General features: G+C 70.1%; 56 protein-coding genes and 3 pseudogenes (1 of these 59 cut by a window edge). 35 read left to right on the forward strand and 24 right to left on the reverse strand.

The features are described 5' to 3' along the window. Positions 1–52: 52 nt before the first annotated feature. The 3 genes and pseudogenes from KZ829_RS35615 to KZ829_RS35625 all read right to left on the reverse strand — a co-directional run bounded on the left by KZ829_RS35615 (position 53) and on the right by KZ829_RS35625 (position 2,474). Positions 53–1,171: a serine hydrolase domain-containing protein gene (locus KZ829_RS35615; protein ID WP_220148235.1), complete on the reverse strand. Its 1,119-nt coding sequence runs from the start codon at positions 1,169–1,171 to the stop codon at positions 53–55. A gap of 310 nt (positions 1,172–1,481) precedes the next feature. Then, positions 1,482–1,598, reverse strand: a pseudogene (locus KZ829_RS44940) (hypothetical protein); the annotation flags it as partial. Between the two features lie 15 nt (positions 1,599–1,613). Then, positions 1,614–2,474, reverse strand: a complete 861-nt coding sequence (locus KZ829_RS35625) for a hypothetical protein (protein WP_220148236.1) — start codon at positions 2,472–2,474, stop codon at positions 1,614–1,616. Positions 2,475–2,776: 302 nt separating this feature from the next. Between KZ829_RS35625 and KZ829_RS35630 the strand changes: the two genes are divergently transcribed. Then, the gene (locus KZ829_RS35630) at positions 2,777–4,831 is read left to right on the forward strand and encodes a cellulase family glycosylhydrolase (protein ID WP_308285797.1); all 2,055 of its coding nucleotides are present in this window, start codon (positions 2,777–2,779) and stop codon (positions 4,829–4,831) included. A gap of 69 nt (positions 4,832–4,900) precedes the next feature. On the opposite strand, the gene KZ829_RS35635 is transcribed toward KZ829_RS35630, so the two are convergent. After that, the gene (locus KZ829_RS35635; protein ID WP_220148238.1) at positions 4,901–6,562 is read right to left on the reverse strand and encodes an extracellular solute-binding protein; all 1,662 of its coding nucleotides are present in this window, start codon (positions 6,560–6,562) and stop codon (positions 4,901–4,903) included. 158 nt (positions 6,563–6,720) lie between these two features. On the opposite strand from KZ829_RS35635, the gene KZ829_RS35640 reads away from it, so the two are divergent. Both KZ829_RS35640 and KZ829_RS35645 read left to right on the forward strand, forming a co-directional pair. After that, positions 6,721–8,205: a glycoside hydrolase family 43 protein gene (locus KZ829_RS35640; protein ID WP_246636825.1), complete on the forward strand. Its 1,485-nt coding sequence runs from the start codon at positions 6,721–6,723 to the stop codon at positions 8,203–8,205. An 11-nt stretch (positions 8,206–8,216) separates the two neighbouring features. Continuing rightward, complete coding sequence (locus KZ829_RS35645) at positions 8,217–9,236, forward strand: LacI family DNA-binding transcriptional regulator (RefSeq protein ID WP_220148240.1); 1,020 nt, start codon at positions 8,217–8,219, stop codon at positions 9,234–9,236. A 416-nt stretch (positions 9,237–9,652) separates the two neighbouring features. Here the strand turns inward: KZ829_RS35645 and KZ829_RS35650 are convergent, their stop codons facing one another. From KZ829_RS35650 to KZ829_RS35660, 3 genes are all read right to left on the reverse strand, one after another. After that, complete coding sequence (locus KZ829_RS35650) at positions 9,653–9,853, reverse strand: hypothetical protein (protein WP_220148241.1); 201 nt, start codon at positions 9,851–9,853, stop codon at positions 9,653–9,655. 22 nt (positions 9,854–9,875) lie between these two features. After that, positions 9,876–10,856, reverse strand: a complete 981-nt coding sequence (locus KZ829_RS35655) for a DUF1152 domain-containing protein (protein WP_220148242.1) — start codon at positions 10,854–10,856, stop codon at positions 9,876–9,878. A 66-nt stretch (positions 10,857–10,922) separates the two neighbouring features. Beyond that, positions 10,923–11,138, reverse strand: a complete 216-nt coding sequence (locus KZ829_RS35660) for an excalibur calcium-binding domain-containing protein (protein WP_220148243.1) — start codon at positions 11,136–11,138, stop codon at positions 10,923–10,925. Positions 11,139–11,149: 11 nt separating this feature from the next. On the opposite strand from KZ829_RS35660, the gene KZ829_RS44700 reads away from it, so the two are divergent. Continuing rightward, entirely contained in the window at positions 11,150–11,317 is a 168-nt protein-coding gene (locus KZ829_RS44700; protein WP_220148244.1) for an LGFP repeat-containing protein, read from the forward strand. Between the two features lie 7 nt (positions 11,318–11,324). On the opposite strand, the gene KZ829_RS35670 is transcribed toward KZ829_RS44700, so the two are convergent. Continuing rightward, positions 11,325–13,361: a PAS domain-containing sensor histidine kinase gene (locus tag KZ829_RS35670; protein WP_220148245.1), complete on the reverse strand. Its 2,037-nt coding sequence runs from the start codon at positions 13,359–13,361 to the stop codon at positions 11,325–11,327. Between the two features lie 400 nt (positions 13,362–13,761). On the opposite strand from KZ829_RS35670, the gene KZ829_RS35675 reads away from it, so the two are divergent. Beyond that, entirely contained in the window at positions 13,762–14,373 is a 612-nt protein-coding gene (locus KZ829_RS35675; RefSeq protein WP_220148246.1) for a DUF4291 domain-containing protein, read from the forward strand. Here the strand turns inward: KZ829_RS35675 and KZ829_RS35680 are convergent. The 4 genes from KZ829_RS35680 to KZ829_RS35695 form a co-directional block, all read right to left on the reverse strand. Next, complete coding sequence (locus KZ829_RS35680) at positions 14,347–15,132, reverse strand: maleylpyruvate isomerase family mycothiol-dependent enzyme (RefSeq protein ID WP_220148247.1); 786 nt, start codon at positions 15,130–15,132, stop codon at positions 14,347–14,349. The genes KZ829_RS35675 and KZ829_RS35680 overlap by 27 nt on opposite strands. A gap of 82 nt (positions 15,133–15,214) precedes the next feature. Beyond that, a complete protein-coding gene (locus KZ829_RS35685; RefSeq protein ID WP_220148248.1) occupies positions 15,215–15,502 on the reverse strand; it encodes a helix-turn-helix transcriptional regulator in 288 nt (95 codons plus the stop codon). Between the two features lie 1,031 nt (positions 15,503–16,533). Continuing rightward, positions 16,534–18,174 (reverse strand): thiamine pyrophosphate-binding protein, encoded by a 1,641-nt coding sequence (locus tag KZ829_RS35690; RefSeq protein ID WP_246636826.1) that lies wholly within the window; start codon positions 18,172–18,174, stop codon positions 16,534–16,536. Beyond that, the gene (locus KZ829_RS35695) at positions 18,171–18,944 is read right to left on the reverse strand and encodes a cyclase family protein (protein ID WP_220148249.1); all 774 of its coding nucleotides are present in this window, start codon (positions 18,942–18,944) and stop codon (positions 18,171–18,173) included. The genes KZ829_RS35690 and KZ829_RS35695 overlap by 4 nt, the downstream gene beginning before the upstream one ends. Before the next feature lie 325 nt (positions 18,945–19,269). Here KZ829_RS35695 and KZ829_RS35700 point away from each other — a divergent pair, with 325 nt between their 5' ends. After that, the gene (locus tag KZ829_RS35700; protein ID WP_220148250.1) at positions 19,270–20,337 is read left to right on the forward strand and encodes a hypothetical protein; all 1,068 of its coding nucleotides are present in this window, start codon (positions 19,270–19,272) and stop codon (positions 20,335–20,337) included. Further along, the gene (locus KZ829_RS35705; protein WP_220148251.1) at positions 20,334–20,858 is read left to right on the forward strand and encodes a SigE family RNA polymerase sigma factor; all 525 of its coding nucleotides are present in this window, start codon (positions 20,334–20,336) and stop codon (positions 20,856–20,858) included. The genes KZ829_RS35700 and KZ829_RS35705 overlap by 4 nt, the downstream gene beginning before the upstream one ends. 21 nt (positions 20,859–20,879) lie before the next feature. Here the strand turns inward: KZ829_RS35705 and KZ829_RS35710 are convergent, their stop codons facing one another. After that, positions 20,880–21,017 (reverse strand): hypothetical protein, encoded by a 138-nt coding sequence (locus tag KZ829_RS35710; RefSeq protein WP_220148252.1) that lies wholly within the window; start codon positions 21,015–21,017, stop codon positions 20,880–20,882. Positions 21,018–21,132: 115 nt separating this feature from the next. On the opposite strand from KZ829_RS35710, the gene KZ829_RS35715 reads away from it, so the two are divergent. Further along, complete coding sequence (locus tag KZ829_RS35715) at positions 21,133–21,474, forward strand: STAS domain-containing protein (RefSeq protein WP_220148253.1); 342 nt, start codon at positions 21,133–21,135, stop codon at positions 21,472–21,474. Here the strand turns inward: KZ829_RS35715 and KZ829_RS35720 are convergent. Together KZ829_RS35720 and KZ829_RS35725 are read right to left on the reverse strand one after the other, a co-directional pair. Then, positions 21,446–21,928: a hypothetical protein gene (locus KZ829_RS35720; protein ID WP_220148254.1), complete on the reverse strand. Its 483-nt coding sequence runs from the start codon at positions 21,926–21,928 to the stop codon at positions 21,446–21,448. The two genes, KZ829_RS35715 and KZ829_RS35720, sit on opposite strands and share 29 nt — an antisense overlap. Before the next feature lie 311 nt (positions 21,929–22,239). Beyond that, positions 22,240–22,632 (reverse strand): hypothetical protein, encoded by a 393-nt coding sequence (locus KZ829_RS35725; RefSeq protein ID WP_220148255.1) that lies wholly within the window; start codon positions 22,630–22,632, stop codon positions 22,240–22,242. A 226-nt stretch (positions 22,633–22,858) separates the two neighbouring features. Here KZ829_RS35725 and KZ829_RS35730 point away from each other — a divergent pair, with 226 nt between their 5' ends. Then, positions 22,859–23,635, forward strand: a complete 777-nt coding sequence (locus tag KZ829_RS35730) for a TOPRIM nucleotidyl transferase/hydrolase domain-containing protein (RefSeq protein WP_246636827.1) — start codon at positions 22,859–22,861, stop codon at positions 23,633–23,635. Positions 23,636–23,647: 12 nt separating this feature from the next. Here KZ829_RS35730 and KZ829_RS35735 read toward each other — a convergent pair whose 3' ends face one another. Continuing rightward, positions 23,648–24,109, reverse strand: coding sequence for a YdeI/OmpD-associated family protein (locus KZ829_RS35735; protein ID WP_220148256.1), 462 nt, complete (start codon positions 24,107–24,109; stop codon positions 23,648–23,650). Positions 24,110–24,118: 9 nt separating this feature from the next. Continuing rightward, positions 24,119–24,481: an ArsR/SmtB family transcription factor gene (locus KZ829_RS35740; protein WP_220148257.1), complete on the reverse strand. Its 363-nt coding sequence runs from the start codon at positions 24,479–24,481 to the stop codon at positions 24,119–24,121. A 44-nt stretch (positions 24,482–24,525) separates the two neighbouring features. Here KZ829_RS35740 and KZ829_RS35745 point away from each other — a divergent pair, with 44 nt between their 5' ends. From KZ829_RS35745 to KZ829_RS35755, 3 genes are all read left to right on the forward strand, one after another. Then, positions 24,526–25,584, forward strand: coding sequence for a cation diffusion facilitator family transporter (locus KZ829_RS35745; protein ID WP_220148258.1), 1,059 nt, complete (start codon positions 24,526–24,528; stop codon positions 25,582–25,584). Between the two features lie 8 nt (positions 25,585–25,592). After that, entirely contained in the window at positions 25,593–25,979 is a 387-nt protein-coding gene (locus KZ829_RS35750; RefSeq protein ID WP_220148259.1) for a hypothetical protein, read from the forward strand. A 114-nt stretch (positions 25,980–26,093) separates the two neighbouring features. Beyond that, positions 26,094–27,305, forward strand: coding sequence for a hypothetical protein (locus KZ829_RS35755; RefSeq protein WP_220148260.1), 1,212 nt, complete (start codon positions 26,094–26,096; stop codon positions 27,303–27,305). Positions 27,306–27,428: 123 nt separating this feature from the next. Here the strand turns inward: KZ829_RS35755 and KZ829_RS35760 are convergent, their stop codons facing one another. Further along, positions 27,429–28,334, reverse strand: coding sequence for an oxidoreductase (locus KZ829_RS35760; RefSeq protein ID WP_220148261.1), 906 nt, complete (start codon positions 28,332–28,334; stop codon positions 27,429–27,431). 131 nt (positions 28,335–28,465) lie between these two features. On the opposite strand from KZ829_RS35760, the gene KZ829_RS35765 reads away from it, so the two are divergent. Both KZ829_RS35765 and KZ829_RS35770 read left to right on the forward strand, forming a co-directional pair. After that, entirely contained in the window at positions 28,466–29,356 is an 891-nt protein-coding gene (locus KZ829_RS35765) for a helix-turn-helix transcriptional regulator (RefSeq protein WP_220148262.1), read from the forward strand. Between the two features lie 408 nt (positions 29,357–29,764). Continuing rightward, entirely contained in the window at positions 29,765–30,292 is a 528-nt protein-coding gene (locus KZ829_RS35770) for a hypothetical protein (RefSeq protein ID WP_220148263.1), read from the forward strand. Between the two features lie 26 nt (positions 30,293–30,318). Here KZ829_RS35770 and KZ829_RS35775 read toward each other — a convergent pair whose 3' ends face one another. After that, a complete protein-coding gene (locus tag KZ829_RS35775; RefSeq protein WP_220148264.1) occupies positions 30,319–31,242 on the reverse strand; it encodes a cation diffusion facilitator family transporter in 924 nt (307 codons plus the stop codon). 608 nt (positions 31,243–31,850) lie between these two features. Then, positions 31,851–33,863: an NACHT domain-containing protein gene (locus KZ829_RS35780; RefSeq protein WP_220148265.1), complete on the reverse strand. Its 2,013-nt coding sequence runs from the start codon at positions 33,861–33,863 to the stop codon at positions 31,851–31,853. 396 nt (positions 33,864–34,259) lie between these two features. On the opposite strand from KZ829_RS35780, the pseudogene KZ829_RS45070 reads away from it, so the two are divergent. The 5 genes and pseudogenes from KZ829_RS45070 to KZ829_RS35805 all read left to right on the forward strand — a co-directional run. Further along, positions 34,260–34,535, forward strand: a pseudogene (locus tag KZ829_RS45070) (thiamine pyrophosphate-dependent enzyme); the annotation flags it as partial. Positions 34,536–34,785: 250 nt separating this feature from the next. After that, a complete protein-coding gene (locus KZ829_RS35790; protein WP_246636828.1) occupies positions 34,786–35,286 on the forward strand; it encodes a MarR family winged helix-turn-helix transcriptional regulator in 501 nt (166 codons plus the stop codon). A gap of 87 nt (positions 35,287–35,373) precedes the next feature. After that, complete coding sequence (locus KZ829_RS35795) at positions 35,374–35,571, forward strand: hypothetical protein (RefSeq protein ID WP_220148266.1); 198 nt, start codon at positions 35,374–35,376, stop codon at positions 35,569–35,571. Between the two features lie 47 nt (positions 35,572–35,618). Continuing rightward, a complete protein-coding gene (locus tag KZ829_RS35800; RefSeq protein ID WP_220148267.1) occupies positions 35,619–35,864 on the forward strand; it encodes a hypothetical protein in 246 nt (81 codons plus the stop codon). 164 nt (positions 35,865–36,028) lie between these two features. Beyond that, positions 36,029–36,238 (forward strand): dodecin, encoded by a 210-nt coding sequence (locus KZ829_RS35805; protein ID WP_220148268.1) that lies wholly within the window; start codon positions 36,029–36,031, stop codon positions 36,236–36,238. Positions 36,239–36,439: 201 nt separating this feature from the next. Here KZ829_RS35805 and ybiA read toward each other — a convergent pair whose 3' ends face one another. Next, a complete protein-coding gene (gene ybiA, locus KZ829_RS35810; RefSeq protein ID WP_308285802.1) occupies positions 36,440–36,946 on the reverse strand; it encodes a riboflavin biosynthesis intermediates N-glycosidase in 507 nt (168 codons plus the stop codon). Between the two features lie 102 nt (positions 36,947–37,048). Between ybiA and KZ829_RS35815 the strand changes: the two genes are divergently transcribed. From KZ829_RS35815 to KZ829_RS35865, 11 genes are all read left to right on the forward strand, one after another. After that, the gene (locus tag KZ829_RS35815; protein WP_308285803.1) at positions 37,049–37,990 is read left to right on the forward strand and encodes a sigma-70 family RNA polymerase sigma factor; all 942 of its coding nucleotides are present in this window, start codon (positions 37,049–37,051) and stop codon (positions 37,988–37,990) included. A 124-nt stretch (positions 37,991–38,114) separates the two neighbouring features. Beyond that, on the forward strand, positions 38,115–39,056 hold the full coding sequence (locus KZ829_RS35820) for an SDR family oxidoreductase (RefSeq protein ID WP_308285804.1): 942 nt from the start codon (positions 38,115–38,117) through the stop codon (positions 39,054–39,056). A 12-nt stretch (positions 39,057–39,068) separates the two neighbouring features. Continuing rightward, a complete protein-coding gene (locus KZ829_RS35825; protein WP_220148269.1) occupies positions 39,069–39,905 on the forward strand; it encodes a helix-turn-helix transcriptional regulator in 837 nt (278 codons plus the stop codon). 95 nt (positions 39,906–40,000) lie between these two features. Continuing rightward, positions 40,001–42,775 (forward strand): ATP-binding protein, encoded by a 2,775-nt coding sequence (locus tag KZ829_RS35830; RefSeq protein ID WP_308285805.1) that lies wholly within the window; start codon positions 40,001–40,003, stop codon positions 42,773–42,775. A gap of 128 nt (positions 42,776–42,903) precedes the next feature. Further along, positions 42,904–43,671, forward strand: coding sequence for an SDR family NAD(P)-dependent oxidoreductase (locus KZ829_RS35835; RefSeq protein ID WP_220148270.1), 768 nt, complete (start codon positions 42,904–42,906; stop codon positions 43,669–43,671). 138 nt (positions 43,672–43,809) lie between these two features. Then, positions 43,810–45,444, forward strand: a complete 1,635-nt coding sequence (locus tag KZ829_RS35840; protein WP_308285806.1) for an AfsR/SARP family transcriptional regulator — start codon at positions 43,810–43,812, stop codon at positions 45,442–45,444. An 85-nt stretch (positions 45,445–45,529) separates the two neighbouring features. After that, on the forward strand, positions 45,530–47,260 hold the full coding sequence (locus KZ829_RS43565) for an alpha/beta hydrolase fold domain-containing protein (protein WP_246636831.1): 1,731 nt from the start codon (positions 45,530–45,532) through the stop codon (positions 47,258–47,260). 188 nt (positions 47,261–47,448) lie between these two features. Then, the gene (locus KZ829_RS35850) at positions 47,449–48,474 is read left to right on the forward strand and encodes a DUF4331 family protein (protein WP_220148271.1); all 1,026 of its coding nucleotides are present in this window, start codon (positions 47,449–47,451) and stop codon (positions 48,472–48,474) included. A 301-nt stretch (positions 48,475–48,775) separates the two neighbouring features. Beyond that, on the forward strand, positions 48,776–49,498 hold the full coding sequence (locus KZ829_RS35855; RefSeq protein WP_220148272.1) for an alpha/beta fold hydrolase: 723 nt from the start codon (positions 48,776–48,778) through the stop codon (positions 49,496–49,498). 63 nt (positions 49,499–49,561) lie between these two features. Next, complete coding sequence (locus tag KZ829_RS35860) at positions 49,562–49,891, forward strand: sigma factor-like helix-turn-helix DNA-binding protein (RefSeq protein WP_220148273.1); 330 nt, start codon at positions 49,562–49,564, stop codon at positions 49,889–49,891. Between the two features lie 10 nt (positions 49,892–49,901). Further along, on the forward strand, positions 49,902–50,222 hold the full coding sequence (locus KZ829_RS35865) for an STAS domain-containing protein (RefSeq protein WP_220148274.1): 321 nt from the start codon (positions 49,902–49,904) through the stop codon (positions 50,220–50,222). 44 nt (positions 50,223–50,266) lie between these two features. On the opposite strand, the gene KZ829_RS35870 is transcribed toward KZ829_RS35865, so the two are convergent. Then, complete coding sequence (locus KZ829_RS35870; RefSeq protein WP_246636832.1) at positions 50,267–51,199, reverse strand: SDR family oxidoreductase; 933 nt, start codon at positions 51,197–51,199, stop codon at positions 50,267–50,269. Between the two features lie 42 nt (positions 51,200–51,241). On the opposite strand from KZ829_RS35870, the gene KZ829_RS35875 reads away from it, so the two are divergent. Beyond that, positions 51,242–52,060, forward strand: coding sequence for an alpha/beta fold hydrolase (locus tag KZ829_RS35875; protein ID WP_220148275.1), 819 nt, complete (start codon positions 51,242–51,244; stop codon positions 52,058–52,060). A 101-nt stretch (positions 52,061–52,161) separates the two neighbouring features. Here KZ829_RS35875 and KZ829_RS35880 read toward each other — a convergent pair whose 3' ends face one another. Together KZ829_RS35880 and mraY are read right to left on the reverse strand one after the other, a co-directional pair. Continuing rightward, positions 52,162–52,473, reverse strand: a complete 312-nt coding sequence (locus tag KZ829_RS35880; protein ID WP_246636855.1) for a CPCC family cysteine-rich protein — start codon at positions 52,471–52,473, stop codon at positions 52,162–52,164. A gap of 183 nt (positions 52,474–52,656) precedes the next feature. After that, positions 52,657–53,760 (reverse strand): phospho-N-acetylmuramoyl-pentapeptide-transferase, encoded by a 1,104-nt coding sequence (mraY, locus tag KZ829_RS35885; RefSeq protein WP_220148316.1) that lies wholly within the window; start codon positions 53,758–53,760, stop codon positions 52,657–52,659. 649 nt (positions 53,761–54,409) lie between these two features. Here mraY and KZ829_RS35890 point away from each other — a divergent pair. From KZ829_RS35890 to KZ829_RS44715, 4 genes and pseudogenes are all read left to right on the forward strand, one after another. Next, on the forward strand, positions 54,410–54,625 hold the full coding sequence (locus tag KZ829_RS35890; protein ID WP_220148277.1) for a helix-turn-helix transcriptional regulator: 216 nt from the start codon (positions 54,410–54,412) through the stop codon (positions 54,623–54,625). 185 nt (positions 54,626–54,810) lie between these two features. Further along, positions 54,811–55,287 (forward strand): PAS domain-containing protein, encoded by a 477-nt coding sequence (locus tag KZ829_RS35895; RefSeq protein WP_220148278.1) that lies wholly within the window; start codon positions 54,811–54,813, stop codon positions 55,285–55,287. After that, positions 55,194–55,766 (forward strand): annotated as a pseudogene (locus tag KZ829_RS44945) (PAS domain-containing protein); the annotation flags it as partial. The gene KZ829_RS35895 and the pseudogene KZ829_RS44945, both read left to right, overlap by 94 nt. A 118-nt stretch (positions 55,767–55,884) precedes the next feature. After that, positions 55,885–56,526 carry the 5' portion of a sensor histidine kinase gene (locus KZ829_RS44715; protein ID WP_220148279.1) on the forward strand. 291 nt of this gene lie beyond the right edge of the window, so 642 of the gene's 933 nt are visible here — the first part of the coding sequence; it begins with the start codon at positions 55,885–55,887; its stop codon lies beyond the right edge, outside the window.

A 56,526-nucleotide genomic window follows, 5' to 3' on the forward strand; every position in this document is an offset into this window, starting at 1 on the left:
CATGACGACCCGGCCACCGTCCTGGTGGCCGGGTCGTGACGGCCTACGATCCTCAGGCCGTCGGCTCGGGCCGGCCGGTGCAGAACACCGCCTGGATCAGGCCCCCCAGTGCCTGGGGGAAAACCTCTGCCGGGTCGAGGTCCCCGGTGGTCAGCGACGCGGTCAGGGTCTTACGACCGTCCGGTGTGCCGATCATCAGGGCCCCGTAGCCGCCGGGGGCGCCGCCGTTGTGGTGAACGATGGTGCCGTTGCCCGGGCCCAGATCCTGCACCCACAACCCCAGACCGAGATCGAATTTCCCGTACGGCGTGAGCATCTCGGCCAGCAGCGGGGCCGGCAGCAGCCTGCCGCCCAGCAGCGCGGAGATGAAGGTGCTGAGGTCGCCGGCGGTCGTGATCAGATCACCGGCGCCGGCCAGCAGGGTCGGGTTCTGGCGGCTGACGTCGACGACCTTCCACTCGTCGCCGTCCTGGTAGCGGTAGTAGCCGTGGGCGTGCGGCCCCGGCAGGTCCGGCGAGGTGGACGACACCACGGTGTCCTTCATCCCGAGCGGCCCGAGGATCCGCTGCCGCGCCTCTTCGGCGTACGAGCGCCCGGTGACCTTCTCGATCAGCAGCAGGGCCAGCGTGTAGTTGGTGTTGGCGTAGCTCTGGTCGGTGCCCGGCTCGAACCGCGCCGGCTTGGTCAGTGCGAACCGCACCAGTTCCACGGGCCGGTAGGTGTGGAACCGGTTGTCCACCCAGTCCTTGCCTCCGGAGGGCAGCCCCATCCGGAACGTTCCGTCGGCGTCGGGCTCGCCGGTGTAGTTGTACAACCCACTGGTGTGCCGCAGCAGCATCCGGACGGTGATCCGCTCGTCCAGGCCGAGTTCGGGAAGGTGGCCGGCCACCGGGTCGTCCAGTCCGAGCCTGCCCTCGGCCACCAGCTGGAGCACCAGGGTCGCGGTGAACGTCTTGATCACGCTGCCCGCCCACACCTGTCCATCGGCGGGCGGCCCGGCGGTCCCGCCCAGCTCGCTCACTCCGGCGCGGCCGACCCAGTCACCCTGGTCGTCGTGGATGCGCATCTCCGCGCTGCCGAAGCCGGCGTCCACGAAGGTCTCCAGGATCCGCTGCAGTTCGGGGCGCTCCTGGCCGGCGCTGATCGGGGCGGTGGTGTCGAACCTCTGCATGATGCTCTCCTCAGGTCGATCCCCGCCGGCGGGGGCGCATGTCGTGGATGTTGTCGTTGAGCCGTTCACGAGAACCACGATCGCCTGCACCTCTGACACCGGACGGCCATCGCTCTGACACGCCCTCTGACATGACGCCGCCGATCCCGGCATCCCCGAAATCGGCGCCGCACCGACACAGTGGGCGTTACGGGGCCGAGGTGAACTCGGAGGTCCCGGCGCCCACGGCGTAGACGTCGTAGAGCCCGTCGCGGCGAACCAGCGTCGCGCCGGACGTCACAGCGGTGCTGGTCGCCGACGCCGAGGCCAGCGGAACCCAGACCTGGCCGCTGGTGCCCGCGGCCGCGGTGACCTGGAGACGGAACTGGCCGGCGTTGTCCCGGGCCCATTTGACGACCAGCGACCCGCCGGTCGTCGGGACGCTGCCCTGCGCCCAGGTGCATCAGGTCGAGGGCGCCGGTGGTGTCGCCGCTGGCGAACCGTGCCATGACCTCCCAGTTGTTGAGCGGCTCGATGGTGTGGCCGTACGGGTCGGCCATGCCCGGCGCGGGCTGCGAGATCTGGCTGCCGTGTGCCTGCCACCGCGCCTCGAAGGCGCCGCAACCGCGGAACCCGACGGCGCTGGTGAGCCGGCCGTTGGCGGCCTGCAGGTCGAGATGAAGTACCCCTGGTAGCGGTCGGCGGTGGCCCGGTATGCCTTGAAGTTCACGCCGGCGCCGGTGAGCGTGACGCTGCCCGGCGTGGTCAGCTGGATCGCGGCGAACCGGAACCCGCCACGCAGCGCGCCGGTGTACGTGCGTACGCCGTTGACGGCGAAGGTGACCGGGGAGCCGTTGTCGCTGTTGTAGACGCCGTTGCTGCCGGCGGTCAGGAACGGCAGCGCCTCACTGGTCGCCACGCGCAGGGTGACCGACGAGCCGGTGGTCGCCCGCCACGCCGACACGTTCGCGAACGGGGTGCCGCCGACCTCCTTGCCGAAGTCGAGCACGATCGTCGCGGGGGAGTTCGCCGAGGTGGTGGTCAGCACCGTCGAGCCGGTTCCCTGAGCGGTCAGCCCGGCGGCGTTGGTGACCGCGCCGCCGGTGCGCGTCACGCTCGCGGCGCGGACGTTGTCGCCGGCCGGAGCCGGTACCAGGGCCTGCCAGTTCGGGTTGGCCGGCCAGGTCGGCGGCGCGGCGGCGGCCGGGCCCGGCAGTGTTGTCGCCGCGACCAGGCAGGTGATGAGGCCGGCCAGCATCCGCCAGGCCGGATGCCCGAGGCTTCGGCGTGGCCGCTGATCGGGTCTGTCGTCCAGGTCGTACATCGGGGGTCTCCAGGTGCCGCCTGAAACGAAACAGCTCAGAGCGCGGTAGCGGCTTCGGGCGTCGATGGGCGGTGCATGACACCGCAGGTCCATGGAAACGCTTCCATTGACCGGCCTGGATGTTGCTTGTAAGGTGCCGAGGCAGAAACTTTCGTAGTTCATCGCGAAAGTATCCCGCCCGGAGAAGTGCCCCTGCTGCTTCTCCCGAAGGCCTCGCGTTCAGCTCGCCACCGCTTCTGCACCGCCTTTGAGGCACTTCCTCCGGCCGGCCGAAGAACCACGACAAGAGGAACCTCATGAACGTGCGGAGCACACGAAGAACGCGATCGCGCGCGGGTCTGGTCGCCGTCCTCGCGGCCGTCCTGCTGGTCGCGGGCGTGACGACAGCGACCAGCGCGCAGGCGGCCACCGGCTGCCGGGTGACGTATGCGGTCTCGGCGCAATGGCCCGGCGGGTTCACCGCGGACGTGCGGGTGACCAACCTGGGCGATCCGATCACCGGCTGGAATCTGGGCTGGACGTTCGCCTCCGGGCAGCGGGTGACCCAGGCCTGGAACGCGACGGCCGGCACCGCCGGCGACCGGGTGACCGCGACCAACGCGGCCTGGAACGGGAACGTCGCCACCGGCGCGACCGTCTCGTTCGGCTTCAACGGGTCGTGGTCCGGCAGCAATCCTGTGCCGGAGTCGTTCGATCTCAACGGCGTGGTGTGCACCGGCAGTGTGGGCGGGTCACCGAGCCCGTCCGCCTCGACGTCGCCGCGCCCGGCCGATCCCCGGGCCACGGTGGCCGCGATGCAGCCGGGCTGGAACCTCGGCAACACCCTCGACGCGATCCCCGACGAGACCGCCTGGGGCAACCCGCTCACCACCCAGGCACTGCTGCGGCACGTCAAGGCGCAGGGCTACAACAGCGTCCGGATCCCGGTCACCTGGAGCAACCACCACGGCGGCGCACCCGACTACACCATCGACGCCGCCTGGCTGAGCCGGGTGCGGCAGATCGTCGACTGGTCCCTTGCCGAAGGGCTGTACGTGATGATCAATCTGCATCACGACTCGTGGCAGTGGATCAACACGTATCCGTCCGACCGTACTGTCGTGTTGAACCGGTACACCCGGCTGTGGACGCAGATCAGCGCGGCGTTCCGTGACCACTCCGGGAAGCTGGTGTTCGAGAGCATCAACGAGCCGCAGTTCGCCGGCACCTCCGGTGACGAGCAGAACTACCAGGTGCTGCACGAACTCAACGCCGCCTTCGTCGACCTGGTGCGCGCCTCGGGCGGCGGCAACGCCACCCGGCTGCTGGTGCTGCCGACCCTCTACACCAACGCCGACCAGGGCCGGCTCGACGCGCTGACCGCGAGCTTCGGCGAACTGGACGACCCGAACCTGGCGGCGACCGTGCACTTCTACGGATACTGGCCGTTCAGCGTCAACATCGCCGGCGGCACCCGCTACGACGCGACCGTCGAGCAGGACCTGATCGGCACGTTCGACCGGGTCAAGACCACGTTCGTGGACCGGGGCATCCCGGTGATCATCGGTGAGTGGGCGCTGCTCAACTGGGATCACAACCGGCCCGGGATCATCGAGCGCGGCGAGTTCCTCAAGTTCCTCGAAGCCGTCGGCCACCACGCCCGCACCCGGGGGCTGACCACGATGCTGTGGGACGCCGGTCAGTTCCTGAACCGCAGCGAACTGCGCTGGCGGGACCAGGGAGTCCACGACATGATCCGGGCGAGCTGGACCACCCGGTCCGGTACGGCCTCCTCGGATCAGGTGTATCTGCCGCGGACCGGTGCGATCACCAGCGGGACGCTGACGCTCAACCTGAACGGCCTCACGTTCCAGGGGCTGCGCCAGGGGAGTGCCGATCTGGTCCGGGGCGCCGACTACACCCTGTCCGGGAGCACGCTGACGCTGACCGCGGCGGCGCTCACCCGGCTGGCCGGCAACCGTGCCTACGGTGTGAACGCGACCATCGAAGCGCGGTTCTCCGCCGGGGTGCCCTGGCCGATCAGCATCATCACCGCCGACCCTCCGGTGCAGGCCGCCGCCACCGGGACGACCGGCTCCTTCGCCGTCCCGACCCAGTTCCGGGGCGATCAGCTGGCCACCATGGAGGCGAGGTACGCCGACGGCAGCAACGCCGGACCCGCGAACTGGACACCGTTCAAGGAGTTCTGGACGCACTTCCAGCCCGACTACGCCGCAGGCACGATTCTTCTCAAACCGGAGTTCTTCGCCGAGGTGAACGACGGTGCCGTCACGTTGACCTTCCATTTCTGGAGCGGTACGCAGGTCGCCTACCGCATCACGAAGTCCGGTACGACCGTGACCGGAGCTGTCAGCTGACATCGAGCGCGGCCGCCCTGACCTCATGGCATGGGCGGCCGTGCTTCCTCCGTACCCTATGAATGGGATTTATCGCCCGGCCTCGGACAACGCCTTCGCCAGCAGGGCACGCGCCTGCTCGCCGCCGTTCTCGCGCCACTCCCGGATGATCGCGTCCACGTCGGAGAGTGGGCGGCGGCCGCGCAGCACATCGGTGAACTTCTCCTCGAACGGCACCGCGCCGGCCTTGTAGGCCGTCGGCATCTCGACCTTCAGCCCCTCCCACGGGTCCCGCTCCAGGTGTCGCACGATGCTGTTGGAGTACGTGAGCACGTCCCGGACATAGTTCGGGGTGTCGGGAAACGGGCCGACCGACGAATTTCGGCCACTGATGAAGAAGTACTGGTTCACGTTCTCCGTCAGGGCCAGAGGGGTCCGGACCGGCCCGTCCGGTGTCGCGGTGTGGTGCTTGCCCGCGATGCCGTAGTCGCGTAGCTGGGCTTCGGCGGTGCCCAGCGGGGCGGAGCACCAGTTGATGACGCGCAGCAGTTCGTCGACCCGGTCGGGGGCGAGGTCCTTGCGGAGGAAGGTGTAGGAGATCGGCTGGTCGGCGCCCCAGACCAGTGGGTCGCCGCCGCCGGCGGCGAAGACCGGCACCGGCTGGAAGTTCACCTTTGGGTTGATCTTCTGTTGTCTCGCCTGCGCCGCCTGCCAGAATCCGAGTCCGGCCTGTGCGAAGACGATGGAGCCCGAGGCGAACAGCTGGTCCTGGTCGCCGCCCTTGCTGGCGGCCAGATCGGGGTGGACCAGCCCGTCGCGGTAGATCTTCGTCATCACTTCGAGGGCCTGCCGGTACTCGGGTGTCTCGTACTTGAACTCCGGTGTCCTGTCCGCGGTCAGGCGCCAGCCGCCCTTGGCGCCGGGCACCCGGTGGTACATCTGCATCATCGCGAAGAGGTCGCTGAACGCCCACACGCCGCGGGCCGGGTCGGTGATCTCCTTGCCGAGGGCCAGCAGTTCCTCCAGGCCGGCCGGCATCGCGCTTCCGCGTGCGTCCAGCAGATCCTTGCGGGTGAACAGGGCGTAGGGGAACGGCGTGTCGGCGGGGTTGGGGATCGCGAACAGGCGCCCGTTCCAGACCGCGTTGCGCCAGGCGGCGGTGGGGAAGGAGCCGAGCATGGGGTACGAGCGGACCGCCTCTCCCCGCAGCCGGTCGGTGAGGTCGGTGAACAGCAGTTGGGTGGCCTGGGCGAACCGTGGGATCTTCTCGATCTCCCAGCCCGGTACGCACAGCAGTTCGGGCACGTCGCGGGCGCCGAGCATGGCGTTGAGCTTGTCGGCGTAGGTGTTGCCGTCCTGGACCGTGAACTCGACCGGCGTACCGAGATCGGCGTTGACCGCCTGTAGATAGGCGCTGCGTCCCGTGCCCGGGGGAGCCGGGCCCCAGACCGGGGTCATCGCGGTGATCGGCCGTCCGCTCGTGCCGGGTTTGCCGGGGATCGCGTCGACCAGGCCGGTGGGGTAGCGGGTGTAGCCGTCGGGCACCGGGCGGGTTCCGAGGATGTCCGGCTTCACGCCTATGGCGAGATCCTGCTGAGCCGGCAGGATCGCGTCGAACGCGTTCAGGTTCTGGGCGGTGCCGGATCCGACCGGGCTCTCGCTGCACCCGGTGAGCAGGGAACCGGCGGTGGTGGTGGCCGTGCCGAGGGCCAGCAGTTCGAGGAAGGCCCGTCGTGAGGGTGGGGATGCCATGGGTTCTCCCGTCCATGCCGGCCCAGCCTCGTTCGCGACACGGACCCGCCGTGAATAGAAACTTTCGAATGTCCGGCGGAAACGTAGCATGGCCATTGATCGAGTTCCATGATTGAATGATCGGAAAGTTTCGCTACGAAGTGGGAGAAGAAGACCGGATGACCTTCACCAACCCGGTGATCGCCGGCATGCATCCGGACCCCAGCGTCTGCCGCGTCGGCGACGACTACTACCTCGCCTGCTCCAGCTTCGAGTACTTTCCCGGCGTACCGATCTTCCACAGCCGCGACCTGGTCAACTGGGAACAGATCGGCAACGCCCTGGACCGCCCCGGCCAGCTGGCCCTGCCGCCGGGCACCCCCTCCTCGGGCGGCGTCTACGCGCCGACGCTGCGCCACCACGACGGACGGTTCTGGCTGATCACCACCAACGTCGCACCCGGCGGCGGCTCCATGATCCTCACCGCGGACGACGCCCGCGGCCCCTGGTCGGATCCGATCCCCGTGCCGGGCATCGGCATCGACCCCGACCTCGCCTGGGACGACGACGGCAACTGCTGGTGCACCTACGCCGGCATCGCCCAGATACGCCTCGACCCCACCACCGGCCGCACCCTCGACGGCCCGCACCGCCTGTGGTCCGGCGGCCCGCACGCCCAGGCGCCGGAAGCCCCGCACCTCTACCGGATCGGCGACCACTGGTACCTGCTGATCGCCGAAGGCGGAACCGAACGGGGACACGCCATCTCGGTCGCCCGCGCCACCTCACCGAACGGGCCGTTCGAGCCCTGCCCGGCGAACCCGATCCTGACCCACCGGGGCAGCAACCGGCCCATCCAGAACACCGGCCACGCCGACTTCGTACAGGGCCCCGACGGCTCCTGGTGGATGGTCCTGCTCGGAGTGCGGCCCGGCGGCGGCACCCCGGGCTGGCACGTGCTCGGCCGGGAAACCTACCTGGTGCCCGTGACCTGGACCGACGGATGGCCGGTGCCCGGCGACCTCACGCCCGAGATGACCGCACCCTGGCCCGTGAAGCCACCCGCCCCGCCACAGGCCCGCGACGACTTCGACGACCCCGAGCTGCACCCCCGGTGGATCTCGGTACGATCCCGGCCCGCCGGAAGCTGGTCCACCACCGACCGGCCCGGCTGGCTCGCCCTGCACGCCCGCGGCCCCTCCCTCGACAATCCCGGCGTCACCTTCGTCGGCCGGCGCCAGCAACATCCCTCCTGCCGCGTACGGGTTCTGCTCGATCCCGGGGCGGGGCGCGGCGGCCTGGCCGTACGCCTCGACGAACGTCACCACTACGAGCTGGAGGCCGGTGACGGCATCGTGCGCGTCACCGCCCGCCTCGGCTCCGTGCTGCACACCGTGACCACCAGGCCGCTGCCCGCCGGACCCGTCCGGCTGCGCATCGACGTCATCGCCGCACCCGACGGCCACTGGCACCCCACGCAAGGGCCGGACGAACTGCACCTCGGAATCGAGACCGCGGACGGAACGTTCCAGACGCTGGCCCAGCTCGACGGGCGATATCTGTCGACCGAGGTGGCCGGCGGCTTCACCGGGCGCGTGATCGGCATGTTCGCCACCGCGGGTACGGTCCTGTTCGACTGGTTCGACTACGAGCCGATCCGGTGAGGGAGGGGTCAGTGACCGAACACCCACCGGCCGGCACCGTCAAGCCGGTCACCATCTCCTACATCGCACAGACCGCCGGCGTCTCCATCCCGACCGTCTCCAAGGTCATCAACGGCCGCTCCGGCGTCGCCGCCGAGACCCGGGCCCGCGTCGAAGCCCTGATCAGCCAGTACGGCTACCGCAAGTCCAACCCGGTCCAGCGCACCAACCTCATGGAACTGGTCGTCGACGACCTCGAGCACATGTGGGGCCTCGAGATCATCCGCGGCGTGCAACGCGTCGTCCGCGAGCACCGCGTCGGCCTGGTGCTCACCGAGTTCGGCCCCGACCGCAACACGATCCGCTACTGGATCGACGACACCATCGCCCGCCGGCCCGACTGCATCGTCACGGTCGCCCAGCTCTCCGACAGCGAGCAGAACCAGCTCCGCGCGCGGGGCATCCCGTTCGTCGTACTGGATCCGGCGAGCGAGTTCCCCGAGGACGTTCCGTTCGTCGGCGCGACCAACTGGGCCGGCGGCCGCTCGGCGACCCGCCACCTGGCCGGGCTCGGGCACCGCGACATCGCCATGATCAGCGGCCCGGGCCACCTCTACTGCCAGGCCCGGCTGGACGGGCACCGCTCCGCCCTTCAGGCTGCCGGCCTGCCGATCCGCGACCACGACATCATCCGCGCGCCGCTCACCGAGGACGGTGGTCACAGCGCCGCCGTGGAACTCCTGAACCGGCCGCGGCGGCCCACCGCGATCTTCGCGGGCAACGACCTGCAAGCGGTCGGTGTCTACCGGGCGGCACGCGAACACGGACTGCGCATCCCGCAGGATTTGAGCGTGGTCGGATTCGACGACCTGCCGATCGCCGCGATGATCGACCCCGGGCTGACCACCGTGCACCAGCCGCTCACCGAGATGGCCATGGCCGCGACCGAGTTGGCCCTCGCCCTCGGTCGTGGCGAGCCCGTCTCTCAGACGGGCATCGAACTCGCGACGAAACTCGTCATCCGCGGCAGCACCGCCCCACCCATGGGATAGAGCTGTCCCGCCGGTGCCGAATCTTTCCGCCTGTCACGTGGTTTCATGAACCGGAGGCCTGCCGAAACCAACTTCGGTACGGTCCGCTTATGTTCACCGATGACCAGCCGGATCGTGACGATCGCGCATGGAAGACGTAGGCAAGAACAGGATTCCGGACCCGTTGTACGACTCGGTCGCATTCTGGCGGTCGATTGCCGCACTCTGGCTGCTCTGTATGGCGATGAGTGCTTCACGGCTTCTCTTTCAAGGCGGTCAGCAGATATTTCACGCTGCCGTGATGGTGGCCGCAGTCCCATCGATAATCTTTTGCCGATGGAGAGTCGCCTCGATCAATGAGGTTCGCAGGTTGGAGAAGATCTATGAAATGAACCCAAGGTTCCCGCCGCACTGCTGAACCAGGTCGTGCTGGCTGATCAGTGCCGGGAACCACGCGTACTCCTCGGGCAGAGCCAGGTGCGGAACCGGCCCAACTCGAACCCGAGCACCTCGAATCCGAGCGCTCGGCCGGCGGGTGGGGCTGCGCCCAGGGCCGGATTCGTCTGGATCGGGTGCGGGTAGTCGCCGATGGACTGCTTCATCACGGTGAGGAGGCCGACGGCGTCGGAGGCCGGCACGCGACGCTTCGTTAACCCCCACTCAGTGCGGGAAGGCACGAGGCGGGCGAGTGGTGGTCTGCCTGCGGAAGGCGTCGATCTGCGCTGCCACCTCGTGCATGTCGGCGGTCTGTTCGATGCGATCGAGGTAGAGGCATCGGTTGGCGAGGCTGACCAGGTCGACGGTGAAGTAGGCGGCCATCAGCGGGTTGACGAACAGTGTGCTGCCGGCGGTTCGGCGGGTGAACTGGACGTCGCCGAAGGCTCCTTGGGTTGCCGCGGCGATCTGGCCCTGCACGATGCTGGGCCGCATCGGAGTCGCCTGTTGAGCGTCGGCGACGGCGTCTCGGTACAGCGCCGCCTCTCTGCTCGCACTGGGAATGGACAGCGCGCCCAGGTAGCCGCCGTCGCGGTCGAGGGCGGCGAGGTTCTCCAGGACCTGGCTGTGGACGACCCCGTGGTAGGCGTCGATGCCGAAGCCCAGGCAGCTCACCAGTTTCACCGGCACGTCCAGGCCGGCGACGGCGGCCAGGCTGGTGATGTCCTCTTCGGGTGTGCCGAGGCCGGCTTCGTCGCCACGCATCAGGATGTCGGTGCCACCGTCGATCAGGACGACGGCGTCGATGCCGAGGTGGCCGGTCAGATGCCGGTAGGCGGCCCTCAACGGTTGTACGCCGGTCCGGGCGAAGGCGTACACCTTCGACGGGAGATCGGGGGCGGCCAGCCAGCGGGCGAGGGTCCGTTCCGGGAAGTAGTCCTCCGGGCCGTGGGTGGCCGGGGCGACGAGAGCCACATCGGGCGCCAGCCAGGCGTCCAGGTCCAGCATCTCCAGTGGGGTGAACGACAGGTTCGCCAGATGCACCGCAACGCCGCGGTTCCACAGTGTGATGGCCAACGGCAATGCGGCGTAGATGTCGAACCCACCTCCGGCGCCGGCCAGTAGAACGCGGCGAGCCCCGTCCAGAGCGGCGAACAACGGTGGCACATCAAGGGAGCCGGAGGACGTACCGGGAAATGTTTTCACCCTTTGATGATCCTCGAGGCGCAAGCTGCAGTCCGTGCGCGGGCCTGATCGGTTTTGTGCAGCCGGCTATTCGCAGCCGACGCCGTCGCCGTCGCGGTCGAGATGCCGTCCGTAGCCGGGATCACCTCGGCGGATCGGATCGGCGCCGGCGGCCCGGACGGCGATCGCGGCGACCTTGATGGACGAGAACCAGTAATCGATCGTGCCGAAGGACCGCACCGGGAACGGGTTGACCGCGATGATCGCCGCGGCGGCGAGGGCGACCGGAATCCACAGCGGCACCTGCGGCCACCGTGTGGGGTGCGATCCTCTCCAAGTGGGTGCAGTACGGGCGCGAGGGCGGCTACGGCTACCCGCTCACCGATGAACTGACCACACCCGATCGTGGCGGCCGGTACCAGCAGTTCCAGGGCGGCTCGATGTACTGGACGCCGAACGGCGGGGCGCACTCCACCTGCTGACGCCGGGTCACCTGTCCGCCGCGGGCTGGGTGGGCAGGTTGACCGTGAAGACGGTCAGGGGTTCCGCGGGGTCGCTGACGCTGATGGTGCCGCCGTGCTGCTCGACCACGGCGCGCGCCAGGGTGAGGCCCAGACCGGAGCCCGGTATGCCGCTGTGCCGCACGGCGCCGCCGCGGAAGAACAGGTCGAACAGGTGGCCGTGCTCGCTCGCCGGGATCGGCTCACCGGTGTTGGAGACGTCGAGCACGGCGGCGTACGCGTCGGCGGTCAGGCGCACTCCGATCGTGGAGTGCTCCGGCGCCCAGGCCAATGCGTTGTTCAGCAGTTCGTCGGCCATCTGGCGCAGCCGCTCCGGATCGCCCTGGATCGGCATCGTGGCGGGTGCGTCGACCGCGATGGTCACGTCCCGGGGTGTGCGCTCGCGTGCCGCGTCCACCGCCTGGTAGACGACGGAGACCAGGTCCATCGGCCGCCGGTGGACCTCGAGGTGGCCCGATCGCAGGCCGGCCACCTCCAGCAGCTTGTCGACGATGATGGAGAGGATGCCGACGTTGCGGTGCATCACCCGCACCATGTCGCGGTGGTCGCCGGCGAGGCCGGGCTCGTCGAGCAGCAGTTCGGTGTAGGACAGGATGCTGGTCAGTGGGGTGCGCACCTCGTGGCCGACCAGCGCGGCGTACTCGTCCCTGGTGCGGTCCAGTTCGGCGGCGAGGCTGTCGCCGCGGCGGCGTTCGAGGAATCCGCCCAGTTGCGCGCCGATCCCGGTCAGGATCGCGGTCCGGGTGTCGTCGGGCACCTCGGTGGTCTCGCTGTAGCAGACCAGCACACCGAGCACGTCGGTGCCGCCGGCCATCGGGATGGCCATCGCGGCGGGGAGTGATGCCCGGTCCTCGTCGAGATCCGTCGCCCAGAGCGGCTGGTTGCTCTGCCAGGCCCTGGCGGGAAGCCCGTCGTCGGGCGGCAGCGGTTCGTCGCCGGCGCAGACCCGGCCGCGCCCGCCGGCGTCCCAGCAGGCGGCGCGGCGCAGGACCTGTCCGACCTCGTCGACGATCCAGACCTCGGTCGCCGCCCATCCGATCATCGAACCGACGAGCTGCACCACTGTGACGAGGACATCGTCGGTGGGTTCGGCGCTCGCGAGGAGCTTCGAGGTCCGTAGCTCGCACTCCTGCAGGCGGGCGGCGTGCCGCAGCGCCGTCACGTCGTTCATCGCCACCACGGCGACGACGTCGGTGCGGCCTTCGATCGGGCCGGCGTGCATGAGGAAGGTACGGGCCGGGGCATCCGGTGTGCGCATGACGACCTCGGCGTCGTGGACCTGTCTGTCGTGCAGCGTGTTGACAAGGGGATTGTCGGACTCGGCCAGCGGATGCCCGGCCGGGTCGAACAGGCCCAGCCGCTGCGGCCACTGCTCGGCGGGGGCGCCGTCGAGCCGGTCGCCGGTGAGTGCCCGCGCCGCGTTGTTGCACAGCACCGGCAGCCCGAGGCAATCGCAGCCCAGCACCGCGGTGTGCAGGCTGTCGGCGAGCACCTGCATGGTTTCGTGCTGCTGTCGTTGCAGCTGCTGGCGGGCCAGCATCTCGGCCTCCGCCTGCCCGATGCGCTGGCGTAGTTCCTCGGTGAGCCGGCCCAGCTCGCCGCCGGCGGTCTGGGCGACCATGAACGCGGTGACGTCCTCGGGCCGCTGCACGATGAATTCCAGGTCACCGTGGGCGTTGAACACCGGGGCGTGCAGCGGCGCCCAGTAACGGGTCGCGAAGCCGCCGTCGGGCCGCGGGACGTCGTACTTCTGGACCGGCATCACGTCGGGGGCACGGTCGCGCACCACCCTCTGTAACGACGCCCCGATCGCCTCGACGCCACGAGCCTCCGGGTCGTCGGGATTGTCGGGGAAGGCGTCGAAGATGTGCCGTCCGACGATGTCCTCGCGCCGGGTGATGGTGGCCGCGAGGTAGGCGTCGCTCGCCTCGACGATCACCAGGTCGGGATCGAGGACCAGCATCGGCGTCGGAGCGCGCCGGAACAGGAGCCGGTAGTCGATCACGCCTTACCATTTTAGGGGAATGCGAGGTATGTGTCCGGTCCTCGGCCCTTGAGCGTGCGTTTGCGGCGCTCGAGCCGGCCCGCTGTTCAAGGTGAACGACAAATGGGTTCCCGAACGGAGGAATACGGGTGATACTGCCGCCGAAAGCAAGACCGATGAACGGGGAACCAGTATGTCCGTGAACGCTGTGGAGTTCCGCGGCGCAGACCAGCGGACGGCGCGGGACGATGCGCCGAAGCAGGAGACCGACCGCAGCGCCGAAGCGATGCAACGGCTTCGTCAGCCCTTCGACCTCGGCCTCGGGAGCGCCCCCGCAACCCGCCGGTGAGCCGGCCACCCTGCCGGACCCTCGAACGGCGCGGCGGAAATCCGGTCGCGGCGGTGAGACCGAACCTCGACCATGAGGCGCGTGAAACATGAGATCAGAGCGGTGTACGACGACAGCACGATCACCGTCTACCAGGCCTACTCGCCGCTGATCGCCGTGCCGGCCGTCAGCGCGGGACGGTTCGTGCCGCCGTTCAAACGGGACCGGATGACCTGGATCAAACCGTCGTTCCTGTGGATGATGTACCGCTGCGGCTGGGCCACCAAACCCGGCCAGGAGCACGTCCTCGCCATCTCGATCACCCGGGCCGGCTTCGAGTGGGCGCTCGACAACGCCGTCCTCAGCCACTACGTGCGTGGTGTCCACCCCGACCGTGTCACCTGGCAGCGTGCGCTCAAACAGGCGTCCACCCGCGTGCAGTGGGACCCGGAACGCGATCTGCACCTGCGTGAGCTGCCCTACCGTTCCCTGCAACTCGGCCTCGGCGGTGCGGCGGTGCCGCTCTACGCCGACGAGTGGATCACCGGGATCACCGACGTGACCCCGCTGGTGCGCCGCATCCGGGGTCACCTCGACGCTCGTGACGCGGCTGCGGCGACCGCGCTTCTCCCGGTGGAACGGCTCTACCCGTACCACCGGGACCTGGCCCGGATGCGATCAGAAGCCGGGGAAGACGGCGCGTAGCTGGTCGAGGGTGATGTTGCCGGTAACCGTGGTGCCGTCAGGGGTGTGTTCCGGGGCGAGTCGCCCGTAGAGCAGCCGCAGCACTGACTCCAGCGAGCCGGTGAACGTCGCGGTGGCGGGCAGGGATTCGGTGGTGAGTCGCACCGAGTCGTCGATGACGATGCGGTACGCCGTGCCGCTGATCTCGACAACGGCGTGGTCGGGCGCCTCCTTCGGGCGGCCGATGAAACCGAGCAGGAAGCCCAGGCCGCCGCTGAGGTGCTCGGCGAGGACCACGGCCGAACCGTCGGCGAGGGTGGCCGCCGGGTCGAGGCCCGCCCGCACGTCCCAGGTGTGGTGGGCGACCTCGCTCAGCCGAAGTGCGGCGAACGATGCGAACGGCACCGGATCGGGCAGGAAGGTTCGGACCCGCAGATCCTCGTGACGCCCCTCGGGCACGGATTCGAGCCCGGCGACCAGCGCCTGATTCGCGTCGATCGAGCCGGTGGCCTGGTCCCGTGGGCTCATCGCGTTCCAGCGGTCCCACACACCCTGGTTGAAGTCGGCGCCGGGCGCCTGCGCCTCTCCGATCGCCGCCCGGAAACCGGCGTTGGTGATCTCGGCGCCGCTGCCGAGGTGTGACAGCACATCGGCGACCGTCCAGGCGGAGGCGCCGGACGGTCCGGTGAGCTGCCCGTCGGACAGCCCCGCGACCAGATCCGCGAGACTGTCGTGCTCACTGCGCAGGGCCGCGATGGTGCGGCCGGCAAGAGTCGTCATGCGGCCAGCGTATGTCCGGGCGAGGCCGTCCGCGGTAGGGGAGCGAGATCGTTCGGTATCCGAGCCCGTCGCGGGCCGGCGATCAGGACTTCTCGGTCTCGCGTTCCTGGTAGTCGCGTGGGGAGAGGCCGTGGAAGTGGATGAAGGCGGTGCTGAACGTCGGCAGGTGGGCGTAGCCGACGCGGCGGGCCACGGTGCTGGGTTTGGCGCCACCGGCCAGCAGGTCACGGGCGATGCGCATGCGGGCGGCGTAGCGCCAGCGAGCGAAGGTCATGCCGGTCTCGTCGCGGAAGGCCCGGTGAACCTCGGCGGGGACGTCGAACGCGGCCAGGGCTACGACACCGTCTACCGGGAGTTCGCGGGCGGACACGACTACGCATGGTGGCGAGGACTCTTCGCCGATGCCCTGCGCTGGTGCTTCCCGCTCAAGGCAGACCGGGAAACTCCACCGGAGTTGCGGGCCCCTCGTGGCGGCGTATGGAACTGCTTTGAACCGGACTCGTACACGAGCGGGACGACGGCGCGGCGATCAGTGCGAACACTTGCCGCAGATGCGGATGGGCCTCATCGCTGGCTGGCCTCATCTTGCGAGTCGACTTCTGGTGGCACTGTCGGGTCCTGCCCACGCCGATGGGGCGCGGGCCGGATGAGAGCGCACTCGATCCGCGGCATGCGGATGTCAGCCCGTTGAAGGACTCCCAAGCGAAACCCGGATGGGCCGAGTACCGGATCAGGTGGGCCGGATGGAGCGGACGATCTCCCGTGCTGATCAGGGTGAGGACCTCTTCGTTCGGCCGAAATGCAGCTCCTTGGCCAAGGCGGGGAACACTGATGTCCTATCTGGACTGCCTGCCGTTGCACGTAGCAGGCGATGACAGCGGGGCGGCGATGATCACCGAAGACCGGATCGAACGAGCCAGGCAAGGGTACGAGCGCGCGGTATACAGCGGCGACACCAGCGGGCTGATCGACGCCGAACGGGCCTTGGACGCGGTCGAGGCCGACACGGCGCTGGCGCGTGGGAGGATCCTGCATGCGCGGTTTCAGAGCGCACCCGGCGAGGACGGTCCGCCGGCCGTCGAGGATCCCGCCGAGTTGCCGTTGTTCGAACGCGCCCTCGAGTTGTACCGGGCACTGGGGGACACCCGCGGCGAGGCCGAGGCCCTGTTCTGGATCGGCTGCCTGCACCAGTTCATCCGGCGTGACGACGGGACCGCCGAGCCACTGTTGGAGTGGTCGTTCCGGCTGGCGGCCGAGGTCGGCGACAAGCGGACCCAGTCCGAGGCTCTACGGCACCTGGGCATCGCGTCCCACACCGCCGGCCGGCTGGACGAGGCGCGTGACCGGCTCGAAGAGTCGTCCCGGCTGCGCCGGGATCTGAGCGCGCGACCTGCCGAACGGTCAGTGGCCGCGGAAGGCCTCCTCCAGCCACCAGGACGGGCGGCCGGCCGCCACCTTCGCGTCGATCACCATCGGGGCGTCCCGTGGGCCGGCGAGCCACTCGCGGACCGGGGCGAGATCGTTCGGGCCGCGTACCGTGACCGCGGCGCAGCCGTGTCCGCGGGCGATCGCGGCCAGGTCGGTCTCCGGGAAGACGACCGTGGAGATCGGGTGGCCGGCGGGGCCGAAATGGTGCACCTCGGCGCCGTACGCCTCGTCGTTCCAGATCACGATGAGCATGCCGAGGCCGAGCCGGCGGATCGTGTCGAGCTCGGCGATGCCCATCAGGAAACCGCCGTCGCCGCACGCCGCGACCGGCAGCCGGCCGGGGCTCGCCAGGGCCGCTCCGAGGGCGGTGGCCAGGCCCAGGCCGATCGACTGGAACGCCTGCGTGAAACAGAACCCATGATGATCTGGAACGGACATGAACATCGACGGGTAGCCCATGAAGTTGCCCGAGTCGACGGACACCACCCGCTCGGCGGGCAGCAGGTCGTCGAGGGCGATCGCCAGCGTCCGCGGGTCGATGTGGGTGTCGTCGCCGTCGTCGTCGAACGGCACGTCACGCCATCGTGAGCCGGCGCGCAGCTTCTCCCGTACCGTATCGGTCCTATAGGCGACCCGGTGGCCGGTGAGCGCGGCAGCCACCGCGACCGCCGTCGGCCCCGCGTCGCCGCAGACACCGAGATCGATGCGATGGTGGGCGCCGAAGGCGGCCTCGTCCAGGTCCACCTGCACCACCACGGCGTCCGGGCCGATCAGCGAACCGTGCCGGCTGGTCCACATGTTCAGCGACGCGCCCCAGGCGACCACCACGTCGGCGGCCTGGATCAGTTCGGCCGCCACGGGGGTGGCGAAGCCGCCGGAGACGTCCAGGTCCCAGTCGTCGCCGGCGAACAGGCCCCGCGCGACGGCTGACGTGGCGAGCAGCGCACCGCATGCCGCGGCCAGGTCGGCCACCTCGGCGCCGGCCGCGACCGCGCCCCGGCCGGCGATGAACACCGGCCGTTCGGCCCGGCCCAGCAGATGGGCCAGAGCGGTCACCGCGTCGTCGGAGGCGCGGGGCGGCTGCACCGCCGGCGCCGGTGGCGGATCGGCCGGCTCGGCGGCCGCGGCCTGCACGTCCAGGGGCAGGTTGAGCACCACGGTCCGCCGCTCACGCACCGCGGTCCGCCACGCCCGCGCGGTGTCGGCGACCGCGGTCGCCGCGCTGTGCACCCGGTCCGGGACCGCGCCGACCGCGCGGGCCAGCGCGTCCTGATCCACCCGGAAGTTCGAGTTCAGCGCGGTCGCGGCCGGCTCCGCGGCCAGGACGACCATCGGGGTACGGCTTTTCGCCGCCTCCGCGATGCCGGTCATGGCGTTCGTCAGCCCGCAGCCCTGATGCACCGTGACGAGCCCGGGGCGGCCGCTGACCCGCGCGTACGCGTCGGCCGCGGTGGCCGCGCCACCCTCGTGCCGGGTCGCCACGAACCGTGCCCCGTGCGCGACGAGAGCGTTCGTGACGTGGAAATTTCCGCTGCCCACGACGCCGAACACCCGGTCCGCGCCGAGTTTCGCGAGCGTCTCGCCGACCAGGTCGGCCACGGTCAGGTCGCTCATTTTTCGATCAGGGCCAGGACTCGCACCGGGCTGCCGGAACCGCCGACGATCGCCAGTGGCGGCGCGATCACCACGGACCCGGTCGGTGGCAGCCGGTGCAGGTTGCGCAGTTGGGTGAGCCCGTACTTGTTCGCCCCCAGTAGGTAGGAGTGGCACGGGAACGGCGGGTCGAACGAGTGCGCGGCCCCCGCGTCGGTGCCGACCGTCTCCACGCCGAGGCCGATCACCGGGGACTCCTCGGCCAGCCATCGTGCGGCCTCCACCGACACGCCGGGGGTGTGCGGGCCGGTCTCGTCGGCGTTCAGGAACGCCTGCTGGTCACCGGAGCGGGCCTCCCAGCCGGTGCGCAGCAGCAGCCAGCCGCCCTCGGGCAGCGGCCCGTGCTCGGCCTCCCATTCGCGGATGTGCCGCACCTCGAGCAGGAAGTCCGGGTCCTTGGCGGCCCGGTCGGCGACGTCGACGACGACCGCCGGGGCGACCAGCCGTCGCGGTGGCACCTGCGACACGTCTTCGCCGTCGCGGCCGGTCAGCCAGTGGATCGGCGCGTCGAAATGGGTGCCGGTGTGCTCGCCGGTGTGGATGTCGTTCCAGTACCAGGCTGGGCCGCGGTCGTCGTAGTGGCTGATCTCCTCGAGACCGAACGGGATCGTGTTCGCGAACGGCGGCGGCAGTTGCAGGATCGGCGTGCTCGCGGACAGCGGCGCGGTGAGGTCGACGACCTCGATCGTGCCGCCGATGAGTCCGGACAGCAGGGCCTTCAGAACGCTCATCGGCTTCTCCACGCGGGCGAGGTCGTCGGTGACGGCAGTGAGCCTACGACCGCTTCGAGCCATTCGGCGCGCACCGACGCTCCGGGCCCGTCGGAAATTTCGACCGGCACTTCCATGATCGCGCGGACCTCCGGCAGGGCGGCGAAGGCAATTCCCCTCCATTTGATGTACGGGGAAAGCGGCGCGCCAGGAGCGACCGGCGTCACCTCGCGGGCGTGGCGGGCGGCTCCAGGATCGGCCCGACCAGTTCGATGGGTGTGTCGGCCGCCGAAATGTTTGACGGGTCACTGGAACCGAACGGTCGGCCGATGTCTTTCGGAGGGGTATGACAGAGCGCATCAGCCAGTTGTTGAACGAGGCGGTGGCCGGCGTCGAGCCGGCCGCCTCGGATCCGGTCGGGGCGGTGCTGCGGCGCGGCCGGTCAGCGCGGCGACGGTCGGCTCTGATGGCGGCCGTGGTGTGTGCCGGGCTGGCCATCAGTGGTGTGGTGGTCGGTCCGCGGTTGGCCGGCGGACCGGGTGTCGGGGTCGCCGCGGCCGAGCCCGAGGCGCCCTACGTCGATGGCCGCACGGTGGTGGCCGGTGCGGTGCGGTTGCCGATTCCGGACGGTTGGCGGGCCGCGACCTCGGACCAGCCCTGCGCGGACACGTCGAGGACGATCCTTATCCGGGTCCACGACAACGAGCGGTGCGGAACATCCGCGGTGGAGATTTTCAGTACGCCGGTGAGCAGCGTCGGCGGCGCGGTGACCAACTTCGGCAGCCAGGTCATCGAGGGCGGTGTGGTCGCCCCGCCCGCCCTGGTCACGCTGCAAGGCGGCGAACCGGGCTGGCTGGAGCGGACCTCGGGCCGGGAGGATGCCCCTCACCCCGCCAGCTGGCTGGCTCTTCCCTGGTCCCGGGTCAAGTTCCTGTTCCGCCTCGACAGTGCCGCCGCCGGCGAGTTCATCGCCTCGATGCGGAGTGCACCGGTCGGTGCCGGAACCCTCGCGGTGCCCCGTACCGCGGCGATTGCCGACCTCGTCATCGCGGACGCCTCCGGCGGGGTGCGGCCGGAGGACATCGGCCGGATCCGGGCGCCGGAGACGATCGCCCGGCTGCTCGGGCTGTTGCGTGATCAGGAGGACGCGGTCGCCGACGCGGAGGCGTGCGCCGGCGCTACCCAGGCCACCGCGGAGATCACCATCAAGGCCGTGGAGGGTGTTCCCTGGGGAACCGAGCCCTCTCCCGTCCCGGGACCGTCCCCGGCCGCGGGGCCGAGGGACACGACCGTCGTGGTGATCGCTCTCGGCGGCGACTGCCAGGAGGCGGTGTCGTCGCACGGTGGACGGGTGCGGCTCAGCGCCGAGACGGTCGCCGAGCTGAAGAACGTCTACGGGATCGGGGCACGATGAACGAGGCACCCGACTTCGCGCAGTTCGTCACCGCCCGCTATCCGGCCCTGGTCCGCTACGGCACGCTGTTGACCGGCGACCGCGGCCACGGCGAGGACCTCACCCAGGATTCGCTGGTGAAGACGTACCGGGCCTGGCGCAGGTTGTCTCCCGACGGCGACCCGGAGGCGTACACCCGGACGGTGATGGCCCGGGCCGCGTGGCGCTTCGGCCGCCGGCTGTGGCGTGGCGAGATCCCGGCCGCGGCGCTACCCGAGCGCACCGCGGCCGGCGACGCCTACGCCCGCCACGACATCGCCGAGGCGGTGCTGGCCGCCCTGCGCGCGTTGCCCGCCGGGCAGCGGGTCGTACTGGTTCTGCGCTACTGGGCCGGGCTCTCCGAGGGGGAGATCGCCGCCCAGTTGGGGTGTTCGACGGGCACGGTGAAGAGCCGGGCCAGCCGGGCCATCGCCAGCCTGCGCCGTGCGGACGGGCCCCTGGCCGAGGCCTTCACACACGCCGGGACCGGCTCGGCTCGATAGCCGCCCCGCGCGTACGAAGAGTCAGGGCATCAGGCCGTCGACGATGCCCTGGATCGGGCCGGCGAGCTCCTCCGCGGAGACGCCGGCCAGGGGACCACCGTCAGCGATGGTCGGGGTGGCGAGTCCGTCGCGGGTGTGGCGCTCGCCGTGTTCGTGCACTCGCCCTGCTTCGGCCCTGACCCGTCATCCGTTCGGCGTATCGACGTTTGATCATGTGCGGGCCGGATAACCTGCGGCAGTTGCACTACGGCAACGAACGCGCCAGGAGGCCCCGATGGTGACGCCTTTCGCCGTTACGAGACGCGACGACGGCGCGGGGGTGCACCGGCTGATGATCGTGGGTGAACTCGATCAGGACACCAGCGACGACTGCGCCGGGCTCATCGCGTACGCCGCCGAACATCACGACGCGGCGGAGATCGTGGTCGACCTGCGCCGCGTCACGCTCCTCGCCGCCGCCGGGGTTCGTGCACTGCTGCGCGGACGTGACGCCACCCTGCAGGCAGGCCGGAGGTTCCGGGTGGTCAACGCGACCGGCATCGTCTATCAGGTACTCAGGATCAGCGGGGTGCACAAGACGCTGGCCGTCACCGCGGATATCCGGGCAGGGGCCTGACGGAGATCGTCACGTCTTCGAGTTCGTCCCATGTGACGGTGCCGTAGTGGTAGTCGTCGTTCTTCTCCCAGAGAAATCCGGCCGGGATGGTTTGGGACATGTCCGCGTTGTCCCCGCGCCACCAGGTCGCGCGCACCATGCCACCGTCGCGGGCTTTCAATTCCAGCAGGCCGCCGTCGCGGTGCCGGGCCGTCGTGGTGAAGAAGACCAGCAGGACAATTCGCTCGTACGGCACGCGCGTAACCCAGCGCCCCGACGGCTCCTCGCTGGCGCCCGGATGGTCCGGCCGCACCACCACGGTGAGTCCGTCGGCATCGCCGGACGAGTACGCCTGCTCCAGCAGTTCCCCGTCCACCAGTACGTACCGGCCGTCGAGCACGCCGTCACGGGCGAGGGCGCGTGAACGGGCATCGAGGAACGCGGAGTCTCCGAGATCGGCTGCGGCCGTACCCATTCCGGCATGCTATCGGCTGAGCATGAGGCGCCGGGGTGGGTGAGGGCGACGAGCCGTTCGAGACAGGTCTCCCACAGCGGCCTTGATCGCTCGAAGTGAGCGGGCCGTGATCGGCGGGGATCCCGTCAAGCGGTCCACTGCTCCTTGGTGATCTCGTACCGCACGCCCCCGTCCCTTCCGCGGGCAACTGGGCCACCGAGGACCAGGCCATCGTCCGCGGCCCGGCGGTCGTCGACCTCTCGGTGGCCCTGCACAGCATTCCTCGCCTGCACCGGGTCAATGCCGGTGTCGCCTCATCGTGTGGGCGGACCTCAGCGTCCCTCGCCCAGCAGGGTGTCGGGATCGAACAGGTCGGCCTCCATCCGGGCGATCAGGTCGGCGTCGATCAACTCGGCGACCGGTCCCGCCTCGGTGGAGATCAGCAGGTCGAGCATGTCCTCGAGGCTGATCAGCGTGATCAGCGGCATACCCGGCACGGGTGCAAGGTCCGGCCCGTACAACGCCGCGTGCTGGGCGGAGACCCTGATGACGCCGGCGAACGGGGGGTACACCTGCCACCGGTAGCCCGACGGAAGGACGATCGCGACCGCCGACTCGGGTCCCAGGACCTGGATGCTGATGCCGTCACGTTCGCCGAGCAGCCGCTGCAAGGCCTGGTGCAGGGCATCAACCGGCGATGCGGCGGCGGCCACGTTCTCCGTCACGACCAGTACGGCATTCTCCGTACACGCGGAACAGGCGAAAGCCAGGGCAGCCGTATCGACGACCGCCTCGACGATTCGGTGCACGCCGCAGCCGGCACAACGCTCCCGCCTCGGAGCCCGTGGGGGGTGGGAATCCGACATCAGCGCCTCCTCTACCTGGTGTCAGCAACGATTGGTGCGGTGAATCGCACCGGGCGCGCTCTACGCCGGCCCGAAGACTTCTCGGATGACGGACGATCACGCTGACCTCACCAACGGCCGACAGCCGGCGAACCTGAACCATCCGCGGGAAGAGAAGACAGCCCGTTCGCGGTGCCGGCGCCGGGAGACCCTGGCGGCATATCGGTTGTCCGCCGTGGTCGCGAAGCCGATGATGGCGACCATGCCACCGGAGTGGAAGGACCGGCGCCGGGAGCGCGACCGCAGGGTGCTCGCCGGATATGTGAGCGGACCGGCCGCTCCCGTCGAGGCGACGGCCCGCGCGCTGGCGAAGGCCGGCACCGCCACCGCGTTGATCCTCGTCGAGGGCATCAGCGACCAGATCGCGGTGGAGACGGCAGCCCACTGCCGCGGCCGCGACCTCGACGCCGAGCACGTCACGGTCGTCCCGATCGGCGGCGCCCACGCGCTCGGGCGTGTCCTCGGCGAGCTGGACACCCGGGTGCTGGCCGGCCTCTGCGACCTGCGTGAGGCCGGCATCTTCCGGCGCGGGCTCGGCCCCGCCCGTACGCATGTCTGCGTCGACGACCTGGAGGACGAGCTGATCCGGGCCGTCGGCACCGACGTCTTCGCGGCGCTCATCGACGCGCAGGGTGACCTCGGCTCGTTCCATGCGTTGCGGAGCCAGCCGGCCTGGCGCGACCGGTCCGTGGACGACCAGATGCGGCGGTTCCTGACCAGCGGCTCCCGCCGGAAGTCCCGCTACGCCCGGCTGCTCGTCGAGGCGGCCGTCGACCGGGACGTCCTGCCGAGACCCCTCGACGACCTGCTGTCCAACGCCTGACCCGGCGGGCGATCAACGATGCCGGCCCTCACGGAGCATCTCGACGGTCTTGGTGACCCGCTCGGCCCGGGTGGCGTCACGCTTGGCCTCGGTGATCCAGCGGACGAACTCCTTGCGGTGCGAGTAAGCCAGTTTCTCGTACGCCGCCTTCGCCGCATCGTCGGTGGCGAGGGCGGCCTCGAGCTCCGGCGGCACCTCGACCGTACGTTCCCCGGTCTCCGCGGCGATCGACACCTGATAGGCCCCGCCGATCTCCACCCCGGCCCGCTCTCGGGCCGCCTTGGCCAGCCCGATCAGGTTCTCGCCACCCATCCGGGCCAGTCGCAGTGGCAACGTCACGTCGCGCACGGTCACCCGCACCGGGAACGCCTTGCGCCCCTCGCCGACGGCGGCGGCCTGCTCGTCCGAGAGGACGAAGGCGCCGCCCGGGCCGCGTGCCTCCAGCGTCAGGTTCAGGTTCAGGATTTCGGCCACCCTGACACCCTAGTGCGGTCTGATCGCGGGGCGGGGCACCCGGTGCTCGGCCGTGTGCAGCGCCTCGGTGACCAGGCGGCCGATGTGTGGGTCGGCGAGCGCGTACACCTGGCGGCGGCCGTCGCGGCGTACCGTGACCAGGCCGGCCAGCCGTAGCTTGCCGAGGTGCTGGGAGACCGCGGGGCGGGCCGCGCCGACGGCGGCGGTCAGCGCGGTGACGTCCTGCTCGCCGTGTGCGAGGCAAGCCGCCAGCCGAAGGCGAGTGGGGTCGGCGAGCATCCCGAGGAGCACCCTTGCTGCCTCGACCACGGCGTTGCCCGGAACACGTTTCTGCAGGTCATTGGCATCTGCAACGTTGTCGCGTGCGCGCATGAGCACATATTATGGGCCGTCTGGACCACTAGGGAAGGCGCGCGATGTCCGCCCACGAGCACCGTCACGGCACCGGCCACCACCATCACCGTCACGGATGGCGGCAGCGGCTCAAGCACGTGGTCACCCCGCACTCCCACGACAGCGCCGACAAGGTCGACTCGGCCCTCGAGGCGTCCCGCGAGGGGATGCGCGCTCTGTGGATCTCCCTGGTCGGCCTCGGCGTGACCGCGCTGCTGCAAGCGGTCGTCGTCGTCTTCTCCGGCTCCGTGGCGCTGCTCGGTGACACCCTGCACAACGTCGCCGACGCGCTCACCGCCGTCCCTCTGGGCATCGCGTTCTGGCTCGGCCGCCGGGCCGCCACCCGGGCTTACACGTACGGGTTCGGCCGCGCCGAAGACCTGGCCGGCATCGTGATCGTCCTGGTCATCGCCGCCTCCGCGGTGGTGTCCGCCTGGTTCGCCGTCGACCGGCTGCTCGACCCGCGAACCATGACCCACCTGCCGTGGGTGTTCGCCGCCGGGCTGATCGGGTTCGCCGGCAACGAGATCGTCGCCCGCTACCGCATCGCCGTCGGCCGCCGCATCGGCTCGGCCGCGCTGGTCGCCGACGGGTTGCACGCCCGCACGGACGGGTTCACCTCGCTGGCCGTCGTCCTGGCCGCCGGTGGGGCCCGGCTCGGCTGGGGCTGGGCCGACCCGGTCGTCGGCCTGGCCATCACCGCCGCCATCGCCTTCGTGCTCAAGGACGCCGCCCGTGAGGTCTACCGGCGGCTGATGGATCGCGTCGACCCCGAACTCGTCGACCACGCCGAACAGGCGCTGCGCGCGGTTCCCGGCATCCGCGACGTCTCCGGGCTGCGGCTGCGCTGGATCGGCCACCGTCTGCACGCCGAGGCCGCCATCGTCGTCGATGCCGAGCTCAGCCTGCTCGCCGCCCACGAGATCGCCGCTGACGCCGAGCACCAGCTCACCCACGACGTGCCCCGCCTCGCGGCCGCCACCGTGCACGTCGACCCGGACAGCCACCCGGGTGACCAGCACCACCACGAGTTGTCACACGTTCGGCGCGACCGTCTCGCCGCATTGTCATTGTCTGGTTAGCTGGAGATGTGACCGCGCGCCCGCACGGGTTCGCCCGGGCCGGCAGGGAAAGCCCGGCCGGGCTCGTCGCCCTGGTCATGATCGTGTTGCTGCTCGCGGCCGCCGCGCTGTTCTCCGCGGCCAGCGCCCACCATGCCGCCGGTGACCATGTGCACATCGAGCCCACGACCGGCGCGGTGGTCGCGGTCCACCACAACGAGACCGTGCACGAGCACCAGCACGGCAACACCTGGACACCGCACCTCACCCAGCGCATCCGGGTGACCGCCGACGCCGTGCTCCTGGCCGTGATCTCGGCGGTGCCGACGCTGATCGATCAGGGCGCCGCCGCCACCGGGACGTCCGCCGCGGCACCGCACTCACCGCTGAGCCTTCTGGGTGTCCTGCGTATATAGGACCACGTCTTTCCCGCATCTTCCCGAGCACGACCTCGCGCCCGCGGCCTGACGCCGCCGTGGCGCCTGCCCGCGTTCCCGCAGATCAGAAAGACGAGAGGGACGTCGACTCCGATGGTCAACTTCCAGCCTTACAAGCCCTGGGCGCTCCTCGCGCTCGTGGCCGTTGCCGTGACGGGCGCCGGACTGTTCGCCCTTCGAGCCACCACGACTCCGCCCGCCACCATCGTTGCCACCCCGGCCTGCTCGGCCGGACAGTCTCCGGTAGCCGTGCTGCCGGTGTCGCACTGGGAGAAGCGGTACCTCGAGACCTGGCAGTTCGAGCGCACCGAAGCCCTACCGGCCAGCCGCACACCCGACAGCTGGAGCCACTACGACCTGTCCTACTCCGTCGACGCCAACACGGCGATGTTCCGCGCCACCGGCAACACCCGGTATCTGGACCGGGCGCTGGAGTACGTCACCGGCGTGGTCTCCACCGCCCGGCCGTCGAAGGAGCTTCCGGCCAGCCAGTACCGCGACGGCTACCTGGGCTGGGTGTCCAATCGGGAGGACCTGCGGCCGACCGGTGTCGAGGTGCCGCTCTACGAGAGCTATTTCTGGCGGCACGCCACCACCACTCTGCGGGTGATGCGGCAGACCCCGGCCGTTCACGACGAAGCGAGATACCGGGAACAGTACGAGAAGCTGCTTGCCTTCGCCGAGACGAACGTCTTCGACAAATGGCAGGCTAGAGGATCAAACGACAACATCTACCGCAATCGTACGCACATGGCGTCGCACTGGGCGGCGATCGCCCTCAACCTGGCCGCGATCACCGATGATCCGGCCCGCCGCGACCGCTACCGTCAGGTCGTCGACGACATCGACCGGAAGCTGCCCAACCATCCGACCGGGCTGCGCGGCCAGATGCGACCGCACCCGGAGGAGCCGTCGGCATACTTCTGGAGCGACGAGTGGGGCGCCACCGAACGGCCCGGGCAGGACGTGAGCCACGCCAACGGCGTCCTGTCGTACGTCGTCGAAGCCGCCGACCAGGCCGACTCCTGGACCGACGCCGACATGATCGCCTTCGGCAACCTCCTGACGAAGGTCATCTGGCCCGGCGGCAGCCGCTATGCCGCGTACGTCGACGGCAGCGGCACCGACAACGGCTGGTTCTCCGACGGCCTCGTCAAGCTCGGCCGCTACGACTCCACCGTGCAGCAACGCCTCGAACGGCACGAGGTCGTCAACGGACAGTTCGCGGCCAACATGGCCCTCAACGCCGCGATCCTGCAACGGCCCCGCACACCGGACCCGGCCTGCCCCCGCCTGAACCGGTAGACGAAGCACGACGGGCAGGGCCTGCGGCGTCGTCGCGGGCCCGGGGTTGTCGTCGAAGCCGGCGCCCAGGAGGCCTTGCAGGTCGGTCTGCAGGCCGCCGAGGGTCTTGCGGGTCACGCCGACTCACAGATAGCTGATGCCGGTCAGGTTCTCGGCCGTTGCCCAGAGCCGCTCACCGACGGCCGGATCGGTCGCTTCCGGGCTGAGGCTGGCCTCAGCGACCGGGCCACGTGTCTCCCAGAGTCTGCCCGGGCCGAAGAACTGGCCACCCCGCACCCCAGGTTCGGTCGCGGCGCGCAACTGTGGCAGCGCGCCCTGCTCCACCGGCTGGGTGGCCAGCAGGCCGGCCGACGCGATCAGTCGTCCGAGCCGGCCGCGGTGCTCCCAGGCGCGCGGAGTCAGGTTGGTCCGGGTGAGACCGGGGTGGGCCAGGGTGCTGACGATGGACGACCCGGCGGCACGTAGGCGGCGGTCCAGCTCGATGCCGAAGATCGTGGTGGCGAGCTTGGACCGGCCGTAGGCGGAAGCCGCCCGGTAGTCGCGTTCGTGCATCAGGTCTTCGAAGTCGAGGTGGGCGTTCTTGTGGGTGATCGAGCTGAGGCTGACGACGCGGGCTTGCCGGGCCGCGGCCAGGTTGCCGAGCAGCAGGCCGGTCAGCGCGAAGTGGCCCAGCATGTTGGTGCCGAGGTGCAGTTCGAAGCCGTCGGCAGTGGTGCGGCGCGGGCCGAGCAGAACCACGCCGGCGTTGTTGACCAGAAGGTCGAGCGCCGGATGGTCGGCGGTCAGCTTCACGGCGAAGGCTCGCACGGAGGCGAGGGAGGCCAGGTCCAATTCGCGTACCTCGACGACTGCGCCGATCCGGCGGGCCGCCTCCTCGCCGGCGGCGGTGTTGCGGACGGCGAGCACGACGTGGGCGCCGCGGTGGGCGAGCTCGGCGGCGGTGACTAGACCGAGGCCCGAGTTCGCGCCGGTCACGACGACGATCCGGCCGTGCTGGTCGGGGATGTGGTCGTTCGTCCATCCGGTCATCTGCTGCTCCTGGAGGTGTCGGAGTGGTAGACCGACGACGCTAGGGGCGATGCGAACCCGCTCGGTCGTTCTCGGTTGCCTAGGTCCGCGGGACCTACCCTCCGTGGTCCGGGCCGCGGCACACTTACGGCATGAGCAGCCCTCATCCGTACGCTCGTGAACTCGGAGATTTCCTGCGCGCCCGGCGTAACAGGCTGCGCCCACACGACGTCGGCCTGGAGCCGGGCGGCCGGCGCAAGGTCACCGGGCTGCGACGCGAGGAGCTCGCTCTGCTGGCCGGCCTGAGTACCGACTATTACCAGCGTATGGAGCAGGGCCGGGAGGTGCGCCCGTCCGACGACGTCCTGGAGGCGATCGCCAGCGCGCTCGGCCTCGACGACGGGGAACGCCGGCACCTGTTGACCCTGGCCCACGCCGCCCGCCGACCGGTGGCCGCCCGGCTGGACAGCGAACCGGAACGGGTGCCGGACAGCACCCGGCGGCTGCTTCGAGTGATGCAGACCCCGGCGCTCGTCATCGGCCGGCATCTCGATCTGCTCGCCTGGAATCCGATGGCGGAGGCACTGCTCGGCGACCCTGCCGGCCATCCGCCTGACCGGCTCAACATGCTCCTGCTGATGTTCGACGACACGTTGACCAGTGAGCGGAACTGCTCGGATTGGGAGCGACAAGCACTGGACTACATCGGCATGATGCGTGCCGCCGTCGCCACCGACCCCACGCATCCCCGCGCCACCGCGATCGTCGGCGAGCTGAGCATCCGCAGCGCCGAATTCCGGCGACTGTGGGCACGCCACGACGTCCGCGAGTCGGTCCGGGGCACCAAAACCTTCCGGATTCCCGAGGTCGGAGACATCGTCCTGGACTGGGACACCTACCCGCTGCCCGGCAACCCCGGCCCGGTCATGCTTGTCTTCACCACCGAACCGGGCAGCATCGACGCGGACCGGCTGCAACTCCTGGCGTCACGGCACACAACCCGGATCGCCCACAGACGAGCGCCCACCATCGCAGCCTCATGAACCGGCGTCGACGAAGGCGTGCGTCACGGTTGGGGGTGTGTTCGGCGACTACGCACCGACCTGGTGGTTCTACGGCTGGCTCGCGGGAACCCGGGCTGGGGCCATCGGCGTGTCCAGGGTGAACTTTGTCGGCCTCGGCCACCGCATTCTCGCCGACCGCCGGGTCGCTCGCGCACCTCGGACTGTGGACACACCGTGGCGGTCGTCTCTACATGCAGGGGCGCGACCAGCGTCTGCCCGAGCACGACCTGACCGTGGTGATCGATCTCAAGTGCGACAGTTCTGGCACCGTACAGGGGCCGTGGACCTGCGCCGGGGATGCCGACGCCGCCCGCCCACCGCTTCGTGACCCACTCCCGTTGGCGAATCTTGACATGTCGGGCTGGCCGGCGGCTTATGGTCGTGGCTATGAAGGCGCTACTGAACTCGCTCAGCGAGACTGAGCTGGCGCTGTTCCGGGAGACGGAGCGCGAGCAGCTTACCGGGGCCGACGAGGACGACCTGGTCGAACTGCACGGCCGGGTGCGCCGGGCCCGCGACAAGTACGTCGGCCTCTACCGCCGCGAGGCGAGCGCGAGGGTCGCCACGTCCGGCGGTCGCGGCAAGGCCCGACCGAAGAACCTGCACAACGCGCAGAAGGCCGAGGTCTTCGAGGACGCGCTCGCCCGGGTCAGCCGACACCTGGCCGCGGCCGCCCGGCGCAGTGCGCAGGAGCTGAAGAGCGAGCGCCTCGCGGCGGCACAGGAAATGCGCAACACGGCGCCGCCGACCGTCCGCACCCGACCGGCCGCCAAGCGTGCCACGCCGACCCGGGCCGCCAAGAAGACCGCACCGGCGGGGCGCGCGTCGCCGGGCGCCGGCCAGGCCGCCCGCAAGCGGCAGGCCGCCAGCGCCGCCACCGGGGCCAGGCAACAGGGCCGCCGCGACAGTCGGTGATCGCCCTCGACGTCATCACCGACGGATCATTTGAGTCGGGTGGGGTCGGTGGTCAGTTCGACATTGAGCCAGACATCGTAGGGTAGGTCAGTCAGCTGCGACGCGATCTCTCGACGGACCCGGTCCTCGTCGGCAATGTCCCAATGCCCGGCCTCGACGATGAAATCGGCTTCCACGTACAGCTTGCGTCCTAGCTTGCCCACCCGCAGTGCCGACTGGCCGAGGCCGAACTGTGCGCCGACCCGGTCGATCCTGTCACTGACGGCTTGCTGGACCCGCTGATCAGCGGCGCCTTCGAGCAGCTCGACGGCCATAGTTTTGATCATGTGTACCGGCTGCGGCGCCAGCATCAGGCAGGCCGCCAGCACCAGCACCGGGTCGAGGTAGCGCTGCGGTCCTGAACCGAGGCGGTCGCTGAACAGCAGCGCGAGTACCGATCCCGTCAGGACGACCAGGCTGAGCAGGGCGCCGGCCCACCATTGCCTCGCCTCGGCGTCGAGAAGATCGGAGGCCGGATCCGAGCGCCGCAGGTACCGGTGGACGGCCAGCGCGGCCACGGCGGTGAGAAGGCCGTAGGCGGCCATGGAACCCGGGGAGACATTCTCGACGCCGCCGTCGAAGATGACGCGGGTAGCGTCGAGCGCGGCGTACACACAGGTACCCAGCAGAACGAGCCCTTGCATACCGACGACCAGTGGTGCCAACGACTCCCGGCCGAACGGATAGCGGGGTGTCGGCCCGGCGTCCATCAGCCGTGCGGCACGTAGCGACAGGCTGGTCAAGGCCATGCCGATCAAGGTGTACACGCCGTCAAGCAGAATGGCCTGGGAACCCGCGACCATGCCCCAGCCGACACCGAGCACCGCGAGCACGGCCGACGCGACCAGGGACAGACGCAGCGCAGACTGCTCCCTCGGCAAATGCGCATCTGAACGCCCCGACATTCCCATCGTCTCCCAGTGTCACAGGCGATGCGCTGTGCTCGGGCGAAATGGCGAATGAGCCGCCGCGGTTCGTCCTCACCGCGTCAGAGGGCGGTCATGCCGGGCACCCGCCGGGTTCAAACAGGACTTCGCCCCGCACGGCGCCGCGCAGGGCATTGACGTCGAGGTCGTCACGGTGTGGCCGGACGACTTCTCTTCGGTGACGGCAGTCGTCCGGCGGGCCCAGCTCAGGCCAGGTGGTAGAGGTCGATGCCGCCGCGCCGCTTGGGCGGGGTGCCGGCTTCGACCTCTTCCATCTGGCGGGCGGCGGCGGGCCCCAGCGAAACGCACCCCACCCAAGGCACAGACACTCCTGCGCGACGCATTGCCGGTGCTGCAACGGCAGACCCCCGGACTGCCCGAACTCGGCTCCTTCCGCCGTACCCTCTGGTGGGCCTCGGCGGCCCGGATCGTCCACCGGGCAGCGTGACGCCGGCGACCCGTGCCGCTCGGAACGAGGTCGAAGGCCCGGCCAGCTCGCGGACCGGCCGTACGCCTGCTGCGGTGCCGTACCGATTCACGTACCGGCGTCGTCGAGCCGCCGGAGGAACGAGACCTGAGTCGGGCCGTCCTGATCAGGCCTCCCGGCTTGCGAAGTAGTAGCGCAGGATCTGGTGGCTGAACGCGAAATCGCCACCACTGGTCCGCTGCAAGAGCGAGAGCCGGACGGCCTGCCCCAGAAATCCCGGCAGGTCCTCCGGGATGAGCCCGTCATCTCGGAGCAGCGCCTCCACCACCGCGATTTCGACACGCACGCCCAGCAGCGTCACCAGTACGACCACGAACACCACCGCCGCGACGAGCAGCCCTTCACCGGCCGCCGGCCTCAGGTTCACCGGTTCTCCCCAGTGCAGGATCAGCCCGGCCGTGGCCAGAACCAGCGCGGCGCCCGCTCCGACGACGACCGCCCCGATCGCCGCCCATCGCAGCACCCGCATCAGGTAGCGCCCGAACGGCCGCGGTTCCATCGACGCCGCCCATTTCTCGGTGTCCACCGCCTCCAGCGTCCATCCCTGCACGAACCCTAGACCGCTGACCGCCAGCACCGCTACCAGCGCGAACACCAGCACCTGGCGCCGTTGCGCGGCATCATAGGCGGCCCACCCGGGAACGTGGCCCCATAGGTGGTACAGGTCGAACACCGTGCAGGCGATGGTCACGAACCCGATCGGCCGCCGGAAGCCTCGCCGGAATTCCCGCACCGACCATGACCCGTGCAGCCGGAACGTATGCACCGGCTCGGTCGTGGCCGGCCAGTCCGGTAGTCGTACTCCGACGCTGAGCAGGAAGAGGGCCGCCGCCACCACGAAACCCACAGTCTGATGCCGCGGCACCAGAATCACAGCCGTGGCCGCTGCCTGGACCAGCCCGAGCAGCACGCCGATCAGGATGCCGACGGCCCGGCGGCGGCCCTTCCCCGGCAGCCAGCCCGAGACCAGGTAGTCGTGAAAGTAGTACGTCCCCATCCGTTCCGACTGCTTCGCGATCCAGCTCAGGCGGCTGAGAAACGGCTTCGAGCCGGTGAGGCCGGGGTCGCGCGCGAGCATCGATTCGACGTACGCCCAAATGATCGCCTCCCGTGGATGCTCGTGAGCCGACCGCGCCACCCGGCTCTCGCCGCGATCAGGAAATGCCAGGAGCGCGGCGGTGAGAAAGAGCCGGTTGCGCAGCACCTCGACCAGCGCCGCCGACCCGGTGGCTACGTCCCGCAGTTCCTGGTGGGTGTTCGCGGCCCGGTCGAGATGCAGCAGCACCTGCTCCCGGCTGACCGGTTCGACAGTGACCGTCCGCAGACCCAACGTGTCCGTCTGGTCGTCCTCGTTGGCGCAGACCAGCATGCCGATCGCCGGATACCGTTCCCGGAAGGTGTTCAGCTCCTCGATCACCCTCCGCCGTCGGGTGGCCGGAAGCCAGCCGAGGTTGTCGACCAACAGGTAGAGCGTCCCCTCAGCGAGCCACCGGTCGGTGACCCCGGGCGGAATCGCGTGGGCTCGCAACGCCCTCCGCAGGTGGGCCGCCAGTTCGGTTTCACCCCGCCAGGTGCCTGCGTCGACGGGCACCGGCACCACGGCCTCCTCGCCGCTACTCCGCCGGCGGCCGGCCTCCACGACCAGATGCCAGCCCACGTCGCGCAGCAGGGTGCTCTTGCCCGATCCCGGTTCACCGACGACGACCACGGAGAACCCGCCGCGTTCCGTGCTCACGGTCCGGACGAGGTCCGCCGCGCCGGTGATGCCGTCGTTCCCCGCGCTCAGTGGAAGCGGCAGCCGGGCCAGCTCCCCGAGCTGCACCCCAGCCTCCGCGGCGATCGAGCCACGGTCCATCCCGTCCAGGGTGCGCCGGATGCCACTGATCAGCCGTTCCGTGTACAGCCCGTCCTTGCCGACCGGCCCGCCGTCGGTCTGCCGTCCCTGCCGGACCGCGTCGGCCGCGACCACCGCGAACGCCACCACCAGAACCGACAGCAGCAGGAACGGCGATTTCAGCCATCCGGGAGCCTGGTCGGTCAGCAGGTTGATGATCGTCGGAATGGTGAGCAGGCTGAGTGCCAGAACCCCGACGGTCACCAGCCGTGCCGGCTTCACCATGTGCCCTCCCCGCCCGTCACCAATCTCTGACGGACAGGCGATGCTCCTGGCGCGACACCGTTCTCTACGCGATCGTCGACGACGACTGGCCGCACCACAAACAGCGTCTGGAGCAGCGGATCGGGTCACGGGACAACAAGCAGCGGCGCGTGTGATCCCCTCAGGTCGGCGGGGTGCCGACCTGCCCAAGGAATCGGTTGGCCTGGCGGCGGCTGGTCAACCGCACGTAGTGGGCCTGCCGGCCGTGCTCGGCGACCAGGGCGTTGACGCGGGGGAGATGGTCATCGAGCGCGGCAGCTGAATCCGTCCCGGCCCGTCAAGCCGACTTGTCGGCGCAAGTCGATTGCAGAGTGCAACGTTTGTTAGCACGGTGTCCGGTTCGGCGAGCCGCAACCCGACTACGCGGCGTGGGCGCAGGCGTGCGGCGGTCTCGGCGCGCGCATCACCAAGCCCGGCGACCTGCGCGCGGCCCTCACCGAGGCGCTGGCGCATCCGGGTCCGGCCCTGCTCGACGTGGCCGTCGACCCGAACGAGCCGCCGATGCCGGGCAAGGTCAGCTACGAGCAGGCGAAGAACTTCGCCGCCTCGTTCCTGCACGGGCAGCCGCACAGGGCGGCGATCGCCACGACCCTGTTCAAGGACAAACTCGCACAGCTACGGGGTGGGTCATGACGCAGCTCCTGCTTCCGCCGGTGCGGGCCGCGGACAGCGAAATCTGACGGCGGCGCTGCGCCGCCGGGTCCGCGGCGGCGTGCGCTTCCGATGCTGGTACGCGGGATCTGTACGACCGACGCCTCCGACTCGGCCGTCTTGGCCGAGGGCGGTCGGCGCGCCGACCTCTACTGGCAGATTTCCGGAGCTCCGTGCCGAGGCGGCGTCGCCGTTCCGGGTGGAATGAGAGGGCAGGTGCAAAAATGTCCCTATGCAAGCTTCGCCCGACCGTGACAGCGTCGTGCAGGCGCTGATGGCGGCCAGCCGCGTCTTCGTGGGGATCACCGCCCGCTCGCTGGCCGCGGTCGAGGGCGACATCACGCTGCCGCAGTTCCGGGCACTGGCCGTGCTCGCCGTCCGCGGATCGCGGCGCGGCAGCGACATCGCCGAGGAATTACAGGTGAACCCGTCGACCGCCACCCGCATGCTGGATCGGCTGGCCCGCAAGGGCCTCATCCGGCGATCACGGTCGACGACCGACCGCCGAGTGGTGAAGGTGAGACTGACGCCGGCCGGCCACGACATCGTGGAACAGGTGGTGACCCGCCGCCACGCCGAGGTGGAACGCCTGGTCGCGGTGACCGAGGACCTGTGGCAGCCGGCGGTCACCGCGGCGCTGACCGCCTTCGCGCACGCCGCCGGAGAGATGTCGGAACAGGACTGGTGGCTGGGCTGGGGCGCACACCAGGACGACCTCGCCACGGCGGAGTAGCAGCGCAGCCCGCAAAATTTGCACACTGCAACGGTTACGCGCAGGAGGAGCGGGAAAGCGCGTACTGATCCGGTGAGGGAGGACCAGATGGATCACAACACGGAACACCACGTGCCCCGAATCGATGACACGGCGATGGATTCGACCCTGCACGAGCGGGCCGAAGCGGTCGCGGCGCCGGACTCCAACTATCTGGAGCAGATGATCACTGGCATCGCCGCCGGCCTGTCCGGCCGCCACACCCGCGAACGGACGGACGGTACCGCCGCCCGGCCCGCGCCTTGATCACCGTCGTCGCCTCCACGGGCGCCACGCCGGACCGGTGGCGCCTGGTGAGCCGGTCCGCCACCAGCGCCGACGTACTCGCCGCCGGCCCGCGGCGGTCGCTGCGGCAGTTGAGCGACGGCGCAGGCGAACTGCGCATTGTCGGTACCGTGGATGGCCATTTCCGGTGGACGCTCACCGCGCCCGACGGAGGCATGATCGCCGAATCCCCGGCGGAGTACCGCGACGCGGACAGCTGCCGGCAGGCCTTCATCCAGGCGCAGCACGCCGCACGGACGGTCCTCGGCCGGTAACGCCCGCAGCGTGGTCTGCCGAACTCGGACCCTGCCCACGAATCGCAGCCGATTTGGCGCCTGCCCGTACTCGGTGTCGCGTTCTGGGCGTTCCCGAGCGGATGGTGGCCGCGTCGCCCACCCTTGAAGCAAAGGCTTCGGCCGTGATCCGAGGAGGTTTCGTCGTGACGCATCACGTGTATCGGCTCACCGAAGTCGTCGGCAGCAGTCCAACCAGTGTCGACGACGCCATCCGCACCGCGATCGCCAAGGCCGCGGAGACGATCCGCAACATCGAGTGGTTCGAGGCCAAGGAGATCCGCGGTCAGGTCGTCGACGGCGAACTGGCCCACTACCAGGTGCTGGTGAAGCTCGGCTTCCGCGTCGACGACTGAACCGATCAGACGCCGCGAGATCAAGAGCGGGCGCGCGGATTTACGAAGCGCGGGTGCTGCGACGATCTCGGTGTGGGTCGGACGCGGTCAGTGATGAGGGCTGGCGGTATCTGCGTCGCGTACCTCGGTTCCGGTCGGCGTGCGTGACAACGTGGCAGGGCCGAGGCGGCTGAGTGGCTGTCTCGCAGCCTGTTTCCGCAACTAGCGCGGATTCTGGTCGCCCTCGGTGTAGGCGAGGTCGGCGTGTAGCTGGGTGCGAGTGCGCATCAGGATCCGGCCGAGCACGTTCTTACCGGTGCCGGTCCGGCCTCGTCCCCAGTAGTGGTCGGTGCCGGTGTCCTCGATGATCTCAGCGTCGCCCGTGTCCAGCAGGATGGCACGTATGTCGGCATGGGCGGCGAACTTGGCCGCGACGGCCCGGCGCATCACGTCGTCCTTGATCCGCTCCCAGTCGCGGCGCAGCGGCCGAGACCGGTCGCGTCCCAGTTCGGCGGCGCGCAACGGGCTGGCCGCCCGGCGGATCAGGTCGGCGTGGCGGGTGCCGGCGAACTTCTTGGCCTGGAAGTAGTGCTCGGATGTCGGCCACCAGTGCCCGTCGAGGTCGAAGCCGTGCGAGGAGAAGTTGGAAAAGCAGCCGTACGGAACCTCGTCGGCGCCGTAGAAGTAGATCGTCACCTTGGCCTCGCGGTAGGGGGCGGGGATCCACACGGTGCCACACATCGACAAAGCGGCAACCGATTTTGCCGCCACGCCATCCGGCCACTGTCGGCGATCTTGTGATGCTCGGTGCACGGGTAGAAGATGCTCTTGGTGAGTCGCGACGAACGGGGACGAGGGATGCCGGATTCCGGTGTGGATGCCGGCCCGGTGGCCACCGGCGATCTCGAGGAGGCCACGGCGGTCTTCACAGGCATCCGGCCACGATTGTTCGGGATCGCGTACCGGATGCTCAGTAGCGTCACGGAGGCCGAGGACCTGGTACAGGAAGTATGGCTGCGCTGGCAGGCATGTGATCGCACTGTGGTGGCCAGTCCGGCCGCGTTCCTGGCCACGACGACGACCCGATTGGCCATCAACGTGCTGGCTTCGGCGAGGGTGCGGCGCGAGACATATGTCGGGCCGTGGCTGCCCGAGCCGGTCGATACCAGCGCCGACCCGTACCTGGGCGCCGAGCGCGGCGAGGCTCTGGAATTCGCGGCGCTGTTGTTGATGGAGAAGCTGTCACCCAACGAGCGTGCCGCATACGTGCTGCGGGAGGCCTTCGACTACTCGTATCCGCGGATCGCCGACATCCTGCAGGCGAGTGAGCCGACGGTGCGTCAGTTCGTCAGCCGGGCGCGCAAGCACATGGCGGCCGAACGGCGCACGCCGGCGACCGCCGAGAAGCATCGCGAACTGCTGGCCGCCTTCCTCGGGGCCGCCCGCTCAGGCGACATGACCGCGCTGGAGCGACTCTTCGCACCCGACGTGACCACCGTGTCCGACGGCAACGGTGCGGTGCGCATCTCACGTAGGCCGATCGGCGGTATCGTGCGCGTGGCCAAGTTCATGGTGGCGGTCTCCGGCTGGTTCTGGGACGACCTTGATATTCGGTGGGTGACCGCAAACGGTCAGCCCGCCGTCGTGCTGTGGCGCGGCGGCCCACGGCCCCTGCGCGGAATGCTGACGGTCACCTCATCGGCCGAGGGCATACACCAGCTGCTCTGGATGCTCAACCCCGACAAGATCGGCGCGGTGACGGCAGACGACTGACGTGTGCGACAGCGCCGGCGTGGTCTCCGGCCGGCATCGCCGCTGAACCTTGTATTCATGGAACATGGTTACGCGTCCCGAGCAGCGTCAGCGTTGAGGAAACACCGCTGACTTGGGAGTTGTTGTGAACAAGGTGACGATGCTGCCGCTGCCCGACCTGACCGGACGATTCGCGGTCGTGACGGGTGCGAGCGGTGGGCTGGGCCTGGGGCTGGCCGGTCGGTTGGCCGCCGCGGGCGCCGAGGTTCTGCTCGCCGTGCGCGACGTAGGCAAGGGCCGGGCCGCGGCCGACCGGATCCGGCTCGAGGTGCCCGGCGCCCGCGTCTCGCCGCGGACGATGGACCTGGCATCATTGGCCTCGGTGGCCGCCCTGGCCGAGGGCCTCAACGCCGATGGCCGGCCGATCAACATACTGATCAACAACGCGGGGGTGATGGCGCCCGCCACCCGGCACAGCACCGCGGACGGCTTCGAGCTGCAGTTCGGCACCAACTACCTCGGCCATTTCGCGTTCACGGCCAGGCTGCTTCCGCTGTTGCGGGCCGGGCAGGCGCGGGTGACGACCATCACCAGCAGCGCCGCGCGGCAGGCGCGACTGAACTGGGCGGACCTGCAGGGCGAGCGCAAGTACCAGCCGGTCCGCTCGTACGGGCAGTCGAAGCTCGCCAACCTGCTGTTCGCTCTCGAGCTCGACCGGCGCGCCGCCGCAGCCGGCTGGGGGATCGTCAGCAACGCCGCTCACCCCGGCACCACCCTGACCGGGCTGTACGCCGCCGGCCCGAACCTGGGCCGTGGGCGCCCCGCGCCACATGAGGCGATCATGACCCGCCTGGCGCGCTGGGGCGTGTTCGTGCACGGCGTCGACCAGGGCGCTCTCCCTGCCCTGTACGCGGCGACAAGTCCACAGGCGCAGGGCGGTCGCCTGTACGGGCCGGACGGGATCGGCCAGTTCACGGGCGGTCCGGCCGAGTTGGCGATCTACCGATCGGCACGCGACCGGGCCGAGGCCGCCCGGTTGTGGGAACACTCCCGGGACCTTGCCGGCGTCGCCTTCGCGAAGATCTAGAAGGGAACTGCTGTGGACCGCGCCCGATTGGCCGAGTACCTGCGTACCCGGCGGGAAGCTCTCCAACCCGAGGACGTGGGCCTGCCCCGCGGGCAGCGCCGCCGTACCAAGGGCCTGCGCCGCGAGGAGGTCGCGGTGCTCAGCGACATGTCGATCGACTACTACAGCCGGCTCGAACAGCCACGCGGTCCACATCCCTCCGAACAGATGCTCGGCGCGCTCGCCCGTGGGCTGCGTCTGTCGATCGAGGAGCGTGACCATCTCTTCCAGCTCGCGGGTTACGCCACCCCAGGCCGATCGGTGGACGCCGGCGACGTCAATCCGGGCATGACGCGCATCTTCGAGGGCTTGCGGGACGCCGCCGCCCAGGTGGTGTCCCCGCTCGGCGAGACCATGCTGCAGACCCGCCTCTCGGTGGCCCTGCTGGGTGACGAGAGCGTGTTCACCGGGCTGGCGCGCAGCATGCACTACCGGTGGTTCACCGATCCGGCGACCCGGCTCATCTACCCCGAGGAAGACCGTGCCGCAGAGAACAGGACCATCGTCGCGGACCTGCACGCCTCGTACACCCGGGAAGGCCGGGCCTCTCGGGCGGGCGCCATCGTCGAGGCCCTGCTCGCGACGAGCCCGGACTTCGGTTCGCTGTGGCGGGAGCATCCGGTCTCCGGCCCGTGCTGCGGGCCCAAGCGGCTGCGGCACCCACAGGTCGGGATGCTCGAACTGCACTGCCAGCGGCTGGTCGACCCGGACCGGTCCCAGCAGTTGGTCGTCTACACCGCCGCGCCGGGCTCGGAGAGCGCCGAGAAGATGCGGTTCCTCGCGGTCGTAGGCGGCTCCGTGTCTGTGTGACGGCGATAACACGGACCCGTTGTCACATGCCGCCCAGCTGTCCTGTCCTAGCTGTCATTCGGACAGGCATCGCGTCGTGACGAAGGTTGGTGACGGTGGACCAGGCACGCAACCGCTCGGGACACGGAAAGAACGTCAGGCTGCTCGGGCGGGGACGTGAGCGCGCCGTCATCGATCAGACGATCGCGGCGGTCCGTACCGGGGAAAGCCGGGTGCTCCTCGTGCATGGGGCCGCCGGGGTCGGAAAGTCGGCGCTGCTCGAGTACGCGGAGCGCTCGGCGGCGGGCGCACGCGTGATGCGTGCCGTCGGTGTCGAGTCGGAGATGGAGCTGGCGTTCGCGACGCTGCACCAGCTGTGCGTGCCGTTGCTGGACCGGCTCAACGGCCTTCCGGTGCCGCAGCGGGCCGCGCTCGAGACGGTGTTCGGGATGCGCGAGGGCAGCCCGCCCGAACGGTTCCTGGTCGCGTTGGCCGTGCTCAGCCTTCTGTCGGACGCCTCGGAAGGACAGCCCCTCCTCTGTGTCGTCGACGACGTGCAGTGGATGGACCGGGCCTCGGCGCAGGTTCTCGGCTTCGTTGCCCGGCGGCTGCTGGCGGAGTCGGTCGCGCTCGTCTTCTGCGCCCGCGAACGGCCTCAGGATCTTCTCGGGCTGCCCGAGCTGGAGATCACCGGGCTCCGGGACGCCGACGCGCACGCCCTGCTCGACTCCGTCACACACACCCGCCTCGACCAGCGTGTCCGCGATCGGATCGTCGCGGAGACCAAGGGCAACCCCCTCGCGTTGCTGGAGCTCTCCCGCGGGCTGACCGTTACCCAGATGGCGGGCGGATTCGGTCTGTTGCACGGCGACACGTTGCCGGGCCGGATCGAGCAGAGCTTCCTGGCGCGTATCGAAGCCCTGTCCGAGCAGACCCGGCTGCTCCTGTTGATCGCCGCCGCCGAGCCGGTCGGCGACCCGGACCTGGTCTGGCGGGCCGCCGGCCGGCTCGGCGTGACGCCGGCGACGGCCCTCGCCGGCGGTACCGACGGGCTGTTGTCTTTCGACGTACGTGTCACGTTCCGCCACCCGCTCGTTCGGTCGGCCGTGTACCGGTCGGCGCGGGAGGCTGACCGCCGGGCGGTGCATCTGGCCCTGGCCGAGGTCACCGACCGTGAGATCGACCCGGACCGGCGGGCGTGGCACCTCGCGTCCGCGTCCGCCGCACCCGACGAGTCCGTCGCCGCCGAGCTCGAGCTTTCCGCTCACCGGGCGCAGGCACGCGGTGGGCTGGCGGCCGCGGCGGCGTTCCTGCAACGGTCCGTGGCGTTGACCGTCGACAATGCGCGGCGGGCGGAGCGGGCGGTAGCGGCCGCCGACGCCAGCCTCCGGGCCGGCGATCTCGCGGCCGCGCGGACCTTCGTCGACATCGCCGACCGGTACGCCGACAGCGAGTTCCTGCGCGCGCGAGGGCACCTCGTCCGCAGCCACATCACGTTCGCGGCCGGCTTCAACAACGAGGCGCCGCCCATGCTGCTGACGGCGGCGCAGCGGCTCGAGCCGTCCGACATGGATCTTGCCCGGGAGACCTATCTGCTCGCGTGGGGCGCCGCGGCTCTCGTCGCCGCCGACGAGGAGAGCCTGATGGCGATCTCCCGGGCGATGCGGGCCCTCCCACCGCCGGACGGTACGCCGCGCCCCATCGACCTGGTGCTCGCCGGCTACGCGCTGCTGGTCACCGACGGCCGCGCCGCCGCGATCCCCACCCTGCAGCGGGCGATGACCGGGCTTGCCGACTACCCCACGCAGGACCTGCTCAAGTGGGGGTGGGTGGCCTGCGGCGTGAGCTGCGCGATCTGGGACGACCAGGTCATGCTCGACACGTACGTCCGGGCGGCCGACGTGGTGCGTGCCGCCGGCGCGCTCACCGAGCTTCCCATCTATCTCGCCTCGCTGGGGATCGCGACGTCGTGGACCGGGGACTTCGCCGCCGCGGCCGCGATCGTGGCCGAGGCCGACGCGGTCGCGGCGGCGACCGGCATCCCCATCGCCCAGCATACGAAGCTCCTGCTCACCGCGATGCAGGGTAGGGAGGTCGAGGCCGCCCAGCTGATCGCCGCCACCATCGAATGGGCCGGCGCGGACGGTCAGCTGATGGGGGTCACCAGCGCGAACTGGGCGGCCGCCGTCCTTTACAACGGCCTGTCCCGGTACGAGCAGGCGATGACGGCGGCACAGGCCAGCACCCGGATCGCCGAGCTGTGGGTCTCCGTCTGGGTATTGCCCGAGATCGTCGAGGCGGCGACCCGCGTAGGCGACGAGAAGGCCGCCCGCGAGGCGCTGGAGAAGCTGGCGGACGCGGCCGAGCCGTGCGACACCGACTGGGCACAGGGGATCCTCGCCCGTTGCCGGGCGCTGCTGAGCGACGGAACCGCCGCGGACAGCCTCTACCGGGAGGCGATCGAGCGGCTGGGCAGGACGCGGTTGCGTCCCGAGCACGCGCGTGCCCATCTCCTGTACGGCGAATGGCTGCGCCGGGAACGTCAGCGCGTCGAGGCGCGCACCCACCTGCGTACCGCCTATACATCGTTCGTGTCCATCGGGATGGAGGCGTTCGCCGAGCGTGCCCGCCGCGAACTGCTCGCGACGGGCGAGACCGTCCGCAAGCGCACCGTCGAGGCCCCGTCGAGTGACGAGTTGACACCACAGGAGAAGCAGATCGCCCTACTCGTGCGCAACGGCCTGTCCAACCCGGAGGTCGGGGCCCGGCTCTTCCTGAGCCCGCGGACCGTCGAGTGGCACCTTCGCAAGATCTTCGCCAAGCTGTCGATCTCCTCTCGCAGGGAGTTGCGTGACGCCCTGCCCCGGGGCGAGTACGAGCCCACCCCGTAGGCCGAGCTCGCGCCCGTGTCTTCCCTGGTCGACCGGTGACCAGTGAGTCTCCCTGGCGCGGCCCGGTCCCCGGGTTTGCGACTCTCCCTTCGTTCGCCATGTCCGTGACCGGAGGAAATGAGATCGTCATGCCCGACCAGCCACTCACCGGAGCCGTTGTGCTCGTCACCGGCGCGAGCAGCGGCATCGGCGCTGCCACCGCACGTCGCCTCGCCCGCGAGGGGGCGGCGGTCGCCCTGGTCGGTGGCAGACGCGCCATTCTGGACCAGGTCGCGAACGACATCGTGGGTTCGGGTGGGCACGCGGCCGCGGTCGAGACGGACATCGCCGAGCCCCAGCGCGCGTACGAGGCGGTGCAGGCCACGCTCGACCGGTTCGGGCGCCTGGACATCCTGGTGAACAACGCCGAGATCAGGCTGCTCAACTCCGCGCTGCATGCCGCCGTCGAGGAATGGGACCGGATGGTCTCGCTCAACGTGACAGCACTGCTGCACGTCACGCACGCTGCTGTCCCGCATCTGATCGACGCGGCCGCGACGTCGCCACGGCAGGTGGCCGATCTCGTGAATGTCAACTCGGTGGCCGGGCGGGTCGCCCGGCCGGGCGGCAGCGCCTACACCCTGACCCGGTTCGGCCTGAGTGGGTTCGCCGAATCGCTTCGCCAGGAGCTGATCAGGGAACGCGTCCGGGTCAGCGTGGTGCAGCCCGGGGCCGTGGAGAGCGCCCCGGTGAACCCCCGTGGTGACGCGACCGGGACAGTGACCGGCCGGCAGGGCGACGCGATCGAAGTGCTACTGGCCGACGACGTGGCGGATGCGGTCGGCTACATCGTCACGCGGGAACGGCGGGTCGCCGTCAACGAGATGCTCGTGCGCGCCGCCGACCAGACCTGGTGACCGGACACCCTGGGCTGACTGGGCACGAACCCGGCATGCGCCAGGGAGTCTCACCGGGGCGAACGTGTCGCGGGCGGTGTGAGGGTGATTCGAGAGGCGGTGGAACCCGCCGTCGAGTCACTACGCGAGGGAGACACGGTGGTGCAGTTCACGATCCTGGGTCCGGTCGGCGCCCGGCACGGCAATCTGGATCTCGATCTGGGTGGGCGCCAGCAGCGGCTGATACTGGCGCTGCTGCTGGCCCACGCCGGATCGGTGGTCGGCATCACCGACCTGGTCGACACCATCTGGAGTCAGGAGCCGCCGACGAGTGCCGTCAATGTCGTCCATCGCTACATCGGCACCCTGCGCAGGCTTATCCAGCCCGAGTTGCCGGTGCGCACCGTCGGCACCTACCTCATCCGGCACGCGGCCGGCTACCAGTTGCGGGTCGACGAGGACTCCCTCGACCTGCTGCGGTTCCGCAGCCTGGCCGGGCAGGCCCGGCAGGTGACCGACCCCGCCGCCGCGGTGCGGCTCTACATCGAGGCGCTGGCGCTGTGGCGCGGATCCTGTGTGGTGGGCCTCGACGCGGAGGCGCGTGCCCATCCCGCCTTCGCCGCGATCGACGCGGAGTGCGCGCGGGTCGTCCGGGACGCGGCGGACACCGCCCTACGCGGTGGGCACGGGGTGTCCCTGGTGATCCCCGCGCTGCGCCAGGCGGCCGGGCAGCACCCGCTCGACGAGGCGCTGCAGGCCCGCCTCGTCCTCGCGCTGGCGGCCGACGGCAGGCAGGCCGAGGCCCTGGAGACCTTCCAGGAGGTTCGCCGGCGCCTCGACGAGGAACTCGGCATGGATCCGAGCCCCGAGCTCCTCGACGCCTACCAGCGCCTGCTGCACCAGCGCACGGCGGCGCCGCGCAGCCCACTGGCGCCCTCGCCCGATGCCGTCAGGCCGGTGCCGGTCCCGGCTCAGCTGCCGCCGGACCATCCGTTCTTCGCCGGACGGACCGACGCTGTGACCCGGGCGCAGGCGCTGCTCGAGCAGGACCGGCGGCAGGGGCGCGCCGCGGTTGCGCTGGCCATCGACGGGATGTCCGGCGTGGGCAAGTCCACGTTCGCGATCCACCTGGGACACCGGCTCGCCACTGCGTTCCCGGACGGGCAGCTCTACGTCGACCTGCGTGGATTCGGTGCCCGGCAGCGCGCAATGTGCCCCGACGAGGCGCTGCGCGGGTTTCTCAGCTCTCTCGGCGTGCCGCGAGAGGCCGTACCGGCCGAACTGCACGCGCTGGCCGGGCTCTACCGCAGCGTCCTGGCCGGCCGCCGGGTCTTGATCGTGCTCGACAACTGCCGGGACTTCGAGCAGGTGCGCCACCTGCTTCCGGGCACCCCTGGCTGCCTGGCCATCGTGACCAGCCGTGACCGGATCACCGGTCTCGTCACCACCGGCGGCGCTCACCCCCTGCCGTTGGACCTGCCATCGGCCGACGAGGTCCGGGAGTACCTGGGCCGGCGACTGGGCGCTGAACGGATCGCCGCGCAGTCCGCCGCCGTGGAGCAGATCATCGCCAGAAGCGGGCGGCTGCCGCTCGCCCTGGCCGTGGTGGCCGCGCGGGCGGCGGCACTGCCCGAGACGCCGCTCGCGGTGGTCGCCGGCGAGTTGGCCGCGCCCCGCGGCGGCGAAGCCGGCCCGATGGCCGCCCCCGGGCACTCCCGGACGCTGAGCACGCGCTACGCCTGGAACGGCCGGACAAGGCGAGTGCGAGCGACCCGGATGCCGGTCGCGAGCTGACGCACTCATTCGTACGGCACTGGTTCGGCACTCGCCCTCCGTAGCGTTCCTGATCAGGAGAAACCACCGACTGAGGAGAACGATCATGTCCGATGTTGTGCTCGAGCCGGCCGCGCAGACGTTCGCGGAGGCCACGTCGAAGCCGCCCTTCCTCTACCAGAGGTCACCCGTGGAGGCCCGGAAGATCCTCGACGCCGCGCAGGCCGGGCCGGTCGAGGCACCGCCGGTCGACGAGAAGTGGGTGACCGTCGCGGCCGAGGTCGGCGACGTCCGGGTAAGGATCGTGCGGCCGCGGGGCCTCACCGGCCCGCTGCCGGTCGTGCTGTACGTGCACGGCGGCGGCTGGGTGCTGGGCAACGCAGGCACGCACGACCGGTTGGTGCGGGAGATCTCCGCCGGGGCCGGCGCGGCGGTGGTCTTCGTCGAGTACACGCCCTCTCCCGAGGCGCACTACCCGGTGGCGATCGAGCAGGTCTACGCCACGGCGCGGTGGATCGTGACCGACGGCGCGGAGCACGACCTGGACGCTTCGCGGCTGGCCATCGCGGGCGATTCGGTGGGCGGCAACATGACCGCCGCGATCACGCTACTGGCGAAACGGCGGGGGGACGTCACCTTCGTCCACCAGTCGATGTACTACCCGGTCACCGACGCCGGAATGGACACCGACAGCTACCGCACGTTCGCCGACGGGCCGTTCCTGACCGCGAAGGGCATGGCATGGTTCTGGGAGAACTACGCCCCGGACCATGCGGTGCGCTCGGAGATCACCGCGTCACCGCTGCGGGCGACCCTGGAGGACCTGCACGGTCTGCCGCCGGCGTTCGTGATCGTGGACGAGGCGGACGTGCTGCGCGACGAGGGCGAGGCGTATGCCGCGAAGCTACGTGCGGCCGGGGTGCCGGTCACGACGGTCCGCTACGCCGGCATCTGCCACGACTTCATGATGCTCAACCGGCTCAAGGACACCAACGCGGCGAAGGCGGCCACCGCGCAGGCGATCGCGGTGCTGCGGCAGGCGCTCGGTGCCCGTACCCCTAAATCGAAGATCGTCGTGATCGGTGGCACCGGGCTGATCGGCGGCAAGCTGGTCGACAAGCTTCGCGGCCTCGGTCACGAGGTCGTGGCGGCGTCGCCGGGATCGGGTGTCAACTCGCTCACCGGTGAGGGCCTGGGCGCCGCGCTGGCGGGCGCCCAGGTCGTCGTCGACGTCACGAACTCGCCGTCGTTCGAGGAATCGGCGGTGCTGGACTTCTTCACCACCTCGACCCGCAACCTGCTCGCGGCAGAGGCGGAAGCGGGCGTGACGCACCACGTCGCGCTTTCGATCGTGGGCGTCGACCGCGAGCCCGGCAACGGCTACTTCCGGGCGAAGGTCGCGCAGGAGAAGCTGATCGAGGCGTCCCCGGTCCCGTACTCGATTCTGCGGGTGACACAGTTCTTCGAGTTCATCGAGCGCATCGCCGACTCCGCGACCGACGGTGACACCGTCCGGCTGTCGCCCGCGCTCATCCAGCCGATGGCGGCCGAGGACGTCGCCGAGGCCCTGTGCGAGGCCACCGTCGCCTCCCCGGTGAAAGGCATCGTCGAGGTCGCCGGGCCCCAGCAGTTCCCGCTCGACGAACTGGTCCGCAGCGTCCTGGGTACCCGTCAGGACCCGCGCACGGTGATCAGCGACGTCCACGCGACCTACTTCGGCGAGGAGTTGGCCGAGCGCAGCCTCGTCCCCGACGAAGGCAGCGCCCGCCTCGCCCCCACCAGCCTCGACGAGTGGCTCAGCCGGTCGGCCACCCCCGCGCTCGTCAAGCACGGTTAGCAGGCCCGTCGCGACCTGTTCTCCCGCGCCCCAACGGCCGCACAGGGCGCGCCCCCCCGCTGCCCCGCCCTGTTTTCGCGGCCCGGGCGCGAGGTTTCCCCCGCAAAAACAGCGGCAGAACAGGTCGCGACCGCCTGATGCACGTCCGCCGGCGGCAAGGAACTCGACGCAGAGAACGGAGCAACCCCATGTCTCACCATCTCGACTCTCCGCTGGCCCGGCGCGATCCGCGGCTGAACATCACCGACCAGTACGTCTTCGACGACCGCGACGCGACCGTGTTCGTGATGAACGTGCGGACCTCACTGGGGGGTGACACGACACCGCAGGGCTTCCACGAGGAGGGCCGATACGAGTTCCGGGTCCATCTCGACGACGCACCGATCGAGAATCTCGCGTTCCGGTTCGCCTTCGACCGTGCCGACGAGCGGGGCGCTCAGCTGTATCGGGTGTTCCGGCTGGAAGGTGAGGCCGCCGCCGCCGACACCGCCATCGGCGTGGAGGTCGCCCGTGGCCGCACCGGGCAGCAGACCATGGGCGCGGACGGCGTGCAGGTCTGGGCCGGACGGGCGCTGGACCCGTTCTACCTGGACCTGAACCAGCTGGCTGCGGTCGACCGGCTGGTCATCGGCGGCGAGGACGCGGAAATCACCGGTGCCTTGCCGGGCACGGCTTCGAACACGTTCGCCGGCTCCACAGTCTGGACCGTGGTGCTGCGGGTACCACTGCGTGACAGCGCCCTGTTCAACGACCGCATGATCCGGGTGTGGAGCACCACCCGGCTGGCCACCGACACCGGCGGATGGCGGCAGGTCGGCCGGGCCGGGCTGCCGATGATCTGGCCGATCTTCCGGGACGCCACCGGCGAGGAGGCCGGCAACGCCAACGGGACGCACCCGAACGAGGATCTGGTGCAGTCCGGTAAGCGGCTGCGGGACCGGGTCACTGCCGCGGTCCAGCGGCTGGGCAGCACGGCACGTCCGGAGGCGTACGCGCTCGCGGTCGTGCAACGCATTCTGCCGGACACGCTGCCCTATCAGGTCGGCACACCCGCGATCTTCGGCTTCACCGACTTCAACGGGCGGCTGCTCGGAGACAACGCGCCCGAGGTGATGTTCTCGCTGGTCACCAACACGGCGGTGAGTACCGGTCTACCGGCCGCGCGGACCGCCGGTACCCGCAGCGAGACGTTCCCGTACGTCGTGCCGGCCTGACCGCGCACGGAGAGGCCGGCCCCGGGGACTCCCGAGGCCGGCCTCTTTCCTGTCACCGGCGGCGCCGACGCAGTGGCAGGGCGAGCGAGGCAGATCGAGGCCCGTAGTCGACGCAGACGGCGTCCGCCTGGGCGAAGCGGTGATCGGCCGGGCGGTGCCCGGTTGCTCCCACCACAACGGATCGCGACCTTTCGCGTTCACCGGTTCCGCCAGTCATCGCAACGTCACCGGATTCGCACTGCCTCTGCCTAGCGTCGATTCCGGCAACCCGAAAGAGCAGCCCTTCCGACAGGAGACAGACATGTCCGAGAAGCCCACCGTCGTTCTGGTGCACGGCGCGTTCGCCGACTCCAGCGCCTGGAATCCCGTCCTGACCCGGCTTGCCCGCGCCGGCATCGACGCCGTCGCCGTGGCCAATCCGCTGCGCAGCCTGTGGGGCGATGCCGACTATGTACGGGACGTCGTCGCGGGCCTGGGACGGCCGGTGATCCTGGTCGGCCACTCGTACGGTGGCATGGTCATCACCGAGGCCGCCGCCGACCTGGACGTGGTGCGGGCGCTGGTCTACGTGGCCGCGTTCACCCCCGACCACGGCGAGTCCGCGCTCGAACTGTCCGGGAGGTTCACCGGCAGCACACTTGGGACGGCGCTGATCGCGTACCCGATCACCGACGGCGGCAACGAGGTCCGCATCGACCCGGCGAAGTTCCACGGGCAGTTCGCAGCGGACCTGGAGTTGGAGGATGCGATCCTGCTCGGCCTCACCCAGCGGCCGGTGACCGAGACAGCGCTGACCGACGGCCTGAGCGCCGAAAAGCCCGCATGGAAGACGTTGCCGAGCTGGCAGGTCTTCGGCGACGCCGACCGCAACATCCCGGCCGAGCTGTTCCGGTGGCAGGCGGAGCGGTCGGCCGCGCAGGGGGTGCGTGAAGTGCACGGAGCCTCGCACGCCATCGCCACGTCCCGGCCCGACGAGGTGACCGCCACGATCCTCGACGCCGTCGCCTTCACCGGTGACCTCTGAGAATCGCCATCCGGGTGCCCGCCGGCGGTGGCGGGCACCCGTCTTTCCCCTCCAGGAGGACTGATGTCTCGTCTCGATGACTGCGAACCGCCCACGATCATGGCCCGTGCCGCGACGGCTTATCGGGCCCGCCCCGCCGAGATCGGGGTGGCCGACCTGACCTGGGCGCCGACCGGCCGCGCTGACACCGCAGACACCGCGCTGACCAGGTGGACCGTGCAGGCCGCCTTCGCCCGGCTCACCAGGGCGCAGCAGGACGTCCTCACCGAGGTCTACCTGCGCGGCGAGCCGGCCGAACAGATCGCGGACCGTCTCGGCGTGCCGGTCGGCACCGTCAGATCCCGGACCCACTACGCCGCCACGGCGTTGCGGGCCGCGCTGGAACACCACTGAGCGGGCAGCCATGACCGTGACCGTCGCACCCGCACCGGACCTCGAGGTGACCGCCCTGACGAGCCCATCGGGCATCCGGCTCCACGGCGAGGTGGACATGGCCACCCTGCCCATCCTGGAACTCGCGCTGGAACTGCTCACCGACGCGCCCGGCGACGTCATCGTCGACCTCCATCGGCTGACCTTCATCGACGTGTCCGGCTCCCGGGCCCTCGCCCGCGCCGCCATCCGGCTGCACACGAGCGGCCGAACGATGCGGCTGGCCGGGGTCAGCCCGCACGTCCGGCGTGTGCTCGGCGTGCTCGGCTGGGCCGAACTGTTCGAATACTGACGGGCCTCGGCGGAGCTTCCGCCGAGGCCCGTACCACGAGCCGGTCAGCGGCCCAGCCACTGCTCGAGGGTGGTGGGGGCGATTGTCGCGCCGGCGTCCGCGAGCAGCTCGTCTCCGGGCACAGCGGCGAACAGGCCGGCATCCCCACCGGTCACGACCGTTCGGTTGTCGCCGCGAGCGGACAGGGTGGCCTGCGCGACCTCAGCGAGAGTGAGCACCTCCGGGCCGGCGACGTCGCGGATTCCCTCCAGCGGTTCGCCGGCGCTCACCGTGGCGAGCATCCACGCGACCTCCTTCGCCGCGAGCGGCTGCAGCGCGGTGGCCGGCAGGCGTACCGTCGGCCCGCTCGCGGCCGGCGGCAGCATCGCCTCGACGAGCTCGAAGGTCTGGGTGGCCCGCATGATCGAGAATGGCACCGGCCCGGCCTCGATCAGGTCCTCCTGCAGCACCTTCGCCCGGAAGTAGGGGAGCCGGGGCACCCGCTCGGCACCGACGACCGACAGCGTCACCAAGTGCCCGACCTCGGCATCCTCGGCGGCCAGCAGCAGGTTCTCCGTCGTCTCCCGGAAGAAGACCGGCGCCGCACGATCGTAGGTCGGCGAGTTCGTCAGGTTCACCACCACGTCGGCGCCGTTCAGCGCCTGCGGCAGGCCCTTCTCGCTGCGGAGATCCAAACCTGTCGACAGCGAGTGCGCCGCCACGTCGTGCCCGCCAGCGCGCAGGATCCGCACCATCCATGTACCGATCAGCCCGGTGCCGCCAATGACAACAATCCTCATCCCGCGGACGCTAGGCACGGCCGATGGAATCCCAGTGACGAAGGAGTGCACCGGCGAACGAACCGGTGCCGCCTGCGCACGCCCGATCCGGTACGCGGGACCGCCGCGGCCGTCGAACAGGCTATTCACGTCTTGCGCCAAGCCCTCGGCCGTTACCGGCCCACGCGCGATCACACTCGTTCGGAACTGGTTCGGCACTGTGCGTTTCTAGCGTCGTCGACATCCGATCAAGGAGGAATCATGTTCCGACGCAAACCGTCCCCGCCCCTCCGCATCGCCGCCGCCGTGCTGGTCGCCGCCTCGACGATCACCGCGGTAGGACCCAGCGCCGCCGCGGCGGCCCGCGACCACGGCCCAAAGCCGACGGTCGTGCTGGTGCATGGCGCCTTCGCCGACTCGAGCGGCTGGAACGGCGTCGTCAGCCGGCTCCAGCACGACGGCTATCCGGTGGTCGCGGCCGCCAACCCACTGCGGGGCGTCGCCTCGGACACCGCGCACCTCAAGGCCCTGCTCGACAGCATCGCCGGCCCGATCGTGCTGGTCGGCCACTCGTACGGCGGGATTGTCGCCAGTCAGGCCGCCGCCGGTGACGCAGACGTCAAGGCGCTGGTGTTCGTCGCGGCCTTCGCGCCGCAGGCCGGCGAGAGCGCCGTCGAGCTGTCCGGCCTGTTCCCCGGCAGCACCCTCGGGGAGACGTTGCGCCCGGTGCCGCTGCCGGATGGCAACGCCGACCTGTACGTCGACCCCAAGCTGTTTCCGCAGCAGTTCGCCGCGGACGTGCCCGCCGCGCAGGCCGAGCTGATGGCGGTGTCCCAGCGTCCGGTCACCGCGGCCGCGCTGAGCGAGGACGCGGCCGGGCCGCAGGCCTGGACGACGATTCCCAGCTATTTCCTGGTCGCCGAGGCGGACCGCAACATCCCGCCCGCCACGCAGCGGTTCCTTGCCGCGCGGGCGCACGGCACGGTGCGCAGTGTCAAGGTCGCCTCGCACGCGGTGTTCGTGTCCCAGCCGGCGATTACCGCGTCGTTCATCGAGAAGGCCGCGCGCGAGCGCGCCTGAGAAGCGATCGCGTCCTTCGTCGTCCGGGTGATCCGGACTGCCGCGACGCCGGAGTCCGGCGTCGCGGCAACGCCACCGGACAGGACAGTGCGGTCGTCAGGTCACGGCGCCTCTGGATTGCCTCGGCGCTCGAAGTGGTCCCGTTCGAGGTCGATGGGGCGCCAGTTCGGATCCAGCGGTTCATCATCGCCGGGCGGCCGCACGCGGGCCACAAACCGTTCCTCGGATGCTCCGAATGCCTTGAAGTTGGCCTGGGCTTCGATCAATGACGGCCCGTTCGCGCCGCCGGCCCAGTCGGGCCAGCCCAGTTGCACCTGATCGTCCTCCCAGAAGCACACCGGGCAGATGTCGTGTGAGCCGGGCGGCCCCTTCATGGTCAGATGCCCGCAGCAGACGCACGGGAAGGTCAGCATCACGGCGACCATCCTGCACCATGCCAACGCGACGCCCCAGCGGATTCCGTCAACTTGACAACCAGACCCGCAGGCGACTGGGCCAGCTACACCGACGTCAGCAACCGCCCATGTCCGCGACGAACTGGGCCCACCAACCAACGCTGACGGCGATGCCGGCACCCCGCCGGGAACCAGGGGACACTATCCGACGGCCGCCAAGAAGTCCGAGTAGAACAGGCCCAAGCCGACCGCCACGCAGACGCCGGCCACGGTCCAGAACCGGACCACGATGTTCACCTCGCTCCAGCCGGCCAGCTCGAAGTGATGGTGCAGCGGCACCATCCGGAAGACACGCCTGCCGGTGGTTCGGAACGAGACGATCTGGATCACCCAGGTCGTCGTGATGATGAAGAACAGGCCGCCGATCAGGATCGAGAGCAGCGTGGTGCGGGTCGCCACCGCGAGCCCGCCGATCAGGGCGCCGAGGCCGAGCGAGCCCACGTCGCCCATGAAGATCCGCGCTGGGGACGTGTTCCACCAGAGGAAGCCCAGGCAGGCGCCGGCCGCTGCCGCCGCGATCATGGCAATCTCCAGGGGATCCCGGACCTGGTAGCAGTAGTCGTTCGCGCGGGCGTACGTTTCGTCGGCGCACCAGTGCCGGTATTGCCAGTACCCGATCAGCGCGTACGCGCCGAGCACCAGGGTCGACGCGCCGGTGGCCAAGCCGTCGAGGCCGTCGGTGAGGTTCACGCCGTTCGACATCGCCGTGATCACGAAGACGAACACGATCACCGAGCCGACCTTGCCGACGTTCAACCACCCGATGTCCCGGATGAACGAGATGTGCTCGCTGGCCACGGCCTGGCCGTTGGTGCTCGCCACGTAGAGCGCAGCGATGCCGAACCCGCCGCCGACGATCGCCTGGCCGAGAAGCTTTCCCTTGGCGGACAGGCCGTCGGAGTTGCGCTGGCGCACCTTGAGGAAGTCGTCGACGAAGCCGATCACTCCACAGAAGACGAACAGCCCGAGCAGGACGAGGGCCGTCATGGTCGGTTTCTCCTGCGCGATCTGCCGCTCGGGCAGCGTGGTCAGCGCGACGTGCCCGGTGACGTAGGCGCAGAGGGTCGCCACGATGAAGACGACGCCACCCATCGCGGGGGTGCCATTCTTGCCCTCGTTCGAAGCGAGCCCGAGGGAACGGATCGGCTGTCCGGCCTTGAGCGCGGTGAAGACCCGAATCGCCACCGGCGTACCGAACAGGGAGATGACGAACGCGACTGCCGCCGCGACGATGACCGCCCTCACGGGCATGCCTCCACAGGACGAGGATTTCTCACGGCGCGCAATCCCGGTATGCGGCGAGCCGCCAGCGGTTTCCTGTGCAGCTTCCGGACCAGCGACTGACGTTTCGACCTGAGCCGGCCGTGCGGGTAGTCCTTCACGCGATCACCGATCACGGGGCACGATCTTGCCATCCGGCAGCAACCGGGGCAGCCCCGCACCGCGGATCACACCGGGCAGTGGATCATCCGCACTATCTCGCCGGTTTCGGAGTCCACCATGACGACGCTTCCGTTCGAACCGCTACGGCCGGAACTGAGGCACATGCGTTCGCCTCGTCGACAGGACTCGCCGGGCTCTCCGGCTCCCCGGTGGGACCGAAGAGCAACGAACCGACTGCCAGCACGATCAAGGCCGGCAGGTGCCGCCGAGACGGCCGCCTCGGCCCGGTCTGCACATGACGGTCAAGATCAATGTTGGGCACGCCCAAGATCCTGGTTGTCGATGCGGATGGCCCCTTGTCCGTGAATTCGAACAGGCGGGCCAGCGGGTACTCGGAGATCCACCTCAAGGAAGTGGTCAGACGGGCTTGATCTCGCCACCACTCATGCCTAGACCCCGGTGCGGGTGAACTTGTCACTGGGAATCTTGTCCAGCGCCTACTCTCTTGTTCATGGGAATTCGAAAGCCGAAGCTGGTCGGCAGCCATGAAATCCGGGTGCGGCTGGGCTGGCTCAGCCGTCAGCGGGTGTATCAGATCACGAACCGGGCCGACTTCCCGCGCCCGGTCGCCGAACTCGGTCAGGGCAAGATCTGGCTGGCCGCCGAGGTCGAGGCATGGTGCGCGCAACGAGAGGCCTCCGAACCCCGGCAGAAGAAGCGAACATGAAGTGATTGGTGGCCGGTGTCTTGCGGCCCGGCCGCCGCCGCCCTGACCGCAAGCAGGACCGGAACGGGTTCGAACGTTCACTCGTGCTCCGGAGAGAGCCGATCTCCCTCACCGCCCTCTCAAGCGTGGCCGGTCGCCGCCGATGGACAGGGCACGAGGACGTAGGTGCCAGGGAGAGGGCAGTCATGTCGATCACTGCGATAGGGCCGGCCGCCGGCGACGTGGCTGCGAAGATCATGCCGTTGAGCCAGCCCGAACTCGAGCTGCGCGGCATCCTGGGTTGCGTCCCGCGGGTCAGCTGGATTTCCGGGATGGATTCGATGCCGGAATGGTTCAACGTGCTGGCGGTCGAATACAGCGGCGGTGCGACACCTTCCGGCGAAGGATGGGAGTGGACCGGATTCATCCACCCCGATGACGTGACGGACGTGCGGGCGGCGGCCGAGCGGGGCGCCGACACCCAGATGTGGTACGAGGTCGACTGCCGGCTGCGCCGCCATGACGGGCGGTTCTTCTGGCACCGGGTGATGGCCATGCCGATGGCCGGCGCCGACGGACGGGTCAACCGGTGGGCCTGCACCGCGGCCGACATCGAAGACCAGAAGGCCGTGGCGGCCACGCTACGCGAGGCGCAGCGGGTGAGCGCGGAGGCCCGGCTCTGACCGAGCAGCTGCTGTCGGCGTTGCCGGTCGGCCACGCCCTCGTCGATCGTGACCTGCGCTACGTACGGATGAACGACACACTCGCCGCCATCCACGGCACGCCGGTCGCCGACCAGCTCGGCCGTACCGTCGAGGAGGTCATCCCGGACCTCGCACCGATCGTCGGCCCGGACTTCCGTCAGGTGCTCCACAGCGGCGAGCCGTTGCTGAACCGGGAGATCACCGGCGCCTCACCGGCCAGGCCGGGCCGGACCTGCTGGTGGCTGTGGCGCTATTACCCCGTACGCATGGATGGTGAGATCGTCGGGGTCGGCGTCGTGGTCATGGACATCACCGCACGCGCCGAGGCCGAGGAGTTCCGGTCGGTCGTCATGGACAACATGGCCGAGGGGCTCTACACCGTCGATGAGTGCGGCGCGCTGATCTCGATGAACCGCGCCGCTTCGAGCATGCTCGGCTGGAACCGAGGACGAACTGCGCGGCCGACCGGTCCACTCCGTCGTCGAGTTCTGCGGCGAGGACGGCTCGGCGCCGGCGCCGGCGCACCGTGCGGCCGGCACGGCGACGGTCACCTGCCGCGATGGCCGGACCCTTCCGGTGGCGTACTCGGCCGCGCCGCTGCGCATCGGCACCGCCACGGTCGGCGGCCTGGTCGTGGTCTTCCGGGACATCACCGAGGAGCAGCAGCGCCGGCAGCGGGAGATCGAATCGCGGCACGCCCAGAAGCTGGAGTCGCTGGACCGTCTTTCGGCCGGCATCGCGCACGAGATCAACACGCCGATCCAGTTCGTCGGCGACAACACCCGGTTCCTGGCCGGCTCCTGCCAGGCCATGATCGATCTGCTGCTGGTCTACCGCGAGTGCCTGAGCATGCCTCCGGCGTCCGAGCCGATGCCGTGGCAGGAGCGTCTGCGGCGGGCGCAGGACGCCGAGGAACAGGCCGATCTGGAATATCTGGTCGAGGAGGTGCCGCTGGCGGTCAGCCAGAGTCTGGAGGGCATCGAGCGCGTCGCCTCGCTGGTGCGGGCCATGAAGACGTTCAGCTACAAGGATGGCGGCAGCGCCGCATACGCCGACCTCAACGAGGCACTGCGATGCACGCTGACCGTGGCCCGCAACGAGGTGACGTACGTCGCGGACGTCGTCCTCGACCTCGGCGACCTGCCCGAGGTGCTGTGCCATGCCGGCGACCTCAACCAGGTCTTCCTCAACCTCCTGGTCAACGCCGCCGACGCCATG

It is taken from the genome of Actinoplanes hulinensis, from assembly GCF_019429605.1.
Classification (GTDB): Bacteria; Actinomycetota; Actinomycetes; order Mycobacteriales; family Micromonosporaceae; genus Actinoplanes; species Actinoplanes campanulatus.

Coding starts and splice junctions, on each gene's coding strand:
- KZ829_RS35715 (WP_220148253.1), top strand. CDS start 21,133: ATGGTGACGCCTTTCGCCGTTACGAGACGCGACGACGGCGCGGGGGTG.
- KZ829_RS35795 (WP_220148266.1), top strand. CDS start 35,374: ATGGATCACAACACGGAACACCACGTGCCCCGAATCGATGACACGGCG.
- KZ829_RS35760 (WP_220148261.1), bottom strand. CDS start 28,334: ATGACCGGATGGACGAACGACCACATCCCCGACCAGCACGGCCGGATC.
- KZ829_RS35625 (WP_220148236.1), bottom strand. CDS start 2,474: ATGTACGACCTGGACGACAGACCCGATCAGCGGCCACGCCGAAGCCTC.
- KZ829_RS35680 (WP_220148247.1), bottom strand. CDS start 15,132: ATGACGACTCTTGCCGGCCGCACCATCGCGGCCCTGCGCAGTGAGCAC.
- KZ829_RS35895 (WP_220148278.1), top strand. CDS start 54,811: ATGTCGATCACTGCGATAGGGCCGGCCGCCGGCGACGTGGCTGCGAAG.
- KZ829_RS35850 (WP_220148271.1), top strand. CDS start 47,449: ATGTCTCACCATCTCGACTCTCCGCTGGCCCGGCGCGATCCGCGGCTG.
- KZ829_RS35765 (WP_220148262.1), top strand. CDS start 28,466: ATGAGCAGCCCTCATCCGTACGCTCGTGAACTCGGAGATTTCCTGCGC.
- KZ829_RS35890 (WP_220148277.1), top strand. CDS start 54,410: ATGGGAATTCGAAAGCCGAAGCTGGTCGGCAGCCATGAAATCCGGGTG.
- KZ829_RS35690 (WP_246636826.1), bottom strand. CDS start 18,174: ATGAGCGACCTGACCGTGGCCGACCTGGTCGGCGAGACGCTCGCGAAA.
- KZ829_RS35640 (WP_246636825.1), top strand. CDS start 6,721: ATGACCTTCACCAACCCGGTGATCGCCGGCATGCATCCGGACCCCAGC.
- KZ829_RS35755 (WP_220148260.1), top strand. CDS start 26,094: ATGGTCAACTTCCAGCCTTACAAGCCCTGGGCGCTCCTCGCGCTCGTG.
- KZ829_RS35695 (WP_220148249.1), bottom strand. CDS start 18,944: ATGAGCGTTCTGAAGGCCCTGCTGTCCGGACTCATCGGCGGCACGATC.
- KZ829_RS35730 (WP_246636827.1), top strand. CDS start 22,859: ATGACGGACGATCACGCTGACCTCACCAACGGCCGACAGCCGGCGAAC.
- KZ829_RS35855 (WP_220148272.1), top strand. CDS start 48,776: ATGTCCGAGAAGCCCACCGTCGTTCTGGTGCACGGCGCGTTCGCCGAC.
- KZ829_RS35875 (WP_220148275.1), top strand. CDS start 51,242: ATGTTCCGACGCAAACCGTCCCCGCCCCTCCGCATCGCCGCCGCCGTG.
- KZ829_RS35860 (WP_220148273.1), top strand. CDS start 49,562: ATGTCTCGTCTCGATGACTGCGAACCGCCCACGATCATGGCCCGTGCC.
- KZ829_RS35780 (WP_220148265.1), bottom strand. CDS start 33,863: ATGGTGAAGCCGGCACGGCTGGTGACCGTCGGGGTTCTGGCACTCAGC.
- KZ829_RS35835 (WP_220148270.1), top strand. CDS start 42,904: ATGCCCGACCAGCCACTCACCGGAGCCGTTGTGCTCGTCACCGGCGCG.
- KZ829_RS35675 (WP_220148246.1), top strand. CDS start 13,762: ATGAGGCGCGTGAAACATGAGATCAGAGCGGTGTACGACGACAGCACG.
- KZ829_RS35775 (WP_220148264.1), bottom strand. CDS start 31,242: ATGGGAATGTCGGGGCGTTCAGATGCGCATTTGCCGAGGGAGCAGTCT.
- KZ829_RS35635 (WP_220148238.1), bottom strand. CDS start 6,562: ATGGCATCCCCACCCTCACGACGGGCCTTCCTCGAACTGCTGGCCCTC.
- KZ829_RS35745 (WP_220148258.1), top strand. CDS start 24,526: ATGTCCGCCCACGAGCACCGTCACGGCACCGGCCACCACCATCACCGT.
- KZ829_RS35720 (WP_220148254.1), bottom strand. CDS start 21,928: ATGGGTACGGCCGCAGCCGATCTCGGAGACTCCGCGTTCCTCGATGCC.
- KZ829_RS35790 (WP_246636828.1), top strand. CDS start 34,786: ATGCAAGCTTCGCCCGACCGTGACAGCGTCGTGCAGGCGCTGATGGCG.
- KZ829_RS35865 (WP_220148274.1), top strand. CDS start 49,902: ATGACCGTGACCGTCGCACCCGCACCGGACCTCGAGGTGACCGCCCTG.
- KZ829_RS43565 (WP_246636831.1), top strand. CDS start 45,530: ATGTCCGATGTTGTGCTCGAGCCGGCCGCGCAGACGTTCGCGGAGGCC.
- KZ829_RS35705 (WP_220148251.1), top strand. CDS start 20,334: ATGAACGAGGCACCCGACTTCGCGCAGTTCGTCACCGCCCGCTATCCG.
- KZ829_RS35740 (WP_220148257.1), bottom strand. CDS start 24,481: ATGCGCGCACGCGACAACGTTGCAGATGCCAATGACCTGCAGAAACGT.
- KZ829_RS35700 (WP_220148250.1), top strand. CDS start 19,270: ATGACAGAGCGCATCAGCCAGTTGTTGAACGAGGCGGTGGCCGGCGTC.
- KZ829_RS35880 (WP_246636855.1), bottom strand. CDS start 52,473: ATGCTGACCTTCCCGTGCGTCTGCTGCGGGCATCTGACCATGAAGGGG.
- KZ829_RS35615 (WP_220148235.1), bottom strand. CDS start 1,171: ATGCAGAGGTTCGACACCACCGCCCCGATCAGCGCCGGCCAGGAGCGC.
- KZ829_RS35770 (WP_220148263.1), top strand. CDS start 29,765: ATGAAGGCGCTACTGAACTCGCTCAGCGAGACTGAGCTGGCGCTGTTC.